At 46.3% G+C, this 57,671-nt stretch carries 49 protein-coding genes (2 of these 49 running past the window's edge); 28 read left to right on the top strand and 21 right to left on the bottom strand.

What is annotated here, in order from left to right; all coding sequences use genetic code 11:
• The 3 genes from H6F88_RS28780 to H6F88_RS28770 form a co-directional block, all read left to right on the top strand.
• Window positions 1–300, top strand: the 3' portion of a protein-coding gene (locus H6F88_RS28780) for a hypothetical protein (RefSeq protein WP_190646236.1). It extends 150 nt beyond the left edge of the window; only the last 300 of its 450 coding nucleotides appear in the window; its start codon lies beyond the left edge, outside the window; it ends in the stop codon at window positions 298–300.
• Between the two features lie 93 nt (window positions 301–393).
• Window positions 394–948 carry a 5-formyltetrahydrofolate cyclo-ligase gene (locus H6F88_RS28775; protein WP_190646235.1) on the top strand — a complete coding sequence of 185 codons (555 nt, stop codon included), beginning with the start codon at window positions 394–396 and terminating at the stop codon, window positions 946–948.
• A gap of 66 nt (window positions 949–1,014) precedes the next feature.
• Window positions 1,015–2,463 (top strand): ATP-dependent DNA helicase RecQ, encoded by a 1,449-nt coding sequence (locus tag H6F88_RS28770; protein ID WP_190646234.1) that lies wholly within the window; start codon window positions 1,015–1,017, stop codon window positions 2,461–2,463.
• 33 nt (window positions 2,464–2,496) lie between these two features.
• Here H6F88_RS28770 and H6F88_RS28765 read toward each other — a convergent pair whose 3' ends face one another.
• The 3 genes from H6F88_RS28765 to clpS all read right to left on the bottom strand — a co-directional run bounded on the left by H6F88_RS28765 (window position 2,497) and on the right by clpS (window position 4,367).
• Window positions 2,497–3,081 carry a DUF3611 family protein gene (locus H6F88_RS28765; RefSeq protein ID WP_190646233.1) on the bottom strand — a complete coding sequence of 195 codons (585 nt, stop codon included), beginning with the start codon at window positions 3,079–3,081 and terminating at the stop codon, window positions 2,497–2,499.
• Between the two features lie 141 nt (window positions 3,082–3,222).
• Window positions 3,223–4,086 (bottom strand): CPBP family glutamic-type intramembrane protease, encoded by an 864-nt coding sequence (locus H6F88_RS28760; protein ID WP_190646232.1) that lies wholly within the window; start codon window positions 4,084–4,086, stop codon window positions 3,223–3,225.
• Window positions 4,086–4,367, bottom strand: a complete 282-nt coding sequence (gene clpS / locus H6F88_RS28755; RefSeq protein ID WP_190646231.1) for an ATP-dependent Clp protease adapter ClpS — start codon at window positions 4,365–4,367, stop codon at window positions 4,086–4,088. Before clpS ends, H6F88_RS28760 begins: the two co-directional genes overlap by 1 nt.
• A 426-nt stretch (window positions 4,368–4,793) precedes the next feature.
• Here clpS and H6F88_RS28750 point away from each other — a divergent pair, with 426 nt between their 5' ends.
• Window positions 4,794–5,201 carry a hypothetical protein gene (locus tag H6F88_RS28750; protein WP_190646230.1) on the top strand — a complete coding sequence of 136 codons (408 nt, stop codon included), beginning with the start codon at window positions 4,794–4,796 and terminating at the stop codon, window positions 5,199–5,201.
• Between the two features lie 146 nt (window positions 5,202–5,347).
• On the opposite strand, the gene H6F88_RS28745 is transcribed toward H6F88_RS28750, so the two are convergent.
• Window positions 5,348–5,542 carry a hypothetical protein gene (locus tag H6F88_RS28745; RefSeq protein WP_190646229.1) on the bottom strand — a complete coding sequence of 65 codons (195 nt, stop codon included), beginning with the start codon at window positions 5,540–5,542 and terminating at the stop codon, window positions 5,348–5,350.
• Between the two features lie 885 nt (window positions 5,543–6,427).
• On the opposite strand from H6F88_RS28745, the gene H6F88_RS28740 reads away from it, so the two are divergent.
• The 4 genes from H6F88_RS28740 (at window position 6,428) to H6F88_RS28725 (ending at window position 12,940) form a co-directional block, all read left to right on the top strand.
• Window positions 6,428–6,763, top strand: a complete 336-nt coding sequence (locus H6F88_RS28740) for an STAS domain-containing protein (protein WP_190646228.1) — start codon at window positions 6,428–6,430, stop codon at window positions 6,761–6,763.
• A gap of 288 nt (window positions 6,764–7,051) precedes the next feature.
• A complete protein-coding gene (locus tag H6F88_RS28735; RefSeq protein WP_190646227.1) occupies window positions 7,052–9,799 on the top strand; it encodes a TIGR03960 family B12-binding radical SAM protein in 2,748 nt (915 codons plus the stop codon).
• 457 nt (window positions 9,800–10,256) lie between these two features.
• Window positions 10,257–12,314 (top strand): Rne/Rng family ribonuclease, encoded by a 2,058-nt coding sequence (locus tag H6F88_RS28730; protein WP_190646226.1) that lies wholly within the window; start codon window positions 10,257–10,259, stop codon window positions 12,312–12,314.
• 5 nt (window positions 12,315–12,319) lie between these two features.
• Window positions 12,320–12,940, top strand: coding sequence for a ribonuclease HII (locus H6F88_RS28725; protein WP_190646340.1), 621 nt, complete (start codon window positions 12,320–12,322; stop codon window positions 12,938–12,940).
• Window positions 12,941–12,963: 23 nt separating this feature from the next.
• Here the strand turns inward: H6F88_RS28725 and H6F88_RS28720 are convergent, their stop codons facing one another.
• Complete coding sequence (locus H6F88_RS28720) at window positions 12,964–13,551, bottom strand: DUF1997 domain-containing protein (RefSeq protein ID WP_190646225.1); 588 nt, start codon at window positions 13,549–13,551, stop codon at window positions 12,964–12,966.
• Between the two features lie 183 nt (window positions 13,552–13,734).
• Between H6F88_RS28720 and pheA the strand changes: the two genes are divergently transcribed.
• Window positions 13,735–14,589 (top strand): prephenate dehydratase, encoded by an 855-nt coding sequence (gene pheA, locus H6F88_RS28715; protein WP_190646224.1) that lies wholly within the window; start codon window positions 13,735–13,737, stop codon window positions 14,587–14,589.
• Between the two features lie 25 nt (window positions 14,590–14,614).
• On the opposite strand, the gene H6F88_RS28710 is transcribed toward pheA, so the two are convergent.
• The 9 genes from H6F88_RS28710 to H6F88_RS34715 all read right to left on the bottom strand — a co-directional run bounded on the left by H6F88_RS28710 (window position 14,615) and on the right by H6F88_RS34715 (window position 23,967).
• The gene (locus H6F88_RS28710) at window positions 14,615–15,256 is read right to left on the bottom strand and encodes an LON peptidase substrate-binding domain-containing protein (RefSeq protein WP_190646223.1); all 642 of its coding nucleotides are present in this window, start codon (window positions 15,254–15,256) and stop codon (window positions 14,615–14,617) included.
• A gap of 402 nt (window positions 15,257–15,658) precedes the next feature.
• A complete protein-coding gene (gene rpsJ / locus H6F88_RS28705; RefSeq protein ID WP_018399487.1) occupies window positions 15,659–15,976 on the bottom strand; it encodes a 30S ribosomal protein S10 in 318 nt (105 codons plus the stop codon).
• A gap of 154 nt (window positions 15,977–16,130) precedes the next feature.
• Window positions 16,131–17,360: an elongation factor Tu gene (gene tuf, locus H6F88_RS28700; protein WP_190646222.1), complete on the bottom strand. Its 1,230-nt coding sequence runs from the start codon at window positions 17,358–17,360 to the stop codon at window positions 16,131–16,133.
• A 24-nt stretch (window positions 17,361–17,384) separates the two neighbouring features.
• Entirely contained in the window at window positions 17,385–19,460 is a 2,076-nt protein-coding gene (gene fusA / locus H6F88_RS28695; RefSeq protein WP_190646221.1) for an elongation factor G, read from the bottom strand.
• 95 nt (window positions 19,461–19,555) lie between these two features.
• A complete protein-coding gene (gene rpsG / locus H6F88_RS28690) occupies window positions 19,556–20,026 on the bottom strand; it encodes a 30S ribosomal protein S7 (protein ID WP_190646220.1) in 471 nt (156 codons plus the stop codon).
• A gap of 229 nt (window positions 20,027–20,255) precedes the next feature.
• Window positions 20,256–20,630 carry a 30S ribosomal protein S12 gene (rpsL, locus tag H6F88_RS28685; RefSeq protein ID WP_190646219.1) on the bottom strand — a complete coding sequence of 125 codons (375 nt, stop codon included), beginning with the start codon at window positions 20,628–20,630 and terminating at the stop codon, window positions 20,256–20,258.
• Between the two features lie 144 nt (window positions 20,631–20,774).
• Window positions 20,775–21,101, bottom strand: a complete 327-nt coding sequence (locus tag H6F88_RS28680; RefSeq protein ID WP_190646218.1) for an iron-sulfur cluster assembly accessory protein — start codon at window positions 21,099–21,101, stop codon at window positions 20,775–20,777.
• Window positions 21,102–21,261: 160 nt separating this feature from the next.
• Window positions 21,262–21,681, bottom strand: a complete 420-nt coding sequence (locus tag H6F88_RS28675) for a cupin domain-containing protein (RefSeq protein WP_190646217.1) — start codon at window positions 21,679–21,681, stop codon at window positions 21,262–21,264.
• Between the two features lie 297 nt (window positions 21,682–21,978).
• Entirely contained in the window at window positions 21,979–23,967 is a 1,989-nt protein-coding gene (locus H6F88_RS34715; RefSeq protein WP_199333845.1) for a phosphodiester glycosidase family protein, read from the bottom strand.
• A 1,266-nt stretch (window positions 23,968–25,233) separates the two neighbouring features.
• Here H6F88_RS34715 and H6F88_RS28665 point away from each other — a divergent pair.
• On the top strand, window positions 25,234–29,901 hold the full coding sequence (locus H6F88_RS28665; protein ID WP_190646216.1) for a glutamate synthase-related protein: 4,668 nt from the start codon (window positions 25,234–25,236) through the stop codon (window positions 29,899–29,901).
• A gap of 221 nt (window positions 29,902–30,122) precedes the next feature.
• On the opposite strand, the gene H6F88_RS28660 is transcribed toward H6F88_RS28665, so the two are convergent.
• On the bottom strand, window positions 30,123–31,061 hold the full coding sequence (locus H6F88_RS28660) for a hypothetical protein (protein ID WP_190646215.1): 939 nt from the start codon (window positions 31,059–31,061) through the stop codon (window positions 30,123–30,125).
• 129 nt (window positions 31,062–31,190) lie between these two features.
• Between H6F88_RS28660 and H6F88_RS28655 the strand changes: the two genes are divergently transcribed.
• The 15 genes from H6F88_RS28655 (at window position 31,191) to H6F88_RS28585 (ending at window position 50,661) form a co-directional block, all read left to right on the top strand.
• The gene (locus H6F88_RS28655) at window positions 31,191–32,096 is read left to right on the top strand and encodes a DUF3445 domain-containing protein (RefSeq protein WP_347277758.1); all 906 of its coding nucleotides are present in this window, start codon (window positions 31,191–31,193) and stop codon (window positions 32,094–32,096) included.
• A 251-nt stretch (window positions 32,097–32,347) separates the two neighbouring features.
• Window positions 32,348–33,193, top strand: a complete 846-nt coding sequence (locus H6F88_RS28650) for an ABC transporter permease (protein ID WP_190646337.1) — start codon at window positions 32,348–32,350, stop codon at window positions 33,191–33,193.
• Window positions 33,194–33,214: 21 nt separating this feature from the next.
• Entirely contained in the window at window positions 33,215–34,510 is a 1,296-nt protein-coding gene (locus H6F88_RS28645) for an ABC transporter ATP-binding protein (RefSeq protein ID WP_199333844.1), read from the top strand.
• A complete protein-coding gene (locus H6F88_RS28640) occupies window positions 34,503–36,350 on the top strand; it encodes a methyltransferase domain-containing protein (protein WP_190646213.1) in 1,848 nt (615 codons plus the stop codon). The genes H6F88_RS28645 and H6F88_RS28640 overlap by 8 nt, the downstream gene beginning before the upstream one ends.
• 5 nt (window positions 36,351–36,355) lie before the next feature.
• On the top strand, window positions 36,356–37,741 hold the full coding sequence (locus tag H6F88_RS28635) for a class I SAM-dependent methyltransferase (RefSeq protein ID WP_190646212.1): 1,386 nt from the start codon (window positions 36,356–36,358) through the stop codon (window positions 37,739–37,741).
• The gene (locus tag H6F88_RS28630) at window positions 37,738–40,068 is read left to right on the top strand and encodes a glycosyltransferase family 4 protein (RefSeq protein WP_190646211.1); all 2,331 of its coding nucleotides are present in this window, start codon (window positions 37,738–37,740) and stop codon (window positions 40,066–40,068) included. Before H6F88_RS28635 ends, H6F88_RS28630 begins: the two co-directional genes overlap by 4 nt.
• Complete coding sequence (locus tag H6F88_RS28625) at window positions 40,065–41,018, top strand: methyltransferase domain-containing protein (protein WP_190646210.1); 954 nt, start codon at window positions 40,065–40,067, stop codon at window positions 41,016–41,018. The genes H6F88_RS28630 and H6F88_RS28625 overlap by 4 nt, the downstream gene beginning before the upstream one ends.
• Window positions 41,018–42,253 carry a glycosyltransferase family 4 protein gene (locus H6F88_RS28620; RefSeq protein WP_190646209.1) on the top strand — a complete coding sequence of 412 codons (1,236 nt, stop codon included), beginning with the start codon at window positions 41,018–41,020 and terminating at the stop codon, window positions 42,251–42,253. Before H6F88_RS28625 ends, H6F88_RS28620 begins: the two co-directional genes overlap by 1 nt.
• Before the next feature lie 298 nt (window positions 42,254–42,551).
• Window positions 42,552–43,541: a glycosyltransferase family 2 protein gene (locus H6F88_RS28615; protein WP_190646208.1), complete on the top strand. Its 990-nt coding sequence runs from the start codon at window positions 42,552–42,554 to the stop codon at window positions 43,539–43,541.
• Window positions 43,538–44,302, top strand: a complete 765-nt coding sequence (locus H6F88_RS28610) for a class I SAM-dependent methyltransferase (RefSeq protein WP_190646207.1) — start codon at window positions 43,538–43,540, stop codon at window positions 44,300–44,302. The genes H6F88_RS28615 and H6F88_RS28610 overlap by 4 nt, the downstream gene beginning before the upstream one ends.
• A 233-nt stretch (window positions 44,303–44,535) precedes the next feature.
• A complete protein-coding gene (locus tag H6F88_RS28605; protein WP_206756474.1) occupies window positions 44,536–46,614 on the top strand; it encodes a hypothetical protein in 2,079 nt (692 codons plus the stop codon).
• Between the two features lie 23 nt (window positions 46,615–46,637).
• A complete protein-coding gene (locus tag H6F88_RS28600; RefSeq protein WP_242042468.1) occupies window positions 46,638–47,402 on the top strand; it encodes a class I SAM-dependent methyltransferase in 765 nt (254 codons plus the stop codon).
• Window positions 47,399–48,355, top strand: coding sequence for a lysylphosphatidylglycerol synthase domain-containing protein (locus H6F88_RS28595; protein WP_190646204.1), 957 nt, complete (start codon window positions 47,399–47,401; stop codon window positions 48,353–48,355). Before H6F88_RS28600 ends, H6F88_RS28595 begins: the two co-directional genes overlap by 4 nt.
• A gap of 4 nt (window positions 48,356–48,359) precedes the next feature.
• Window positions 48,360–49,325: a GDP-mannose 4,6-dehydratase gene (locus tag H6F88_RS28590; protein WP_190646203.1), complete on the top strand. Its 966-nt coding sequence runs from the start codon at window positions 48,360–48,362 to the stop codon at window positions 49,323–49,325.
• A gap of 175 nt (window positions 49,326–49,500) precedes the next feature.
• Window positions 49,501–50,661 carry a glycosyltransferase family 1 protein gene (locus H6F88_RS28585; protein ID WP_190646202.1) on the top strand — a complete coding sequence of 387 codons (1,161 nt, stop codon included), beginning with the start codon at window positions 49,501–49,503 and terminating at the stop codon, window positions 50,659–50,661.
• A 15-nt stretch (window positions 50,662–50,676) separates the two neighbouring features.
• On the opposite strand, the gene queA is transcribed toward H6F88_RS28585, so the two are convergent.
• The gene (gene queA, locus H6F88_RS28580) at window positions 50,677–51,867 is read right to left on the bottom strand and encodes a tRNA preQ1(34) S-adenosylmethionine ribosyltransferase-isomerase QueA (protein ID WP_190646201.1); all 1,191 of its coding nucleotides are present in this window, start codon (window positions 51,865–51,867) and stop codon (window positions 50,677–50,679) included.
• A gap of 189 nt (window positions 51,868–52,056) precedes the next feature.
• Here queA and H6F88_RS28575 point away from each other — a divergent pair, with 189 nt between their 5' ends.
• Entirely contained in the window at window positions 52,057–52,446 is a 390-nt protein-coding gene (locus H6F88_RS28575; protein ID WP_190646200.1) for a hypothetical protein, read from the top strand.
• A 115-nt stretch (window positions 52,447–52,561) separates the two neighbouring features.
• On the opposite strand, the gene H6F88_RS28570 is transcribed toward H6F88_RS28575, so the two are convergent.
• Together H6F88_RS28570 and H6F88_RS28565 are read right to left on the bottom strand one after the other, a co-directional pair.
• Window positions 52,562–53,515: a ribonuclease Z gene (locus tag H6F88_RS28570; protein ID WP_190646199.1), complete on the bottom strand. Its 954-nt coding sequence runs from the start codon at window positions 53,513–53,515 to the stop codon at window positions 52,562–52,564.
• A 200-nt stretch (window positions 53,516–53,715) separates the two neighbouring features.
• Window positions 53,716–53,898: a hypothetical protein gene (locus H6F88_RS28565; RefSeq protein ID WP_190646198.1), complete on the bottom strand. Its 183-nt coding sequence runs from the start codon at window positions 53,896–53,898 to the stop codon at window positions 53,716–53,718.
• A gap of 61 nt (window positions 53,899–53,959) precedes the next feature.
• Here H6F88_RS28565 and H6F88_RS28560 point away from each other — a divergent pair, with 61 nt between their 5' ends.
• Window positions 53,960–55,162 (top strand): SpoIID/LytB domain-containing protein, encoded by a 1,203-nt coding sequence (locus H6F88_RS28560; protein ID WP_190646197.1) that lies wholly within the window; start codon window positions 53,960–53,962, stop codon window positions 55,160–55,162.
• Window positions 55,163–55,253: 91 nt separating this feature from the next.
• Here H6F88_RS28560 and H6F88_RS28555 read toward each other — a convergent pair whose 3' ends face one another.
• From H6F88_RS28555 to H6F88_RS34215, 3 genes are all read right to left on the bottom strand, one after another.
• Window positions 55,254–56,585: a hypothetical protein gene (locus tag H6F88_RS28555; protein WP_190646196.1), complete on the bottom strand. Its 1,332-nt coding sequence runs from the start codon at window positions 56,583–56,585 to the stop codon at window positions 55,254–55,256.
• Window positions 56,586–56,682: 97 nt separating this feature from the next.
• Entirely contained in the window at window positions 56,683–57,036 is a 354-nt protein-coding gene (locus tag H6F88_RS28550; RefSeq protein ID WP_190646195.1) for a hypothetical protein, read from the bottom strand.
• 443 nt (window positions 57,037–57,479) lie between these two features.
• Window positions 57,480–57,605, bottom strand: a complete 126-nt coding sequence (locus H6F88_RS34215; protein ID WP_277882245.1) for a hypothetical protein — start codon at window positions 57,603–57,605, stop codon at window positions 57,480–57,482.
• 45 nt (window positions 57,606–57,650) lie between these two features.
• On the opposite strand from H6F88_RS34215, the gene H6F88_RS28545 reads away from it, so the two are divergent.
• A protein-coding gene (locus tag H6F88_RS28545; RefSeq protein ID WP_190646194.1) for a photosystem I assembly protein Ycf3 crosses the window boundary here: on the top strand, window positions 57,651–57,671 show its start. The gene runs 501 nt beyond the window's last position; only the first 21 of its 522 coding nucleotides appear in the window; its start codon is at window positions 57,651–57,653; its stop codon lies off the right edge, out of view.

Below are 57,671 nucleotides of genomic sequence, written 5' to 3'. Positions count from 1 at the left end.
GATCTGAATGCTTTGCCAATGGAGCAGCGCATTAGCTTTTTACAAGACATGACAATTTTGGGAGATGCGTTGCTTGAAGTAACGGGTGCAATTCGCATTAATTACGAAATTCTGGGTAACAGCGAAGCAGCACTACACGCCCATGTGTTTCCGAGGTATGTAACTGAACCAGAAGAGAAACGACGAAAGCCAGTATGGTTTTATGATTGGCAAAGTGCGCCTCTACTGGATCTGAAGCGGGATCAACACTTAATGGATAAAGTTGCAGCAGCGATTAAGCAGCATCTGAAAATTATTTAGGGCAAACAAAGAGCTTGAAGCCTCTTTCCCAGGTGATGGGGGTGTAAATTCTGTCAGTTTAAATGTTGGAGTTAAGTGTACGGTTGAATTTGCATGGAGAAGGCTGAGTTACGGCGATCGCTCCTCAAAGCCAGACAGGCGATGCATCCTGATGTTTGGAGAGAAAAGAGCGAGCGGCTTTGTTGTCATTTAGAAGCTTCTGAAATATTTAGGCGATCGCAAACCATCTTGGCCTATTTCAGTTTTCGTCAGGAACCTGACCTAGCCCCTTTGTTTACGACATCTCAGCAATGGGGGTTTCCCCGTTGCAGCGATCGCAATTTATCCTGGCATTACTGGTCGCCTCATCATCGGCTCCCTCCTCCCCAACCTGGAGCTTATGGCATCCTAGAACCTCACCCCAGTACGCCACTTTTGCAACCAGAGCAAGTCGATCTGATTCTAGTACCTGCTGTGGCATGTGACGTACGCGGATATCGTTTAGGCTACGGAGGCGGTTTTTATGATCGCATGTTGAGCCAACCTGGCTGGCTACACAAACCAACTGTTGGTGTCGTCTTTGAGTTTGCTCGCCTCCCCAAACTGCCAGTTGACCCTTGGGACCGTCCCCTGCACGGAATTTGTACAGAAGCAGGTTTATTTTTATAGCGGTTGCCCAGAGGAAAAAAGCGGGAATTCTGGGAACACAGCTTGCGACTAACTTGCAACCCAATCATGCACCTCTCAGAACAGACCGCCTGGAACCGTGTTCGCGCCACATTTCAAAAAGTTTGGGGTTATCAGGACTTTCGCCCTCCTCAGGGTGAAATTGTGCATACGCTGTTAGCCCACCAAGACGCTCTAGTCGTAATGCCTACGGGCGGCGGCAAGTCAATTTGCTTTCAACTTCCGGCTCTAATGCGAACAGGAGTCACGCTCGTAGTATCGCCTTTGGTCGCGTTGATGGAAAACCAGGTGCAAGACCTACAGCAGCGTCAGCTGTCAGCGGCCCTGCTGCATAGCGAACTTCCGACCCATCAACGCCGTCAGACTCTTTGGGCACTCGAACGACAAAAACTGCGGCTACTCTACCTTTCGCCTGAAACACTACTGAGTGAAGCAGTATGGGAGCGTTTATGTCAGCCCAATCTAAAAATAAACGGATTGATTTTAGATGAAGCTCACTGCTTGGTGCAGTGGGGAGACACATTTCGCCCCGCCTATCGCCGTTTGGGGACAGTCCGCTCGGCTCTTTTGCAATCAAAGCCTGCGGGAACCCAGATCGGCATTGCTGCTTTCACAGCAACGGCTGATCCTCAAGCGCAACAGATTATCCAACAGGTTTTGCAGCTCCAACATCCTCAAATTTTTCGACTTAATCCTTACCGCTCAAACCTTCATTTAGCTGTTCAAATTGCCTGGACACCCAAAGGGCGTCGTCAGTCTTTACTCAAGTTCGTTCAAGCTAGATCACCACAAGCAGGGTTGGTTTACGTTCGCACTCGGCAAGATAGCGAAAGTTTGGCAGATTGGTTAGCGGAGAAGGGGTACAAGACAGCTGCTTATCATGCTGGACTTAGCCCTGAAGAGCGCCGCGCAATTGAATCTGCCTGGTTAAAAGATGAAATCAGATTTGTGGTTTGTACGTCTGCTTTTGGAATGGGAATCAACAAACCAGACGTACGTTGGGTCGTTCACTTTCATGCACCAGCGCTGCTATCTGAGTATGTGCAGGAAGTTGGACGGGCAGGAAGAGACGGCTTACCCGCTGAAACACTAACGCTGGTGAGTGAACCGACAGGATGGCTCGATCCTGAGGATCGACAGCGGCAGCGCTTTTTTCAAGATAGAGTGCGATCGCTCCAAAAAAAAGCTCAGCAGCTTGCTCAGCAGCTACCCGTCGAGGGAGACGTTAAAGAAGTATCGCGCCAGTTTAAAGATGGGGCGATCGCACTGGCGATGCTCCACAGTAGTGGACAGCTAGAGTGGCAAGACCCATTTCGCTACAGGATTCATGCCTCCCCTGCTCGTCAAACCTGCGATCAGGCAAATGCAGCACAGCAAATGCAGCAATATTTGACAACCTCAGAATGTCGTTGGAAATTTTTGCTGCAAGCTTTCGGTTTTGGCACAGAAGCGAATATTTTACGCTGTGGACATTGCGATCGCTGTCCTCCAACCTAAACTTAGGTAATTATCAGAGCGATCGCCTATCAACTACTGGCGGCTCATACACCGCACCAACCATAGCGAAGCAACTACACCCACAAAATGGGCCAGCACCGTATTCGTGTTTGCCTGCACGATGAAGATATCGGCTGCTTGAATAAACTGAGGATTTCGCCCGAATTCGTATATCGCACCTGACTGGGAAAAAGTCCTTGCCAACAACGAACCAACGATCGCCTCTGCTCCTAGGAGCGTCAGCAACATACCAACCAGGTTGATCGTCAGCCCAATCCTTAGAGCCTGAATGACATCCCCAGGTTTTGGACGACCTCTAGAATCAGGAGATCTCAATCTCCGAGACAGGCGAGTGTAGCGAAATGCCCAGTAAGCGCCTATGCAAAGAGCAACTAATCCACAGACGGCAAGAAATAAACCAGAGCCGGTTCCTGGTCCTCCAGACGTTTCAGCCCCACTTCTCAAGCTCAAACTACCAACAGCAAAAACAAGAGCTACCCCAGAAACTAAAGCCAGGACTGCTTGCACCCAGAAGCTAAGCCAACCACAAACACGGAAGTAAGTGGCAATCCGTCGAACGGCCGGGGGCAACGAGTAGGAATCTATCTTGCTTGTCATATCTGTATGAGAGGGCGCAGTTAACGAAGGGATTGATTCTGCAATGCGCTCTCGCCCTAAATCTGGCGATCCATCTATGAAGGTACGATAACAGAGATGCCAGTTCTCTAGCTAGAGATCAGAAGAATTTGCTGAAATAGCTTACCTTGCGACTGTTTGACGGGAGAATATCTGCGATCGCCTCCACATATAGAAGGCAATTCCACCCAAAAACATTAGTCCCATTCCACCCACTAATGGATTTCGGTCAATTCCTGTAACCCACTCAGGCACCTGGTTGGAATATTCCACCAATTCACCGACTTGAACCATGTAGTAGCCCCAAATTAGCCCAGCGTGTAGACCAATTGATGATCCTAAACGACCAGAGTGCGATCGCTTTGCCCAAACGAGAGCCAAACCAAGCATCACCAGTCCTGGAAATTGAGGCAAAGTCCGCAAAACTTCCGCAACTGGCTTTAGAAAATGCAGACCCGCATAGACTAAGCTGCTACTCCAAAGCGCGACTTTAGGACTGTAATCTCGCTGTAACTCATCCAACAACCAGCCCCGAAACGCCAGTTCCTCAGCTAAACCAACACCCAGCGCAACCAGCCATCCCTCTAGCAGAATGAGCGGGAAACGTGGAGGAAAGTCTTGCCAACTCAACCATCCCAGCCAGCCCTGAAGCAAAAACAAAGCCCATAAGCTAGACAGCCCAATGACTAATCCTTCAAGTAAATCCCATCCATTTCGGCGCGTAAAAATCAGACCGTAGCTCCGAAAAATGTGAGGCTGCCGGTAAACAACTTTCCCCCAAACCTTGACTAGAGCTAAAAATCCAAGTGCCAGCAGCGACATAGCTACGATGCTGAGCGTATTTGAATCTTTCACTAACCACAGAGATAGACCTGCGAGCGGCAACCACGCTAAAAGCAGAACTGAAATAAAAGTCAGCAGCCGAAGTAAAAGTGGATAGCGAGCTATGGAGCGGGGGTTAAACCTTGCCTTAAATTGGTCAAGCACTAGTCGTCTGGTTCAATTGTGCTAGTTAAACCATGAGCATTAAGGGTTTCACTGTAGAACTCTGCATGTTCTTGGGCACATGTGATAACCAAGCCCGTCCCGTTGTTGTGAGCCTGCATCATAATGCTAACTGCCTGCGGAATAGTCAAACTAGTCACAGTCTTGACTAGAACTTGCACCACGTATTCCATCGAGTTGTAATCGTCGTTGTGCAGCAAAACCCGATAGCGGGGTGCGTGTTTGCGGGACGTTGAACGCTGTTCAATGGTCTCGACGGACACGACTCTACCCTCTCTATAAACTACTTAAAACCAGTTTATCTAGCCCTGCTTGAATAGTCGTATTGCTGAGCTAGTGATGAATCCATATAAGCAGCTAGCAAAGCCTCCAGTACAAAGAAATCAGCGCAAATCACCATAGCAATTAGGTAAACCTGCATTCAAATGAGATGCATATCTCAACCTTACCAGACTTAACCTTTCGTTACCCAACTTAATTTATGCCTTTCTTCTTACCAGTGAAATTTTATGAACCATATACGTACAATCGTTTTATCCTTCCTACATCAGTACTTCAACCACCAGGTAGTTCAAGCATTGCAGTTTCTCTCTGGGCAACCTCACCAAAAGCTACAATCAATTTGACAAAAGTTTAGCTATCAAAACACTTCTTGACAGCAAGCTAACCCGCTGAGAAGGCAAGAGCTAATGACCTCTATTACCGATTTTCAACCCGGTCAAATTCTTTGCTTGGAGCATGGAGACACCTGTCTATACGCAGAACTCATTCAAATTGTTCCTAAAAACAAAAGTAGGAGAGGGTGGGTTCGTCCATTAATCTTGAAAGTTTCTCCCACCAGAGACTCCATCGCCTCTTCTAGTGTACATATCGACGATCCAACCGCTTCTGAACAGCCTAGCTTATATGACTTACGACAGGGGTCTGATTTGCTCTGCCCTATAGCTCTATTCCGTGCTGCTCTAGATACAGAGGTTGTACCACTGCTGACTCAACTAGCTCATCCCAAAACCCAAACACAAGGCGATTGCATAGCCCATCAGCAGCTACATCGCTTTATCCATGATGTTTGTCAGATGCATTTAACGACTCTTTAATTCAACTTTCAGCAAGGGTTTAACACAAGCTGAAAACCGATTAGGCTCGTCTAGTTCAAACGAAATTAGAACTCTATTAGGGGTAATACAAAAGCTAGAAACCCACAAGAACTCAGCCGTAACGTAAAGTACTAACTGAATAAAAACTATGGACTAGGAACCAACCGAACTCGACCAGCATCCATCTCGGACATTAATAGCTCTAACGCTTCATAATCTACGTCAGAAATATAGCCTAAGCGAGTCAGTTCGTAGTTTATCTCGTTCTCAATATCAGGAGTAAGTTGCCTGATATAAAGTGCCTTCTCTACAAGTTTGCGAATAGCATAAGTCGTTTTCATAGCAGGTACCACCAAATTGAGAGGAGGATGCATGTAAAAGGAAGACATGCCTAAGGTGAATTTTCTGCTGAATACCTGGGCAGGAAAGTGATCTACAACCTTACTTCAGAGTGATCTCAGTCACGGACTTTATTTTGAAGTCACTACTCTCTTAATGCTTTACTCCTTCATAAGTTAAATTTACCATAGTTTCTCTAGTGGCAGAATATAGGGAAAACATTGCCCTGCCTAAAATCCAACCCCTGCTTCAACCACCTCGCCCGACATATGGGAGCCAATGCATCTCTTCTTAGCAACCCTCCTGTCGCTGACGAATAGTCCTACACAACACAATAGCTTCACAGAGCTGAACACCTCAAAACCGCCTTCCTCCATAAAGCTTTCAGTTTGTCATGAAAGGAAATCTTAAGGAACGGCATTAACAGTCCTAGAACAACGAACAATTTATCTACTTGGTCTTAGTCATTTATGAACCCGCGACTTGCAGCATTTCTATGAGCTATTGCTGAATGCCACTCTGAATTTCAAACTACAAACTCATAGGCATCTATCTTTAGACGCAAACTTTTTGGAGCTTTGTATTAATCAAAACGACTCTACAAAAAAGACTTGATTAATTCACCAAAAGCTATAACTTAATCCCTCCCAACTCTTTATTGAAGACTTCGCTTCACCCATTAGCAGTAAATTGCTTGATTGAAGGAATAATTCGTAACTTTGAACACTTTCTTGCAGAATGACTTGCTGAAAACTTCAAGTACTGAAGTTAACTCATAAAGTTTTAGTGAAATGAATTAGATTTTGTGGTCTAGACCCAAATCTTAAAGTTATCTTCGGAGCATCTGAAAGCAGTTCTCCAGTTGGTTGTTTTAACAGGATCGAACGATGCGAAGTGTTCTTGCCCAATCTCCAATGACAGTTGTTCAACCTTGCGGTCATCTCAATGCATCCAATGCAGCGGGATTACAGCAGCAGTTAATGTCAGCCGTTTCCTCGCGGGACTCTTCTGCCGTTTTGGTAGACATGAGCCAGGTCGAATCTCTCGACAGCGCAGGCTTGATGGCGTTGGTTTCCGCCTTGACCCTATCTCAGCGATTGGATCAGCGATTTGGACTATGTTGCGTATCTCCCTCGATTCGCATCATTTTTGAGCTGACTCAACTAGATCGGGTGTTCGAGATTTTTGAGAGCCGCTCTGCTTTTGAAATCGTTGCGGCTTAAGTTTTACTTTTTCACCGAACCTTGTGACTGCTCTCTTTAGTCAATTTGTTGCGCCAGATTGTGTTCAACCCCTTACTGATCTGGCGCTGAGTTTATTTTGTCTACCTTACCTAATTCCCTAATTGATAGAGTCTCTCACGACTGAGGGGTTCACTATTGTTGACTAGTAGACCCTATGAAGGTTTCAAGCAGTAGTCTTCATAGAAGGGCAGTGGACTGCCTGATTGTGTGCGCGTCCAGTATAGTGAATGAGTAAAGCTTAATCCTAATGCTGGAATTGAATCTACTGTGACGGTTGCGGTTGAAAGGTTGTTGACCCCAGAAATTGCTCGACCTGCTCGCTATCTGGGTAATGAGTTAGGGGCAGTTCATAAGGATTGGAATGCATCAACGGTGCGTTGGGTTTTGACTTACCCTGAGGTTTATGAGGTTGGGGCCTCAAACCTGGGACATGTCATTCTCTACAGCATCCTGAATGCTCAGCCCAGGCAATTGTGCGATCGCGCCTATCTACCTGCGCCGGATCTGTCTGCCAAATTACGAGAAAACAAGATTCCACTGTTTGCAGTGGAGTCGAGGCGATCGCTGACCGAGTTTGACATTTTGGGATTTAGCCTTAGCTATGAACTAGGGGCTACCAACATCCTGGAGATGTTAAATCTTGCTGGCATCCCCTTAACCTGGAAAGAACGGAAGCACGAACTAGCAGGGCAGAATTACCCGCTCATTTTCGCGGGGGGGCAAACTGCCACCTCTAATCCAGAACCTTATGCCGACTTTTTCGACTTCATTGCCCTGGGAGACGGAGAAGAGCTGCTGCCCGAAATCGGTTTGGTGTTGGAAGAGGGCAAGTCTGCCGGACTGAGTCGAGAAGAACTGCTGCTAGATCTAGCACAGGTGCCTGGAGTCTATGTACCGCAGTTTTACAAGATGGGTGCAGATGGCTCTGTTCAATCTATTCGACCAGATGTGCCGGACCGCATCTTACGTCGGGTTGCTGACCCTATGCCCGCGTATTCAATGGGGTTGGTTCCCTATGTTGAGACAGTACACGACCGTCTCGTGATCGAAATTCGCCGTGGCTGCACTCGTGGCTGTCGTTTTTGCCAACCTGGGATGCTCACCCGCCCAGCCCGCGATGTGGAGCCAGAGCGGGTTGTAGAAGCGATTGAGCAAGGCATGAGAACGACAGGCTACAACGAGTTCTCGCTGTTGTCGTTAAGCTGCTCTGACTATTTGGCTTTGCCAGCAGTCGGCATGGAAATCAAGAATCGGCTTAAGGACGAGAATATTTCTCTATCTTTACCCAGCCAGCGAGTCGATCGATTTGATGAAAACATTGCCAATATTTTGGGGGGAATGCGGCAGGGCAGCTTAACCTTTGCCCCTGAAGCTGGCACTCAGCGAATGCGGGACATTATCAACAAGGGACTGACTAACGAGGAATTGTTGCGAGGGGTTAAAACCGCTCATGAGCAAGGGTGGGACAAGGTCAAGCTCTACTTCATGATTGGCTTGCCTGGAGAAACAGATGTTGACGTGTTGGGGATTGCCGAGACAATTCGGTGGCTTCAGCAGGAATGCAGTACTCCAGGTAGACGAAAGTTAAACTTCAATGTAACGATTTCCAACTTCACACCCAAACCGCATACTCCATTTCAGTGGCACTCAGTTTCGACGGCTGAGTTTGAGCGCAAGCAGAAACTTTTGCGCCAGGAATTTCGCACGATTCGTGGGCTGAAAGCCAACTTTACGGATGTGCGGCTTTCCGCGATGGAAGACTTTGTTGGACGGGGCGATCGCCGTCTTTCTACCGTCATTCACCGCGCCTGGGAACTGGGAGCTGGAATGGATGCCTGGTGGGAAAGTCTTGATCGTGCCTTTGCTGCCTGGACACAGGCGATCGCTGAGTCAGGGCTAACCTGGAAATATCGTCAAGTCGAAAGCGGCGAATGGAATTTGATGGAAGGGATGCCACAACTGTCTACCAGCCCGTCCCCTCAACCCGACGAGCATTCTACGTCAGTAGAGAAATCTGATCCTTCACTCCCTACTCCTCATCCTGCATGCGATGCTCCTTTGCCCTGGGATCATATTGATACAGGAATTGATAAACAATGGCTCAAAGCAGACCTACAGAAGGCTTTAGAAGCAGCGATCGTACCAGACTGCTCTTTTGAGGGTTGCTCCCACTGTGGCGTGTGTGGGGCAGACTTTGGTCACAACGTTGTGATTCAGCCGCTGCCGATTCCTCAGTTTGAGGGACACTTTAAGCCCAACCAGGAAAAAGTCCAGCGGTTGCGAATTTGGTTTGGGAAGCAGGGCGATATGGCTTTGGTGAGCCATCTAGATATGGTGCGCTTGTTTGACCGAGCAGTGCGGCGAGCCGCTTTACCCATCGCTTTCACAGGAGGATTTCATCCTTCACCTCGAATCTCGATTGCTAATGCTCTATCGCTTGGAGCAACGAGTTCGGGTGAGCTAGTAGACTTTGAACTGACTAAAACTGTAGATTTAGTCGAGTTTCAGGAAAGATTGGCAGCGGCTTTGCCAGCAGATGTACCCATTTATCAGGTAGAGGCGATTGCTCCCACTACTGCATCTGCCACCAAGTTACTGGAGCAAGCAAAGTACTATGTCGCAGTTCGTGCTCTGGCTGAGGGCACTTCAGATCCAGAGCCTCTGTCAACAGCACAGTGGCAAGCTTGGATAGAAGCGATTAAAGCAGCTAATGAAATAGGCTTAGAGCAGAAGACGAAGTCGGGCAAGACTAAGCAGGTTAACTTGTGCGATCGTCTCTTTGACCTTTCCTTAGTCGAAAATACTGTTTCCTCAAACTTGCCTCCTGCTATTCTGCATCACCAAGCTCAATCCGACGCTATTATTCTGCAATATGTGGGAAGCTGTCGCAACGACGGCAGCTTGCTGCGCCCAGAGCATGTAGTTTATATGCTGGAGCAAATAGCTCAGCGTCCATTTCAACTGCTGCATACCCACCGAAGCCAGCTTTTTCTATCCCCAGCAGTCACTGAGTAAGGATTGTTGATTGGATTCTGCTCCTGATTTCTCACAAATTGCTCACTTCTAGTGGCGTTATCGCTGCTCCACGCTATAATTCAATTCAAAGAAGCTGTCGTGGATTGAGAGCCTTCAGGGTTGCCAGTGGTTTAATCGGCAACACAAGTCGGGCGCAGTCTGCTTCTGCAAGGCTTTCCGTTCACCCCTGGTCAATTGCAGATGCCTAACTCCCAGCGGAAGGTATCTTTCCAGGATGTTTGATTAGTTGGCTGTAGGTTCGAGGTTCGTTGGAGAGATTCAGCCATTCTGGGGTTGCTGAATTTCTCAATGGTTTTGTTTAAGGATAAGGAGCAGCTTCGTTTGCCTCCATGTCATGATTGTGATTTTTTCCACACGTTGTCTTATTACCAGGAAAGCAAGCGGTGCTGATGAGGCTAGTGCCTTTTGCTTTGCTGTAAATATTCGAGGAAGTTGAATGTCGAAGCAAATTATTATTGCCGAACAGCACCGGATTGCTGCTGTTTTTTCAGAAGATCAAATTCAAGAACTGATTGTTGCCACAGGAAGTCACCAAGTTGGTGATATTTATCTAGGTGTAGTTGAGAACGTACTACCTGGAATTGATGCGGCCTTTGTCAACATTGGAGACGCCGAGCGCAATGGGTTCATTCACGTCACGGATTTAGGTCCGCTCAGGCTAAAGCGGGCCGCTGGCTCTATCACTGAACTACTAGCACCCCAGCAGAAGGTTTTGGTGCAGGTAATGAAGGAGCCAACGGGCAACAAAGGACCTCGGTTAACTGGAAATATCAGTCTTCCAGGCCGCTATCTTGTACTCATGCCATTTGGTCGGGGTGTAAATCTATCGCGCCGTATTCGTAACGAAAATGAACGGAATCGGCTGCGCGCGCTGGCAGTCTTAGTCAAGCCCGCAGGGATGGGGCTACTCGTCCGCACCGAAGCCGAGGGTGTGGCAGAAGAGGCCATTATTGAAGATTTGGAAGCCCTGCAGAAGCAGTGGGAAAACATTCAGCAAGAAGCAGTGACGACTCGCCCTCCTAGCTTGCTGAATCGCGATGACGATTTTATTCAACGGGTTCTGCGAGACGTATACAGTGCCGACGTTAACCGGATTGTGGTAGATTCTCACACCGGGATGAAGCGGGTAAAACAGCATTTAGTCAGTTGGAGCGGCGGTCGGTCACCTCAAGGTGTACTGGTAGACCATCATCGCGATCGCACCTCCATCCTGGAGTATTTCCGCGTCAATGCAGCAATTCGAGAAGCACTTAAACCCAGAGTCGATTTGCCCTCTGGCGGCTACATCATTATTGAACGGACAGAAGCGCTAACCGTTATTGATGTCAACTCTGGTTCTTTTACCCGGTCGGCAACCGCGCGTGAAACGGTTCTTTGGACAAACTCTGAAGCGGCTGTTGAAATTGCCCGACAACTGCGACTTCGCAATATTGCCGGAGTCATTATTGTCGATTTTATCGATATGGATTCCCGTCGCGATCAACTGCAAGTTTTAGAGCAGTTTAACAAAGCCATAAGAGCCGACAAAGCTAGACCTCAAATTGCCCAACTCTCGGAACTAGGTTTGGTTGAGCTAACCCGCAAACGCCAAGGCCAGAACATTTATGAGCTGTTTGGAAGAACCTGCCCAACCTGCGGCGGATTAGGGCACTTAGTACACCTTCCAGGTGAATCAGAGCGTCAGCTTCAAGAATTTGTCGAACCAGCGGCTCGCGAATATGCTGCACCTGAGAGCCGCACACCGCAGCTGCGGGAGAACTGGGACGGTCAAAAAGATGAATTTGATGCAGATCCATCTCAAGATTTGCAGGAACTAGATTTGACCAACCATCCTAGCTATCAAGAGCGGGGTGGAGCTAACAATCGCCGCCGTCGTCGCAGCCGCATCCGAGTCGGAGAACCTGTTGCGAGAGTGGGTAGCCCCGTCCGAGCAGAACCTGACGTTGAGCCTGAACTGCCGCCTGCTGTCGAAGAGACAGTACTACCCACGTTGATTCCTAAAGAGAGTCGAAGTGAAAAACCTGATCGAAGCCGCTCCTCTAATCGACGCGACAAACCTATTGCTGAACCACCTCAAATTGTTCAAGTTGAAATGACACTTGAAGAACAAGATGTCTATGCTTTAATGGGTGTTTCACCTTTGGTTTTAGCAACTGAGGAAGTAAAAGATCCAAAGTCTGCTGTTGTCACAGTTACATTACCTGGAGAAAGCTCCCGTACTGGTAATGGAACACCCGTGCCAGTTGTATTTCCACCTAGTGGATTTGAGCAAACTGCAGCAGAAGAAACCTCCCCATCGAGCACAGACTTTCCTTTAGACGACGAAAATGGCGAAGATTCAGTTTCAATACCTGTATCTGTGCCAGCACCTGATTTAGCAGTTTCTGATGGAAGTGCAGATTCGCCTGACGGTAATGGGTCGTCTCGTCGCCGTCGCCGTCGTTCTTCTGCTGTCGAGTCAGAAAATACTATGAATGCAGTGGGTGATAGCTAGTTGTGATCCAATCACAATTGTGTTTTTCAAACCTACCTGACAACTTAAGCCAGTTTCGACTGATTGCTGGAGTTGATGAAGTAGGTCGAGGAGCTTTATTTGGACCAGTGGTTTCCGCAGCAGTAATTTTACCGGAGCGGGCTATAGCGGGTCTACTCAGTGCAGGCTTAACGGATAGCAAGCAGCTTACTCCTTTACACAGAGAACTGCTTGCTAAACAGATCCGGTCTCTAGCAGTAGATTGCCGAATTGGTGTTGCTTCAGTTCAAGAAATCGATCGACTCAACATTCTGCAAGCATCTTTGCTGTCTATGCGTCGCGCTATCCTTCGGCTAACTCCCCAGCCCGATTTTTGTTTGATAGATGGCAATCAAAAAGTTCAAGGGTTGCCAATGCCTCATCAAACCTGCATAAAGGGCGATCAGCAATTCGCAGCGATCGCCGCTGCCAGCATCATTGCAAAAGTTTGGCGGGATGCACTAATCGTTAGACTAGCAGCCAAGTATCCAGGGTATGACCTAGCAACCAATAAAGGATATGGAACTGTCAAACACAAGCTAGGATTAAAGCAATTAGGGGCTTCTCGACAACATCGCTTGTCTTTTAGCCCCTGTAAGTTGCAATAATTATGTTGAAACGTGCTGAGCAGTTAAGCAATTGGTGTATTAGGAGATAGAAGAGATCGCCCGGACTGAGCAACCTGCTCCCTCTGATTAACAGCCCAAGTCCGATAGTCAGACAAGAGTTGATGTATTAAACGTTGCTTAACGGTGAGCAGGACGCTTCGCAGCAAACCATTGCCTGTTGCCTCTAACAAAGGTTTTGGCGTAAATAACAGAGGCGGCGGTAACTCAACTAGTACCTCTAAATCTGCTCTCCCGACGAGATAAGTTGTATCACGCTTTAGTTGTGGAGTTAACTGTCCAACGAGGTTAAGGTTAAATCGCTGGTTGATATATTCCACTCCTCGAATCTCACAAGCAAGGGATTCAACCCGAATCGTGCCGTCTGGTTCTGCCCAGATTCTCATATCTACTATAGGTTGAACCTTTAGCATCATAAAGTTCAAAGGACGCATCTTTAGCCGAAATACTTCTGAACTCAACTGCTCAGTCCGACTTGGATCAACCAGTGCCTTGACCAAGCGCTGAGGTTGACGCAAGTAATGCTGAATTGGGATAGGCTGATCTGCTACAGCAATCTCAACGGATTGGAAGGCGTTAAATCGGATAGGCATAGAAGGATTAAAGAATGGTTGAATGCTTCCCTACTCGTTCACTAAATTTTACATACTTTCCAAGGAAACACCCTTAATCTTACGAAGTATACGTGTTTTGACGGACAATAGCTGATTGTACTTAATAGAAAGTTTCAATTATCTCAGCTTTGTCTCTGAAAAGTTATTCCTCAAATATTTGCTATGGCACGCTCAATTGCTTACCTCGGGCCTCCAGGAACCAATGCTGAAGCAGCAGCCCTGATCTGTGCCAGATGGTTGCTAGAGACGACAGGGGAAGAATCTTTACTCTGTCCCTACCCCAGCATCACACAAACATTAAGAGCAACAGCAACCAGAGAAACCGACTTAGTAGTAGTTCCGGTCGAAAACTCAATTGAAGGAAGTGTGAGTGTCACCCTAGATACACTTTGGCAGCTTGACACCCTGCGCATACAAAAAGCTCTAGTGCTGCCAATCTCTCATGCTTTGCTGTCGTACAGTCCAGCTCTGAAGCAGATTCAAACCGTTTACTCTCACCCTCAAGCTCTTGCCCAATGCCAGAGTTGGCTGGAAAGAGCCTTGCCCAATGTACAGCTAATTCCCACAAATTCTACAACGGAGGCATTGCAATACCTAGACCGAGACCCTAGTAGTGGAGCAATTTCATCTCAACGGGCTGCTCAGCTTTATAAGCTGCCTGTTCTGGCTCATCCAATCAATGACCACCCTGACAACTGCACCCGCTTCTGGATATTAAGCTTACAACCATCGCCCGGTGGTAGCTATACCTCGCTGGCCTTAAGTTTCTCTGCCAACTTACCAGGGGCATTAGTTAGACCCCTTCAATCTTTTGCCGAACGGAGTATTAACCTAAGCCGTATAGAATCACGTCCTACCAAGCGCTCGCTTGGAGAATACCTGTTCTTTATCGATATTGAAGCTGATGAAAAAGATCCGACAACACAATCTGTTCTAAAAGAATTGAGCAACTATGCAGAGACCCTAAAAATCTTTGGCAGCTACACGGTTCTTCCATCTCAGATTGCCCAAACCTAAGAGAGTTGAACCCCCTTTCCCTTTTTTACTTCAAAGCATCCTTTAAGGCTGTTCGAGCTGCCAGATGATTACGCGTAGAGGTTAAAATTTCAGCTTCGCGCTCTAGACGAGCCGCCGTGTCTTGCATCTCCAAAAGGGCTTGCTGCTCCATCGCTACACCATAAAGGTTGCTAGCGACCCAGTAGGAGAGTTCAACGGGCAAATCAGGAATGTCATCAGGCAGTTCAATTTCTTGCCCCGTTAACTTAGCGGAAAGATGCACAACATCTCGCAATAGCTGATCAACTTCAGTTGATAATGTCTTTAGATTCCTTTCAGTGGGTTGATCTTCAATCCATTCAACCAATCCTACGTAGTAGGGCTTCTCTCGAACATATTCAAGAATCCGAAAGCGTTGCTGTCCCACAGTCATAACCTTCATCCGGTCATCTGGGAGACGTTGAAAGTGTACGATCTCTGCACAACAACCAACCTTTGCAACTTTACCCTCTACCGGGTCAACCATCAGCACTCCAAAGCGGCGATCGCTCTGAAGTATGGTATTCATCATAATCCGGTAGCGAAACTCAAAAATGTGAAGTGGAAGTGGTTTGCCTGGAAATAGAACTACTTCAGACAACGGAAAAAGTGGAAGCTCTCGAACAGCAACTGATGAAGAAGATGTCATTGAAATCCTAATCCCCAATAGGGATTCAATATGATTAGGTTTGACCTTATCAACTGCTTTCGGAAACAGGTCAAATGTGTGAGCAGCAAAGGCTACTCCACATAGTCTATCGCATCCTTCTAGTCTGCAAAAAGGCTATGACCCTAAATCTATAACCAAAGACTGAGTTGGCGACATCTAGCTACTAGTGCCCACCTAATACCCTTGATTAAAAGACCTATCCTGCAAAAGGTTATGGCTGATTTCTACCTTCAATAGAAACAATGTCAATCTAACGAACAGAGAAGAAGCTCTATTATTGCTAAACAGCTAGCTTAGTCGCTACAAATGGGTCGTGGGAGCCGAGCTTCCGAAGAGTTCGGCTCCCACGACCCATTTCATTTCACAACCAATCTAAGAGAGCTACAGCTTCACTTCAATGTCAACGCCAGCAGGCAGATCCAGCTTCATGAGAGCATCAATCGTTTTAGAAGAAGGTTGGTAAATATCAATAATGCGGCGGTGAGTACGGGTCTCAAAGTGTTCTCTAGAATCTTTGTCTACGTGAGGCGATCGCAGTACGCAGTAGATTCGGCGCTTAGTCGGTAGAGGAATCGGACCAATTGCTGTAGCGTTTGTCCGATTAGCAGTATCGACAATCTTTTCACAAGAGGTATCTAAAAGGCGACGATCGAATGCCTTGAGGCGAATCCGAATTTTTTGCTGTTGAATAGTTGCCATGATTTTGCTTCAGTTGTCCAGGTTCAGTTAATTCCAGGTTCATCTCAACATCCTAGCTTCAGCCAGAATGTTGAGATGAACCTGGCTAAGCTCAAAATTATCAGCAGCCAAACTTGTAATTTGGCTGCTGACAAAAACGGCTCAGTAGCTAGAGCTACTTGATGATTTTAGAAACGACACCCGCACCTACGGTACGGCCACCTTCCCGAATTGCAAAGCGCATTCCCTGCTCAATTGCAACCGGGTTAATTAGCTCAACCGTCATTTTGATGCGATCGCCAGGCATCACCATCTCAGCTTCACTGCCATCGTCAGCAGTAAAAGCACTGATTGTGCCAGTCACATCAGTTGTACGAACATAGAACTGAGGGCGATAGCCAGGGAAGAATGGGGTATGACGACCACCTTCTTCTTTCTTCAGAATGTAAACCTCAGACTCAAATTGGGTGTGAGGTGTGATCGAACCAGGCTTAGCAAGTACCATGCCGCGTTCAATGTCAGCTTTCTGAATACCGCGAAGCAGAACTCCAACGTTATCTCCAGCCATTCCCTCTTCCAGAACTTTCTGGAACATCTCTACACCCGTAACTGTGGTGCTGCGAGTATTTCTGATACCGACCAACTCAACAGTCTCACCGACCTTGACCTTGCCACGCTCGATCCGTCCGGTTGCGACCGTTCCACGACCTGTGATTGAGAAAACGTCCTCAACAGCCATCAGGAAGGGTTTGTCTATATCCCGCTCAGGAGTAGGGATGTAAGCGTCTACTTCATCCATTAGCGCGTAGATTTTGTCTACCCACTCGTTCTCTCCCTTAACGATCTTAGGGTTAGAGACCAATGCTTCCAGAGCCAACAGAGCAGAACCGGAAACAATGGGAATATCATCGCCCGGGAAATCATAGGTGCTGAGTAGTTCACGCACCTCTAGCTCAACTAGCTCCAGCAACTCTTCGTCATCAACCTGGTCTTGCTTGTTTAGGAAAACAACAATGTTGGGTACACCAACCTGCTTCGCCAGCAGAATGTGCTCACGGGTTTGGGGCATCGGGCCATCAGCCGCTGACACAACCAGAATCGCTCCGTCCATTTGTGCCGCGCCAGTGATCATGTTCTTCACATAGTCGGCATGTCCTGGACAGTCTACGTGAGCGTAATGCCGCTCTTCTGTCTGGTATTCAACGTGAGCGGTGTTGATTGTAATGCCTCTTGCCTTCTCTTCAGGAGCAGCATCAATCTCGTCGTATTTTCTGGCTTTGGCACCACCCGTTGCAGCCAGGGTCATCGTGATCGCAGCGGTAAGAGTAGTTTTACCATGATCGACGTGACCGATGGTACCGATATTAACGTGGGGTTTAGTCCGTTCAAACTTTGCGCGTGCCATGAATCTATGTGTTCCTCTTTCTGATTATGCGTTCCCTTTACTCTTAGCAATGATCGCTTCAGCCACGTTGCGAGGCACCTCATCGTAGTGGCTAAACTCCATCGAGAATATGCCCCGACCCTGCGTCTTAGACCGGATATCAGTAGCATAACCGAACATTTCTGCCAGTGGCACCTTAGCGGTGACTTTGGCAATTCCTTCTTCCGATCCCATCCCTTCAATCTGACCTCTGCGGGAGTTTAGGTCACCCATCACATCCCCCAGAAAATCTTCAGGAACCTCGACTTCAACTTTCATCATCGGTTCCAAAAGAACGGGTGAAGCTTTCATCACAGCTTCCTTAATTGCCATTGAGCCGGCAATCTTGAAAGCCATTTCTGAAGAGTCAACCTCGTGATAAGACCCGTCTACCAGCGTAGCCCTAAGGTCGATTACCGGATATCCAGCCAGAATACCAGACTCACAAGCTTCTTTCATGCCTTGCTCGGCTGGGCCAATGTACTCCTTCGGTACAGTGCCTCCAACAATCTTGGAAACAAACTCAAAGCCAGTACCAGGCTCTCCAGGCTCCAACTGAATCACGACATGACCATACTGCCCTTTTCCTCCGCTTTGACGAACAAACTTGCCTTCTGCCTTAACAGCCTTACGCACTGTTTCCCGGTAAGCGACTTGAGGGGCACCAATGTTAGCTTCTACCCTAAACTCCCGCAACATCCGGTCCACAAGAATCTCCAGGTGAAGCTCACCCATTCCGGCAATCACAGTCTGGTTTGTTTCCTGATCAATGCTAACTCGAAAAGTTGGGTCTTCCTCAGAGAGAGATTGGAGGGCCTTGGAAAGCTTCTCCATATCTTGCTTTGTCTTAGGCTCAACCGCAACCGAGATTACAGGCTCTGGAATAAACAGAGACTCTAAAATGACTGAGGATTCCTCAGTGCAAATCGTGTCACCTGTAAACGTATCTTTCAAACCAAGAGCAGCACCTAAATCTCCGGCTCGAAGCTCGTCAACTTCAGTTCGTTCGTCTGCTTTAAGCACGATTAAGCGAGAGATCCGTTCCTTCTTGCCCTTTGTCGAGTTGTAGACATAGCTCCCTTTGCTGAGGATACCTGAATAGACTCGAACAAAGGTCAGACGACCATATGGGTCTGCCATGATTTTGAATGCTAGGGCAGCTAGGGGCTCATCGTCACTTGCATGACGAACAGCCACACTACCATCCGGTAAGGTACCTTGAATTGGAGGCACCTCTGTAGGAGCGGGTAAATAGGCAACCACAGCGTCCAAAAGAAGCTGAACGCCTTTGTTCTTAAAGGCAGAACCACACAGCATAGGAACTATGGTGCCTGCGATAGTTCCTTTCCGCAAAGCGGCTCGGATCTCTTCTTCAGTTAGCTCCTCACCTTCGAGGTATTTTTCTGTCAGAGCATCGTCAGTCTCAGCCACTGACTCAATCAGCTTAGTGCGATATTCCTTTGCAAGCTCAAGCACATCTTCTGGAATATCCGTATCTTCAAAGTCCGTACCTAGATCATTGTTGTAGATACGAGCGCGCATCCCTACTAAATCTACGACTCCTCGAAAGCGATCTTCACTCCCAATTGGAAGTTGAACAGGCACAGCGTTAGCCCGAAGGCGATCGCGGATCTGGTCATACACCTTAAAGAAGTTAGCACCCGTTCGGTCCATCTTATTGACAAATGCAATCCGGGGTACTTTGTAACGATCGGCTTGTCGCCAGACCGTTTCTGACTGAGGTTGAACCCCACCGACCGAACAAAATACAGCGATCACACCATCTAGGACACGCATGGAACGCTCAACTTCGATCGTGAAGTCAACGTGGCCAGGAGTGTCGATAATATTGATGCGATGGTCTTTCCAGCTTGTGCTGATAGCAGCAGCAGTGATAGTAATACCCCGCTCCCGCTCTTGCGCCATCCAGTCGGTTACAGCTGTTCCCTCGTGGACTTCTCCAATTTTGTGAACGACACCGGAGTAAAACAGAATTCTCTCCGTCGTCGTCGTTTTACCAGCATCAATATGGGCGGCAATTCCGATGTTACGTATCCGCTCTAGCGGGATATTACGTGCCACAGCTACCTCCTTAGTCCCTGTCGCAAAGTTCGTTCGGATACCTCTATTAAGATTCTATACACTGCGAACTCTTAACGGAGTCTTCCTCTAAGAAATTAGTATCTGTAGTGAGCAAACGCTTTGTTAGCTTCAGCCATTCTGTGAGTTTCTTCACGCTTCCGGATTGCGCTGCCAGTTTCATTAGCTGCATCCATAAGCTCATTTGCTAGCTTACCAGCCATAGTTCGGCCTGTACGCTGGCGAGAGTACTGGGTCAACCATCTTAGAGCCAATGCAATGCCTCGGTCAGAGCGAACTTCCATAGGAACTTGGTAAGTTGCGCCCCCTACACGGCGTGCCTTGACTTCTACCAAGGGAGTAGCGTTTCGTACAGCTCTCTCAAACGTTTCCAACGGGTCTGACCCAGTTCTCTCCTCAATCACCTTGAACGCATCATAAATGAGACGATACGCTAAGGATTTTTTTCCACTTCTCATCAATCGCCGGACCATCATGCTGACAAGGCGGCTGTTGTGAACTGGATCAGGTTGAACTGGACGCTTTTGGATGACTGTACGACGAGACATGGTAAGCCTTAAATTGAGAGGTTAGATTGCCTTGCAAAAAAGATTGATTGAAACAGAAAGATGTGGACATCACAATCGCAAAGAGAACGCAGTCCCATTACGATATACGCTGAGAACACATCGACAGCGACGAAAATGCCACCAATATCCAAGAATAACTCAAGGTAGCAAATTTCGAATAAATCGCAAGTGTAAAGTCAGCACATACGAAAAGTATTACGGGCTTAGCTCAGGACTTAGGGCGCTTAGCGCCATACTTGGAGCGCCCTTGCTTCCGATCTTTTACTCCAGCAGTGTCCAGAGTTCCGCGAATAATGTGGTAACGAACACCCGGTAAGTCTTTAACCCGACCACCCCTAATCATAACGACAGAATGCTCTTGTAGGTTATGACCAATCCCCGGAATGTAAGCAGTCACCTCAAACCCAGAAGTCAAACGTACCCGCGCAACCTTGCGGAGTGCTGAGTTTGGTTTTTTAGGAGTGGTTGTATAAACCCTCGTGCAAACGCCTCTACGCTGCGGACAGCTCTTTAAAGCTGGTGACTTTGTCTTCTTCGTTGCCTTTTGGCGTTCGTCGCTAATAAGCTGTTGGATTGTGGGCATGGAATAACACTAAATCTCGTTCTCTTACTGGTTTGCTCTTTGCAACAGTCTACAACTATAGCGATTTTAGCGATTTTTTGTCAATTTGTTTGGACTTTAATATCTGGCAGCAAAGCCCTCAGAAATGGGAAGCTCTGGAAACCACTACGAAATAGAGAAAGAGTTACCACATCCACAGTTTTGGATAGCGTTAGGGTTGTGGAAGCGAAATCCACCGCCCATTAGATCCTCGGAGTAGTCTACTGCCAAACCGCTAATACAACTGAGACTCTGAGGGTCTACTACAACAGACATCTCCCCACATTTTAGAACTTGGTCAGTCGGGTTAATGCAACTATCAAATCTAAGGACATAATGAAGCTCAGAGCAGCCACCGGGCTGAATTTCTAAACGAAATAGCATTTGAGGGTCACGCTGTTTTGCTTTGAGACGGCTGATTTCGGCGATCGCTGCCTGACTAAGCTGAATCATGAATTATATGGAAAAATATAAGTCCTGTGGATGATCTTACAGCCATCTACCCGCAAGCGTAGAGATGCAAAGAGGTCAGAGTTAGAGCTAGCTAAAAGGGTAGGCTCTTGGTCAAGCCTACCCTTTTTGATGTAATAGTCAGGTGAGCGAATTTTGAAACTTAAGCTTTGGCTCGAGAGTAGTCATCCTGGAACCGAACGATGTCATCCTCTCCTAAATATTCTCCGTTCTGAACTTCAATTAGAACCAGAGAAATTACTCCAGGATTTTCTAAGCGGTGGCTGGTGCAGGCGGGCACGTAGGTTGATTGGTTGCTAAACAACAGCTTTTCCTGGTCGCCGCAGGTGACTTTGGCGGTTCCGGAGACGACGATCCAGTGTTCGCTGCGGTGATGATGCATTTGTAGGCTAAGACGATGCCCAGGCTTGACTTCAATCCGCTTAATTTTGTATCCCCGCCCTTCTTCCAAAATAGTGAAAGAACCCCAGGGGCGCAGTTCGGTGGCAGCGACTCCTTTTGGAGTAACCGAGGTAGGTAGGTTCAAAGCGGCGGGTTGAGTAACTTCTTGGGTTTGAGCCACGACATTTTCTCCTTATGAACTGCTGTGAGATTGAGTTGACTTCGGGCATTCGCTTGGGTTGCTTTGACTGGAAAACGATGCCCGACTCAAGCATGATTCCCTCAATTCAAACAACCGAAGCTAACCATAGCAAAAGCGCCCAGATGATTTCATCTGCCAAGCCACAATTTGAGCTGATTTATATGGATTCTTTACACAATAGGATGAGCTTTAAATCAGCTTTATTTCCTCTGAAGTTGAAAAGGTATAAGTACTCATCCCAAAAGTAAGCAGTGCGAGTTACGTAGGCTGTTTTATTCAAAGGCTAGGTTGAATAAACACACCGATGCCATTGTGAACGCGGGCTGCTGTATAGGGAGAGCGGTTAAGCAACTGTCCACCGAGATAAAGTGTTGTGGAACTTCCACCATCTAGATTGAGGGCGTCTACTGCGCCTAATCGCTGCATGATTTGAGCGGTTTCTGCCAGAGTAGGTCCAGGTCCACCTATTCGATTTTGAACCGTAATCATAATCAGATTGCCTTCTGCTGTTCTACCGATCGCACTGCGGGCAGCTGCCTGTCGGGCAAAGGCTTCACCAAATTGCTCGGACTGAGCATTGAGTACGACTTGACGATTTTGCAGCAGCAGCGGACCGGCTCCAAGAATTTGGGTATATCGGCCAAAGTCGGCTGGGTTGCTGGTAGTTTCTAGCTGCACGTTGGTACCTACAGCAAGAGCGTTTGCAGCAGCACTGTAGGCTCTAACGACTATCACATATCCATTGGCAGGAATGGGAATGGAGGTTTGCCCTGCAGCTCCAGCAGGTTGCTGATTGACGACCCGATTGTCCTGAACTGTGACCAAAATCTCGTTGTCGATGATCGAAGTGTAGGTTGATCCCCAATCACTTGTATAACGAGCAACACCTGCCTGAACGTATCCGCTGTTGAGGGAAAGAACTGTAAACCGCTGCCCTGCAGGAGTTGTTATTGTTTCTTGAAGCCCGAGGCGGCCGATCGCCACTTCTCCGGCTTCGTTCCAAGCAATCGCCCCTCGATTCAAAATTGGCCCTGAGATCCAGCGACCATCTCGACGAATTGCGCCCAGCGGCAACTGATTATTGCGGTTGAAGAAACCACCATTAATAGCAGCGATCGCTTGTGAGCTTTGAGCCATCGTAATCAGTGGCGTAGTCCCAATAGCACTAGAGGCATTGCTCCAAATTGGTCTAACTGCTAATCCTGACTGACGGGGGTCAATGACTAGAGCGATTACTGGAAATTGGGCGCTTCCTGTATTCACAACTTGCTCTTGCCAGCGAATACCCGGTGCCCAAACAATATTGCGTTGCACGGTGGAATCTGCTCCAACGTCGATGATCATACGATTAGGGTTGGGCAAAGACCAGACGCGAGGACGCAGATTCGTGGGAATGCCAACTCGAATCACCGTTTGATTGCCGCTTGCCTGAACATTGAGCGAAGTTAGTCGATTACCTGGTCCTGCCTGGAAGTTTCGGACTAACGCAGGATCAGCCTGGGCGTTGATATTAACTACCAATTCTCCAGATTGCTCGGTGACCTGCCAAGGGGTTGAGCGGTCGAGGTCAATCACAATGCGATCGCCCCAACTTTGCCGTCCTTGACGAACCGCCATTACTCTAGACACTGGCGTAGAAATCCGCAGCACATTGCCACTCACCTGCATCTGCCAGCCAGCCAGCTGTGCGAGTTCAGTGATATCCAAATAGCGATATCGACTGGTGAGCCAGGTTCCCAACGCCAGAGCATTTGTACCTGAATCAGAAAACCACTGCACAGGTTGTCTGGAGGCACTTTCAGTATTCAGTAGCTCAACGCCAACTGTCTGCATCAATCCAGTATCAGCAATACCAATGCGCTGCTGGCGCTGGCTCCAGGCCGCATTTAGAGTGCGACCGTTAATTACAACCTGAGTACCCTCAGTGACGGGTATGGCTTGAGAAATCCTAACTAAAACAGGGGTCCAGAACTCTTGCGGAATCACTTCTACATCGGATGCCTGAACAGATCGTTCAGCGGACTGATTGGAGACATCCCCAGTGACAGGCAAGATAGTCGACGACTCTTGAACAACGGGCATTTGGAGCTGTAAACTAGCGCTTTGCAGAGACCGAAGAGATAGGAGCGCTTCATTTCCCTGAGTAAAATCAGGCGCATGGAAAGTAGCAGCCAGCAGGGGGAAGATCAGCAGGGAAGAAGTTTTTTTTGAGAAAGACTGCAGAATTGAGCCTTTGAGGAAGCGTTGCTTGTTAACTTGATTCACGTTGCTCAGTGTGACTTAGCGGGAGCAAGGGGCATTACTCCAATGGATAGTGAGGTTAGCGAACTGCCAGTTGGGTTGCTGGAAACACAGTGTGGTTGAAATGAGGCTGTGAATCGAGCTAACCTTCAATGGGAATTTGCAGCGGTTTGTGCTTCCAGAATCCCCCAGACAACCCCGTCTTGCCGACAGCTGTTCACAATTGTTAAAAGACGCATCCCCTCAAGGGCGGGTTTACTCATACACCAGTTCTAGAGTTGTGCTGATTGCTGCTCTAGTTGCATAAGGAACGGTTAGACCGAGCCTTGCGCTGATTCCTGAGACGAAACATTCAGCTCAACATGCGCTTAGCCTGCGCTATGCGACCTCTTCTGCAAGTTTTTGCAAATTTCTAAAAGGGGCTAAGAAGAATTTGAATTATTTAATTTGAACTGTATATCTAAGTTGAGCGTAAAACTGCTCTTTCTAGCCGCGACTTAGAGATACAGCCGCTACTTCTTTCTGCAAAGACAAACATTGCATTTCTCAGAAAATCTGTAATGCAAGATACAAAATTCGTTTTTCGCGATTTTGGTTGTGGAAGCGCGTAGCCTTTGCTCGTTTTCTGCTAACTCTACAGGGGAATCAATGATTGTTGAGATTCCTAGGCCTAGACAAATTCAAGCTTTCGACATTTGACAAATATAAAAATCAGAATTTTGTAGTGAATGCATCAGTTCGAGAGTTGCAATTCTACTAGCGTCACCTCCTTAGTCATTCAGCAAGGAATAATCACATAGATTTAAAGTTTTAGCTTCATAATAGAAATTAAGACAGCCGATTTTTGATTAGATCATTGTTACAAGTACAATCAGATTTCTGAGTAGACTTAAAGCTTTGATTGAGACTGAGGGTGAGTTGAGCTTGGAAATTAAGCCGCTGGTGAGCGAAATTTGAGCATCTGCGTCGCTCCAAATACAGCGAGGGTTGCCAAGGCTCGATATCCTCTATAAGATCCATGATCTATTCGGTGCCGTCCATGTGGATTTTTTATAGATAGCGACTTTGCAATCCACGCTACGGTACTGAGGGTTTTACCTTAAATGGCATTGCGGCTGCTTGAGCCTTGAAAGTGTCAGAAGCATTGCTTCGGACAACTTTCTCGTCTCCTCAGTTTTTGGCTTTTGCGGGTTGATAAGGGGTTTTCTTTTTAGGGTTGTCATTTAGATATTTGACAGTTTTTGTCATCCAGATGATTTTTCAGCGATTACAAGCGAGACGGGTTGTTCTATGGGTAGCACGAGTGTGAATCGAGACAGACAGACAAATCACGAAGTAGCGGCAGGTTTTCCAGGACAGCGATGGTTGGTTGAGGAAAGGGATGCCTGCGGGGTTGGTTTTATTGCTGACCAGTACGGGCGGGCAAGCCATACTTTGGTTGCCAAAGCGCTGTCTGCTTTGACTTGTTTGGAACACCGAGGAGCTTGTAGCGCCGATCAGGATTCGGGTGATGGTGCCGGAATAATGACGGCTATTCCCTGGGATTTGTTGAGCGATTGGCTCCAGGAAAACAAGATTGGCGCTGTTCCTACTGAGCATCTCGGCGTAGGGATGGTGTTTTTGCCGCAGGCTGAGGCAGGAGCAGCGATCGCCCGTCAACTTGCCGAAAAACTGCTACAGGAGTCGGGCTTGCGGATCTTGGGCTGGCGAAAAGTACCTGTACATCCTCAATTACTGGGAATTCAAGCAAGAGAAAACCAGCCTCAGATTGAACAACTTTTGGTGCAATCTAATGAGACGGACGATGTGCTAGAGCGTCAGCTTTATCTGGTGCGCAAGAAGATTGAACAGGCAGTTGCAACGGTAGAACCTGCTAGCTCAGAAGACGCAGCCGGATTGCAAGAGTTCTACATTTGCTCCTTCTCTAACCGAACGATTGTTTATAAGGGCATGGTGCGCTCTGCAGTGCTGGGTGATTTCTACACAGACCTGCAAAATCCGACCTATCAAAGTGCCTTTGCGGTGTATCATCGCCGCTTTAGCACGAATACGATGCCTCGTTGGCCTTTGGCTCAGCCGATGCGGTTGCTTGGTCACAATGGCGAAATCAACACGCTGCTGGGCAACATCAACTGGATGGTGGCGCGGGAAGCGGACCTGGAGCATCCTTACTGGGGCGATCGCCTCGAAGCACTCAAACCAATCGTCAACCCTGAAAACAGCGATTCTGCTAACCTCGACAACGTGATGGAGCTATTGGTGAATTCAGGGCGCAGTCCCCTGGAAGCGCTGATGATCATGGTGCCAGAGGCTTACTTGAACCAGCCAGAGTTGGCAAATTATCCCGAAATTACTGATTTCTACGAATACTACAGCGGTATTCAGGAGCCCTGGGATGGTCCAGCACTACTAGTCTTTAGCGATGGTAAGCGAGTCGGAGCGACGTTAGATCGAAACGGACTACGTCCTGCTCGCTACAGCATTACCCGTGACGGCTTTGTGGTGGTTGCTTCTGAGGCGGGTGTAGTTGACCTACCCGAATCTGAAATTGTGGAGAAGGGGCGGCTGGGTCCAGGAGAGGCGATCGCAGTCGATTTTAGAAGCCATGAAATTTTGAAGAACTGGCAAATCAAGCAGCGCGTTGCCAGCAAGCAGCCTTACGGTGAGTGGTTGCAGCAGCGCTATGAGTTGAAACCCCAGCCTTTTGCCGAAGCGAGTTCCTTGGAGACTGGGAGCCTGCTACGCCATCAAACTGCCTTTGGCTACACCAGCGAAGATGTAGAGATGATCGTTGAGGCAATGGCTTCTCAGGGTAAGGAACCCACTTTTTGCATGGGCGACGATATTCCCCTTGCCGTGCTGTCAGACAAACCCCGTCTGCTTTACGACTACTTCAAGCAGCGGTTTGCTCAGGTGACAAATCCGCCAATCGACCCGCTGCGGGAAAGCTTGGTGATGTCATTGACATCTCAACTAGGCGAACGAGGCAATTTTCTGGAAGAAAAACCAGAGTATGCACGATTGCTCAAGCTCAAGTCTCCTGTTCTAAACGATGCTGAACTGGAGCAAATCCGGCAGTCTGACTTTGGCACTGCAAATCTATCGACTCTATTTCATATCTCTGCTGGCCCAGAAGGTTTGCAGAGAGCCGTGACAGCATTGTGCCAGCAGGCAACAGCGGCAGTTCGCGCAGGTCAGAAAATTTTGATTCTGAGCGATCGCCTCACTCCATCTGGTGAAACAGGCAATCTGAATGCTGAGCAAAGCTACATTCCTCCCCTGCTGGCTGTCGGCGCAGTTCATCATCACTTGATCCGACAAGGGCTGCGGATGAAAGCCTCAATCGTCATGGATACTGCCCAGTGTTGGAGTACGCATCATTTTGCCTGTTTGATTGGCTATGGAGCCAGTGCCGTTTGCCCTTATTTGGCTTGGGAAACAGTTCGCCACTGGTGGTCTGACTCTAAAACCCAAAGCTTCATGCAGCGTGGCAAGCTTGAGGCAATTTCCATTACCGCAGCACAAAACAACTACCGTAAAGCGATCGAAGCGGGCTTGCTCAAAATTTTGTCCAAGATGGGAATCTCGCTGCTGTCTAGCTATCAGGCGGCACAGATTTTTGAGGCAATCGGCATTGGATCTGACCTGCTGCATCTTGGCTTCACTGGAACTGCTTCACGCTTGGGTGGATTGAGCGTGGCTGACCTGGCGCAAGAGGTCATTACCTTCCATCAACGCGCATTCCCTGAACTAACGCTGAAGAAACTAGAGAACTTTGGCTTCTTCAACTACAAGCCGGGGGGCGAATATCACATGAATAGCCCCGAAATGGCAAAGGCGCTGCACAAAGCGGTAGGCGCGATGAACTATGACCACTACGAGGTCTACCAGAAATCTCTGGAGCAGCGACCGCTAACCGCATTGCGCGATTTGCTCGACTTTAAGGGCGATCGCCCTGCCATTCCTATGGAGGAAGTGGAATCGGTCGAAACCATTGTTAAGCGCTTTTGCACGGGAGCCATGTCGCTAGGGTCACTCTCACGGGAGGCGCATGAGACTTTGGCGATCGCCATGAACCGCATCGGCGGCAAGTCCAACTCTGGCGAAGGCGGCGAAGATCCAGTTCGCTTTAAGGTGCTGAACGATGTGGATGAGAACGGACTGTCTCAGCTTCTGCCTCACCTGAAGGGCTTGCGAAACGGCGATACTGCTAGTTCAGCGATCAAGCAAATTGCGTCAGGGCGATTCGGCGTAACACCCGAATATTTGGTCAGCGCCAAACAGCTTGAAATCAAAATTGCTCAGGGCGCTAAGCCCGGTGAAGGCGGACAGCTTCCTGGCAAAAAAGTCAGTCCCTACATTGCTATGCTGCGTCGTTCTAAGCCTGGAGTGCCGCTGATTTCACCGCCTCCCCACCACGACATTTACTCGATTGAAGATTTGGCTCAACTAATCTTTGACCTACACCAGATTAATCCTAAAGCAAAGGTTTCGGTGAAGCTGGTGGCAGAAGTGGGCATTGGCACTGTCGCGGCTGGTGTGGCGAAGGCAAACGCAGACATAATTCAGATTTCCGGTCACGATGGCGGAACGGGCGCCTCGCCGCTTAGCTCAATCAAGCACGCGGGTGTTCCTTGGGAGTTGGGTGTAACCGAAGTGCATCGGGTGCTGATGGAAAATCAGTTGCGCGATCGCGTCCTGCTGCGGGCAGATGGCGGCTTCAAGACAGGTTGGGATGTACTCATGGCAGCCCTAATGGGTGCGGAAGAGTACGGGTTTGGCTCCGTTGCCATGATTGCGGAAGGCTGCATTATGGCGAGAATCTGTCACACCAACAACTGTCCGGTCGGTGTAGCAACTCAGCAAGAGAAACTGCGCCAGCGGTTCACGGGCGTCCCAGAGCACGTGGTGAATTTCTTCTACTTCATCGCTGAGGAAGTGCGATCGCTTCTCGCTCGACTGGGCTACCGTTCGCTCAAAGATGTGATTGGTCGGGCTGACTTGCTAAAAGTGCGAGAAGGCGTAAAAATCACCAAAACTCAAGCACTTAACCTGGACTGCCTGACTCAGTTGCCCGATAGCCGCACCGATCGCAGCTGGCTAGAGCATGGGGAAACACATAGCAACGGAGCCGTTCTAGACGATCAGTTGCTTAGCGATCCGGCGATTCAAGCGGCAATCCGAGATCAGGGCAGCGTTAGCCAGAGCATTGATGTGGTCAACACCGATCGCACTGTTGGTGCGAGGTTAGCGGGAGCGATCGCCCAGAAGTATGGCAACACTGGCTTTGAAGGACAAATTACCCTCAACTTCACAGGCAGCGTCGGTCAAAGCTTTGGAGCTTTTAACTTACCGGGAATGACCCTTAATCTTGAAGGCGAAGCCAATGACTACGTCGGCAAAGGAATGCACGGCGGCGAAATCGTCATCAAACCACCTGCTGCTGCGACCTACACGCCCTCTGAAAACGTGATTATCGGTAACACCTGTCTATATGGCGCAACTGGCGGAACGCTGTTTGCGAATGGACAGGCAGGTGAACGTTTTGCTGTGCGGAATTCCAAAGGACAAGCGGTGATTGAAGGAGCCGGAGATCACTGCTGCGAGTACATGACGGGCGGCACAATTGTCGTTTTGGGTCGAGTCGGTCGCAACGTCGGTGCAGGCATGACAGGCGGACTGGCTTATTTCTTAGACGAAGACGGCAGCTTCCCTGAGAAAGTCAATCCTGAAATCGTCAAGCTCCAGCGCGTGCAAACTCCAGCCGGAGAACAGCAGCTTAAGGACTTGATTGCAGCTCATGGCGATCGCACAGGCAGCCAAAAAGCAGCCCAAATCCTCGACAACTGGTCTGAGTTCCTGCCCAAATTCTGGCAAGTCGTGCCACCATCTGAGGCAGACAGCCCAGAAGCTAGTCAGACTGCTGTCGAAGAAAAGGTGTTAAGTCCAGTTCAGTAATCTCCAGTCAACTGCAAGCGTACATAGCCATTCTTGACAGGCTATGAATGAGACAATCCCCAGCTTCTTTGAGAAGCTGGGGATTTTAATAGATTGACAGTTCTGAAAAATCCTTACTTCCACTCTTAAATCCTAGCTTCACTTAAGAGCATTGCAGTCAAAGGCTCTACAAAGTTTGAATGTAAAGGTGAAATTTCATCCAGTTTTATTCAAGGTTCGACCTATCTTGGATGAACACACCTCTCCCGTAGTTTTTTTGTTTCATCTAATAAGTTTTGCGTAAGGATTTTAGCTGTAATGGCACCATCGCTATTGTCGTAAAAGTAAGCTGAATGAGCATCTTCTGCTGCAACAACCATTGCTAAATCTACTCGATCGAGGTAGAGCAACGTTTGCTCAGTCGGATTTGCATATTCCCAGACATACTGATCACAAAAGAATAACTCAGAACTAATTTCTTTCTCTATCGCAGCATGAAGAGGATATGCCACTAAATCAGACGAATGGATTACGTTTACCCACCTCAGCTTGCAAGAACTTTCCAAATTCGCCTTTTTAGGTTTTGCAAGATGAGTGGCGATCGCAGAAAAATCAAGATCAAACATCTGCTTAAGAAATAGCAATGGAGATCCCAGAGTTGTAATACTTGCAAGCTCTATCTGGTCTAATTTTTCACGTAATAAGTAGGCTGGATCATTACTATCCAAATCATCTGAGAAAAGTAGATCCCACAGAATAAAGCTACCAAGAGAATGAGCAACAAAGTGAATTTCTTGAGATTCAGGATGATCTTTTAGGAATTGATTAAACTGCTCTAAAATTGCTGAGCGGATCATCTTCCCACGTTTTGGATTCTGATAAATCAGAAAGTCTCCCAGAAAGTTATTTATTAATTTCTCTCTTCGCTGCTTATATCTATAGATTCTTGAGCAGTAGTCTTCATACTCTGGGTGGTTTGTACAAAATCTTGAAATATCCTTATCAAGATATTCAACGACCTGATGCTTTTTATTGTTGAATAAATTTCCCCAAAAACTTGAGTAAAAATTTACTGGTTGCTCGGTACATTGTCTGAAAAGTTCACTTTTAGTATTCCTGATTAAATGATCAGCGTAACTGGCATTTTTCGTGCCGACACCGTGAATAAAAAAGACAAGCATGGTATGTACTCTTACCTGAGCAATCTCATACTTCCCAAATGCGATATTACTAAATCAGTATTTTCAGCAAATCGTTCTATCTGGTTTGTGAAAATAGCCCGCTCTGCATGATGAAGGCTTAACGAAACCGTGAAAGTTTCACAGCACCATAGCCCGCCTTACCTTCCGTTTGCTGATGGACAGTGGCGTATGGTGCCAGGACTGCGATCGCTCGACTTACAAACTTGGATTGAGATTGACGAGCATTTAGAGCGTGAATTGGCACTCAAGGAAACATTGCTGCAACAGCGATATGCGGAAGTATTTGCCAGTTTGCCCGGAAGTGAACCTGGACAGCAGGAAATACTGGATTTGCTGGTGACGCACCTGCTAAAGCATTTTCCTCAGCACTATCAGCGAGAAGGCGATCGCCTCCACAACTTAGCAACCGGACAAACCTGGAATCTCTCAGACTTCAAAGCTGCCCCGCTTGACCTTGCTGGGCGGTTGGTTCAGGAAGATTTTTGTCTGATGCACTCTGCCCCTGAAGGCTATGTGCTATCTGCAGCTTCCGTTTGTTTTCCATCTCGCTGGCTGTTAGCCGAAAAGATAGGGCGACCGATGGGACAAATCCATGCGCCAGTACCTGGCTATGCGGAGAAGCTGCGATCGCCCGTCAATCAATTCTTTGAGCAGATCAGGAGCGATCGCCCCGTCTGGCGTTTGAACTGGAGCATCGTAGACTCGCCCGACCTATTTCTTTTACAGAGCCGGGATGCTGCACCTAGCTTGAATGCTGCCAATGCAGGAGAAAAGCTCTGGATTCGGGTAGAGCGACAAACCCTACGACGGTTGCCTCAAAGCAGGAATATCCTGTTTACAATCCGCACCTATGTCTATTCCTTAAGGGTGCTTGAGACTGAGCCGACCGCAGCAAGAGGTTTAGCAGCTGCAATTCAACAGATTTCTCCTGAAATGCAGCAATACAAAACGCTGTTGCCCATTCGAGAAGTGCTGCTAAATTATTTGGCGGATACTATACAGAATCTTGATTAGAAGCATGGGTTACTGATCTTTGAAGTAACAAATTTTTGCTTGCGTTTTGACAAAACGCCATAGAATCTTAAAGAACACTGTTTGTCTAGAGAGTGAGCATTAGACATAGCAGTCTTAGAATGATCCGTAGGTGGGTGAGGAGTGAGCGTATATTCTGGAAGTGTAACGCTCACCAACTTTTCAAGCTGAGAATTGGAAAAGCTCCAATTTGCGATACGTGGTGAGTGGAGGAACGGGCGTTGTTGGGATTGATCAGAGGGCTAGTTCATCAGGCCAGCAAGATAAAACATTGCTTGCCAATACGTGAGCAGGGGTGGTCTCAATTAAGCTTGCTCAAGGCATTGGTACAGCGAGATCTAGAAGCTCGATATAAAGGATCGGTTCTGGGAAATGTTTGGCCGCTGTTAAACCAACTCTCCCAGCTACTCATCTACACTTACGTTTTTTCGATTGTTTTACGGGTCAAGCTAACCCTCAACGGCTTACCAGAAAATAACCTTACTTTTGGACTGTGGCTGTTTGCTGGACTGTTGCCCTGGATCGCTTTTACGAGCGGTTTGGTTCCGGCAGCAGGTTCAGTCGTAGCCCAAACAAATTTAGTTAAAAAAGTAGTATTTCCGCTGGTTCTGCTGCCTTTAGTTCCAGTTCTTTCAGCATTCATCGAAAGTACATTCGGGTTGATGGCGCTGATTATATTTGTGGCGGCAATCACCCAAACGGTACACGCTACTCTGTGGCTGTTGCCCTTAGTCTGGATGCCTCAATTGTTGCTAACTGCAGGGCTAGCCTACCTGACTGCAGGACTCACCGTATTTCTCCGGGACATTCCCCAGACGCTAGGAATTGTTTTAAACCTGTGGTTTTACGTCACCCCAATCGTTTACCCCGCAGAGATCATTCCCGAACGGTTTAGAAGCTTGGTGTTCTGGCTCAATCCGATGGCGGCGATCGCTGAAACCTACCGGGATCTTGTTCTAGTTGGCAAAGTTGCTCACTGGGGAGAATGGGGAGTTGCTACGGGAGCATCTTTAATAGCGTTTACTGGCGGCTTGTGGGTTTATAGGCGCTTGCGTCCAGCATTTGCTGATGTCCTTTAAGAATTGCTCAATAATGGTGTGATGAATGAGATCGCGATTTCGTTAGAGAACATCTCGAAGTGCTTTAAGCGCTACGCCAAGCCAGTAGATCGGCTAAAAGAAATTTTGCTGCCGCAAAAGAATCATGCTCAGATATTTTGGGCACTGCAGGATATCAACTTGAACGTGACAAGAGGCGAAGCCCTTGGAATTATTGGTCAAAATGGCTCCGGCAAAAGTACGTTACTTCAAATCATTGCTAAAACACTAACCCCAACCACAGGAGAAGTATTTGTCAACGGACGAGTTTCTGCTCTATTAGAACTGGGTAGTGGTTTTAACCCCGAGTTTACAGGCAGGCAGAATGTATTTTTTAATGGGCAAATCTTAGGACTTAGTCAACAAGAAATTGCAACCAAGCTTGATGAAATAATCAAATTCGCCGAGATTGGAGATTTTATAGAACAACCTGTGAAAACGTACTCTAGTGGAATGTTTGTCAGGTTGGCCTTTGCCGTTGCAGTCAGTGTGAACCCTGATATTTTAATCGTTGACGAGGCATTAGCAGTTGGCGATATTTATTTTCAGCAGAAATGTTTTGAAAGGATTCAAGAACTCAAAAAATTAGGGACAACTCTTTTATTCGTTTCTCACGACTCTACCGCAGTATACAAGCTGTGTAACAGAGCCATATTAATAGAGTCAGGAAAAGCTGTGCTGGATGCAAGTCCAAAACAAGTTATCGATTTGTATGAAGCAAAACTGCTTAAAAGGAGAGATACGCACTCTGAATCCGTTGAAATTCAGATAGTAGCAAAGCCTGACTCACCTGATCAGGAAACATCTTCTTCTGATCAGGTTTTAGAAGAAGTTATTATTCAATCTTCAGAAGTTTCCGTTAAGTTTGTACAACTTTTAGATGAAAACGGTCAAGTTGTTGATTCAGTAATTAGTGAACAAGCTTTGCAGTTATCAATTGGATTATTATTTTTGCAGGGTTTTGATGATCTACATATCGGCTTTAAAGTTCGAGATAGAACTGGAGAAGTTATTTTCGAAACCAATACCTTCGCGATGAGGGAAAAGATTGGCAAAGTATACAACGGAACCTTCTTGGAGGTAATTTTTAGATTTCACGTTCCGTTGAGGGAGGGTGAATACACAATCTCATTGGGTGTCGCTGATGGTGGATTTGGAGAGGGTTTATTTAAGCGATCGCTAGTGTATGCTCATAACTCTGCCGCTTTCAACGTTTTAAGAAACAATAAGTCTATTCATTGGTCGGGTATTGTAAATCTCAATCCTTCTATTTCGATTAATAGCTCCGTTTATGTTTGAGTTAATCATTCAAAAAGCGCAACAGTCAGATTATGACTTCAGAGCAGGTGCTAATCCATCTGATCCGCTAGCACATCTTTTTGATGAGTGGGTTGATTATTACAAGCTGAAATGGGCGATCGCAGACGTATTAAAGCCCAGCTCTATCTTAGAAATAGGCGTTCGATTCGGTTACTCAGCGCAAGCATTTCTATATGGAAACCCCAGCGCTAAATATGTCGGCATTGATCTAGACTCAGACTCCTATGGAGGCGTAAAAGGAGCAATTAACTGGGCGAAAGAAGCAACCCAGAGCTTTGCTACTGACTTTATTATTGCTGATACACAAGCCCTAGATCATTTACCTGGCACCGTTTATGACCTGATTCATGTTGATGGACAACAAGATGGAGACGGTTCCTTTCATGATCTAGAACTCGCTCTTAAACAAGGACGATACGTACTGGTAGACGGATATTTTTGGACAAGACAAAACTATGTAGCGATCAGCGATTTTCTGTTCCGGTACGCTAACCTAATAGATTTTTACGGCGTAATTCCTGGTTATGCAGGAGAATTATTGATTAAAGTTTCTCCTACTTATTTAAAGCAGGCTAGTAAAGAGAAAAGTTATAAGACTGATTCCAGCCTCGCTATCCGTCAGGCTTATACTGCTGAGTATTACACTAAAGATTGCGGCGGATTTGACACCTATAGAAGAAATAAAGGCAAAAGATTAGAAGACCCAAGATTACAAGCGATCGCAACAATTTCTAGCTTAAAAACCAAAGGATATGCATTAGATATTGGCTGCGGACGGGGTGAATTAACTTACTGTTTTGCTCGTCAAGGATTTAAGGTTACTGCAATTGACTACTCAGCCGATGCGATTCAGTTAGCAGTAAAGTGCTTTGATGAATCTGAGCATTTACTAGCCAACGTTCAATTTCTCTGCAACGATGCTTGCACCGCTCCTCTACAGGCTCAGTACGATTTAGCAGTTGCCTCTGATGTGATTGAGCATTTGTCCTCCGATGAGGTAAACACGCTTTACCGAAGAGTAGCAAAGCATCTAAAGCCAGACGGTTTGTTTGTACTGCACACTTTTCCTAACCTCTGGTACTACAACTATGAATATCCAAGAAGAAGAAAGATAGCTGCTTCTGTGGGATCCTATCTGCCACCACAACCTCGCACAGATTATGAGCTTCGGATGCACATTAATGAGCAATCTCCAAGAATACTTAGACAACAATTGTCAAAACATTTCAAACACGTGTTGCTTTGGTTTGGAGATGTCAGTAACCCTGGTGGAAGTTTGCTTAAGAAGTTTTCTATAAAAGAAATGCGTGCTGCTCATAGTTTGTTTGCGATCGCATCCCATCAACCTATTGATTTAGATCAGCTAAAGTCTCGATTGCAAATGGCTCCTTTGCCAGTTATTCAACCTTATGAAATCAAAATAACGGTTAAGGATTTTCCTAAAAATGCCCTAGTCAAAAGTGAGTTCATCGCGACTGTAGAAATTACAAACAAGAGTCGTTCTGTTTTAAATAGCTGTGCTCCTAACCCAGTTCACCTCTCCTATCACTGGTTAGACAGTAAAGCGACCAAAAACGTAATCTTTGAAGGCGAGCGAACCAAGCTAATTCCACCTCTAAACAATAAAGAATCTCAGAAAGTTTTTGATCTTCTTTCCGCCCCAACAAATAAGCAAGTGTATGACTTGAAAGTTAGCGCACCATCAGAAGCAGGCAACTATGTACTTAGGATTACGTTAGTACAAGAGGGTGTTCGTTGGTTTGACCAGGAACCTATCGGATTGGCAGAAGATATTTCCATCTCAGTTCATAACAACTAGTCAGTATGATTGAAGCTAATAATTCTAAAATTGACGTAAATGTTTTAATGCAAAAGGTACAGGAAGAAGTCGCTAAACGCCGTGATTTTAATCCTATAGAGGCAGCAGTTAGCAGCTTGAGCACTATTAACACTGCTAGTATCAGCCACGCAGAGGCTCAATTAAGCGTTGCTGAAACTTTTTCTGAAGTCCCCACAAAGTTTCCAGATAAATTTAATCGTTTTCCATTTACAATCCTCAAACCTCTACAAAAACTTGCTCTTAAGGTTTATGGTTTTCTATTTAAAAAGCAACGAGTAGTTAATTCCTCTTTAGCGCAAGCTCTCAAAGTTTCTCTTGACCTTAATCAGAGATTAAGCCAACAGGTTGTAACTCTCCAAGCTCAGTTGCACAAGCTAGCAGACCAAGTAGATTCTATAGATAGGCAAACCGCAGATACTAGCATCAGTATGGATGAGCGGTTCTCAACAGTAGATAATCATCTCGCAGCTACAGATGAACGATTCTCTGCTGTGGACGGGCGCTTTTCTACAGTAGATGGTCGTCTCACAGCTATGGATCAAAAGCTTTCTTCCACCAATGAATATTATGTGAGAAATGAAAGCTACATCAAGGACGATTTAACGCAGCAGAAGCGCCTGATCACCCTGTTTTTAGAAGAGGCAAGAAAACGTTTGCCAGAGCCCTTTGAGCAGGAGCAATTGCAGACTTTTGAGAATGAAGGGAAGCATCTGCTGGATGCATTCTATGTTGCTTTTGAAGATCATTTTCGAGGCAGCTATCAAGACATTTCTGATCGCCTAAAAGTTTATTTGCCGCTTCTAGAACAAGCAAAGTTAGATACAGCAAACTTTCCCATTTTAGACATCGGCTGTGGACGAGGAGAGTGGTTGGAATTGTTGCAGCAATCTGGCTACACGGCAACAGGGCTAGACATTAACAGAGTAATGTTAGATCGATGCCGCTCACGAGGACTAGAGGTAGTTGAAGCAGATGTAATAGCTTACTTAAAGTCTCTGCCTTCACAAAGCTTGTCAGCCATAACAGGTTTCCATATCATTGAACATTTACCAGTCATAGAATTACTCACCTTATTTCAAGAGATACTTAGGGTTTTGAAATCGGGCGGGTTAATTATTATGGAAACTCCCAATCCCCAGAATGTCCTAGTAGGAAGCAACAACTTTTATATGGACCCTACTCATCTCAATCCTTTACCTGGACCGCTAACTAAATTTATGCTTGAGAATGCTGGATATCAAGCCGTTGAAATTATGAACTTGAATGCTTATGCTGATTCGTTCAAAGTTAGCGGTTCAGAGATTGCGGATCGGTTCAATGATTATTTCTATGGTCCTCAAGATTACGCAGTCATTGGTTATAAGCCATGAAGCCTCTGTGCATTGTAACTCCCTGGTTTGGTAAAGACTTAAAAGGAGGAGCCGAGCAGCAAGCCTGGCAGGTAGCAACACGACTGGCAGCACAGGGCCATGCGGTCGAAGTGCTAACAACCTGCTGTCGCTCATTCTTAGACAATTGGACATCCAACTACTACAGACCCGGAGTGAGGCAAGAGCAAGGCGTAAAAGTTCGGCGTTTTCGAGTCAACCGCCGCAATGAAGAGGCTTTTGCTCGAGTAAACAGCTTAATGTTAAATCTGCCGTCTTCAGCCTTAAAACCCCAAGTTAATCCGGTCAACCCAGAAGATTCACTGATCTTTGCTTCTGAGAATATAAATTCAGCCAAATTACTAAATTTTTTGAAACGGAATAAAGACCAATACCATGCTTTTCTGTTTCTTCCCTATCTTTATGGACCTGTTTTAAACGGGTTGCCCATCGTAGCAGATCGGGCTTTTTTACAGCCTTGTCTCCATGATGAAGTCTATGCATATTTACCTGAAGTTACTAATATCTTTCATCTAGCACGTGGGCTGCTTTTTATTAGCGAAGGAGAAGCTCAGCTAGCGACACAGCTTTATGGTCCAGGCATTACTCACAAAAGTTCTGTTGCAGGTGCAGGAATAGAAGCAGGTTCCAGCTTTGATGAAAGTCTTACCCATGTGGGTGGTTTTTCGGTTAAGCAGGAGCGGTTTGTGCTGTGTCTGGGGCGCCGTGATTCAGGAAAAAATACTGATTTATTAGTCAAAGCTTTTGCACATTTCAAACAAGAGAATCCTGCTTCTGATTTGAAGTTAGTCCTCGCAGGTCCAGGCAATCGGTCTTACAGCGGGTTAGCGCTAGATCTAATTGACTTAGGTTTAGTAGAGGAAAAAGAAAAGGAGTTGCTATTAGCAAACTGTCTGGCTTTATTTCAGCCTAGCCAGAATGAAAGCTACTCTCGTGTGATCATGGAGGCTTGGTTTTATAAACGACCCGTAGCAGCTCATAGGAATTGTTTGGCAACGGCGATCGCCGTTGAAAAAGCTCAAGGCGGTTGGCTAGCAGAAACTGAGCTAGAGTGGTCAGAACTATTTGACAAAGTTGATCAGATTGGCGAAGAACAGCTTACGAAATATGGGATCAAGGGACAGGCTTACGCCGAGGAAAATGCAGCTTGGGACAAAATTATTCAGCGTTACGAAATTGCTCTAAATTTGACTGAGCGCGCTGTTACTTCACCCCTTCAACTAAAGCCTAAAAAGCTGAAGGAAATTCATCAATTACTACCTAATCTTGCCTACGGGGATGCGATTTCAAATCACGCAATCGAGATTCGCAACTATCTCCGTCAGTGCGGATACCGCTCAGAAATTTTTGTTCGCTATCTTGACCAAAAGGTTGCCCATGAAGCAACTGTATTCAGCCCAAGATATCTCGACAATCAAGCGGGGCTAATCTATCACCACTCGATTGGCTCAGAACTGACGGAGTATGCGATCGCCCATTCTGAACCTAAATGTTTGGTTTATCACAACATCACCCCCGCAGAGTTTTTCTTACCCTATCGTCCTGATGTCGCTAAACTCTTGGAGGATGGTAGAACCGAATTGAGGCAGCTAGCTCAGCATTTTCCAATATCAGTTGGAGATTCTACATTTAACGTAGAAGAACTGCTAGAAGTTGGGTTTGCTGAATCAGAAGTTTTACCAATCATTGTCAATCCTAAAAAATGGGATACGCCGCCAGATGCTGCTTTAATGCGACAGCTGCAAGATGGCAAAACCAATTTACTTTTTGTAGGTCGTATTGCCCCTAATAAACGACAAGATGATTTGATTGCGGCGTTTGCTCATTACTTAACGTTTGATCAAGAAGCCCGTTTAATTCTGTTGGGTGGATACGGATTGACTGACCCATACTATTTTCATCTGATCAATCTAATCGACAAACTAAATCTAGCGAATCATGTTTTACTCCCAGGGCTAGTTACAGAAGCGCAGCTATTAGCTTATTACCGAACGGCTCACGTGTTTTGGTCGATGAGTGAGCATGAAGGATTTTGTGTACCACTTGTTGAAGCGATGTGGTTTGATACTCCAATTCTTGCCTACAAAAGTAGTGCTGTTCCTGAAACATTGGGTTCAGCAGGATTAATTTTCAACAGTAAAAATGATTTAGTTCAAGTAGCCGCTCTAGCAAAACTACTGGTCAAAGATAAAGAATTAAAGTCTGAAGTAATCAAAGCACAGCGCCAACGACGAAATGATTTTCTCACAGAGTTAGGGCACGGTAAGTTAGATAATTTGATTTTGAAGATGGAAAATGTATCTGTATGACTCGCTATAGCAATGCTTTCTCTAAGCTATTCGATAGGTTTAGTAGAAAGGCTCAAAAATCTTTAGATATTAAGCCTCACGAACTTTTTCCACTTAATCCAGAATTGCCTCTGCCAACAGGTATCTCTGAAAGCGAACTATTTGATTTTCTTAAATCTGTTTTAGTTGAGGACGCACCTCCGCAGGAAATGGCAGATTATTGCCAGTATGATTTTCGCAGATTTGTCTATACCTATGGACTAGCAAGAGATTTGATTGGAAAAGGGCTTGAGCTAGGTTCAAATCCTTATTTCACGACAATGCTGCTAAAGGAATTTACGCAAATAGATCTATCTTTAGCTAACTATTTCAACTCTGAATTAGGCAGCACTGTTGAGCAGGGAGTGTCGTATCAAAAACTTGGCTCAAAGGAGAATTTGTCAATCAAACTTAAATCAAGCCAATTCAACGTTGAGAAGGAGGAATTTCCTTTTCAAGATGAGGAGTTCGACGTAGTTTTTTTCTGTGAAATTATAGAGCACCTACTTATTAACCCGATTGCTGCTCTTAAAGAAATTAAGAGAATTTTGAAGTCAGGCGGAGCATTAATTTTAACCACGCCGAATGTGAGCAGATTAGAAAATGTCGCCAAAATGATTGCCGGAGGAAATATCTATGATCCCTACTCCGGTTATGGACCCTATGGCAGACACAATCGTGAATACAACAAACACGAACTTTATCTTTTGCTAACCTACTTGGGGTTTGACATTGATGCGATGTTTACGGCTGACGTACACTTAAACAACGCTAACGGTTATGCACCGATCGCTGACTTTTCAGCACTGCTTAAAAAGCGAGAACAAGATTTAGGACAGTATATCTTTGTCAGAGCCTTAAATGTTAGAGAGGCAGGTCATAAAAAGCCCGCTTTTCTATATAGAAGTTATCCTGCTGATGAGCTAGAGTAATGCCTAGAGTTGCTTTTGTGGTTCAACGTTGCGGTTTGGAGGTAAATGGTGGCGCAGAAGTCCTTTGCCTCAAAATTGCACAGTATATGTCCAAGCATTGGGATTTGGAGATATTGACAACCTGTGCATTAGATTATGTCACCTGGGAAAATTACTACCCACCAGGAATAGAAGAAGTTTCAGGAGTCAAAATACGTCGCTTTTGGGTAGAAAAACAGCGAGATATTGACGAGTTTAATCATTTATCTAAAAAAATCTACCCTCGCCTTGAGACGGCTTCGATTGAGGAGCAGGAGGACTGGATGCGTTCTCAGGGTCCGTGGGCACCGGATCTGACTGCTTATGTCGAACAACATCAACATGAGTATGACGTGTTCATATTTTTTACTTATCTGTATGCAACAACTTATTTTGTTCTGCCGCTAGTTGCTGAGAAAGCTTACCTTGAACCATTAGCTCATGATGAATGGACAATTTACATGAGTATGTGGAACAGCTTCTTTCAAAAGCCGCGCGGTTTTATTTTCAATACGCTGGAGGAACAACGCTTTCTTAAAACTCGTTTTCCAGATATTGATTTAGAGGGGGCGATCGCCGGAATAGCTGTAGAACCCCCAGAAACTTTTGGCGCAACCCAGTTCAGACAGCAATACAAAATTGATGAACCCTTTCTGCTGTATATGGGTAGGATTGATCCTTCCAAAGGCTGCGAAGAACTGTTTAACTATTTCATCTCGTTACGTAAACAAGAACCTGGGTCAAGAAAACTGGTTCTGTTAGGCAAACCAACCATGCCAATCCCCAAACATCCAGATATCGTAGCGCTTGGTTTCGTAGATGAACAGACAAAATGGGATGCTCTAGCAGCTTGCGACATATTAGTGATGCCTTCACCCTATGAAAGTCTTTCTATCGTGTTACTAGAAGCTTGGGCAGTAGGAAAGCCCGTTTTGGTAAATGGCAAATGTGATGTGTTGCTGGGTCAATGTCAAAGGTCTCAGGGCGGTCTCTGGTACAACAATGTCAACGAATTTCAAGTAGCGGTAGAAACGATGAACCATCGAGTTAGAAGACTACTAGGAGCACAGGGGAAATCCTTTGTAGAAGCTAACTATGTTTGGTCTGAGATTCAGAGACTATATCTAAGTCTGTTTTCTGACCATACGTTTTCTGACCATACAAGTACTACCAATCAGCTTTCTACGTCTGAGAATGCAGAAAATCTAACAATTTAAACTTTAGTATGATCTCCATAATTCTCTAATTCAAACTTGAGATTCACCAAGTTGTGCTGTATTGTTGTTTTGTCAATTTTTGTAAGTCTCTGGTTCATCAAGTAGACCATCAAACATAGCTCACATATCAGTTGAAGCCTTGGTAGAAGCAGAGGAATGGCGCGAATAGTAAAACTTTAAGGTAGCATCTTGAGATTAAGCTCAAAGAACATGACACAATCTAAAGTTGAATAAATTCAGCAACCGTCACCAACTCGTCCAGGCTGTTTTATTTTGTAACAAATAGCACGTAAACCCAGTGACTATACTTACGCAAATCCCTGATATTAGCATTGTTGTTCCCGCTTTTAACGAAGAGCAAACATTAGAAGCTTTGCTCGATCGCATCGTAAATGTCACAGAGCAAATTCCTGACCAAAAATTTGAAGTGATCTTTATTGATGACGGTAGTACTGATCGTTCGTGGGCTATCCTTCAGAGTCTTGCTGCAAAGGAGTCATGGGTACGCTGCTTTCGACTACGTCGTAACTTTGGTAAAGCTGCTGCCCTATCAATAGGAGCTAGCATGGCAAGGGGTGACATCCTGATCACAATGGATGCAGACTTACAGGATGACCCTAAAGAGATACCGCGATTCTTAGAGAAGCTGAAAGAGGGATATGATCTAGTTTCTGGTTGGAAAAGAAATCGCAAAGACCCTTTATCCAAAACGCTCCCTTCAAAAATTTTCAATACAGCTATTTGTTTAGTCAGTGATGTAAAACTGCGGGATTTTAACTGTGGTTTTAAGGCAGCACGAAAAGAAGTCTACCAAAACATTTCCCTGTACGGCGAGCTGCACCGCTACATTCCTTTGCTAGCTCACAACCTAGGTTACAGAGTAGGTGAGATTCCTGTTCTTCATCACCCCCGAGCCGCAGGAAAGTCTAAATACGGTTTAGAAAGGTATGCACGTGGCTTCCTTGACCTGCTAACAGTGCTAACTATTACGCGATACGGTCGTCGCCCAGGACATCTGTTTGGGGGAGTAGGACTAATTAGCGGTATGGCTGGTTTCCTAATCTTAAGCTATCTCACAGGAGTGTGGGTCTTTACCAGTGAGGCGATCGGAGGACGACCACTGCTTCTACTTGGAATTATGTTAGAGATTCTGTCGGCACAATTGCTCTCTCTGGGAATGTTGGCAGAGCTAGTTTTAAACTGTAGTCCATCGCAACCAACGCATCTGCTCATAGCCGATAGCAGTGACATTTCCACTGCTTACAATAAGGAGAAGAGCTATTTATGAAACCGGACGTTTTCAAGCAGTATCAAGCAGAGAGTGAAAATTGGTTAAAGCGTGGTCGTCGCAGCCTGCTTCGTACTTTGCTTGAAGAAGCGAGCAGAACCACTGGAACTACAAAGTCCCTCGATATTTTGGAAGTGGGGGCAGGGGTAGGTCAAAACATACCAACCTTACAAGAATTTGGTCAGGTAGAGGTCGTTGAGGTTAGTGATATTGGTCTTGCTGCGTTAAAAGACATTCCCAATATCAATCGAATTTATAGCACCCCTATTCCCTTCAACTTAAACAAAAGCTACGACATCATTTGTGCTTTGGATGTTGTAGAACACATTGAAGACGATAAAACTGCTATTAAATGGCTCGTCGATCGCCTGAAACCAGGTGGTTACCTAATTACAACAGTACCCGCCTATCAGTGGCTATTTTCAGACCACGATATTGCTCTAGGACATTACAGGCGCTATACACAAAGAACCTTTAATCGCATTCTTCCTGCCGAACTGACTGTTCTTAAAAGCGGTTATTTCAACAGCGTGTTGTTTCTACTTGCTGCAGCAATTCGTCTTGTCAAACGATTGACCAAAAGCATCCTTCCATCTAGAAAAGGATTCACTGAGCTTAAGAAAGAAAGCTCTACTGTTCCAGGTTGGGTTGACTCAGCTTTTGGGAATTTCCTATTGGTTGAAACCAAAATAATAGAGGGAAAGCCGATATTTCCGTTTGGCTTATCAGTATTTTGTTTAGCCCAGAAAGTTAGTAATTAGCAGTTCAAAATACCTTTAATGGTTTAGGCTCTACGGTTATGAGAATAAAGCTTGATAGAGTTAAGATATCTCAGTACTTCTTCAACTCTCGCACCGAGGTGGCAATATATCTAGCCACTTTGGTTTCCTCTTGTGTCTTATTATTCATTTTTCTAGATTTGGGCAATTCAACACTATCAGTCCCATTTAACTATGCTGGTGACGCTCTATATAAAGGCAATGAAGTAAGAACCATGATAGACACGGGATGGCTTTTTCATAATCCATCTCTTGGTGCTCCCTTTAGCTACAACAGGCTCGATTTTCCAAGATTTGATTCTCTCAATTACTTAATCATGAAGGTCTTTTTGATCTTCACCAAAGACTACGCTACAGTTCTCAATTTATATTATTTACTATCATTTATACTCTGCGCCTTAAGTGCTTTATTTGTCATGAAGCACTTTAAATTATCTAACTTTATTGCTTTCTACGGCTCAATTCTCTTTGCATTTCTTCCCTACCCCTTTTATCGAGGAATACCACATTTTTCAAATGCAGCCTATTACATGATACCGCTGTCCGTAATGGTTTTGCTTTGGACAGCTTTAGGTTTATTTTTTAAGGATGGCAAGATTTCTAAGAAATATCTTCTAGCTGCATTTCTGATATCATTTCTTACTTCGCTTCAAATGCCATATAACGGCTTCTTTATGGCTGTCCTTACACCCGCTGCTGGTCTGTCTGGATTCTTGAAAACCAAAAATTTCCGGGCAATCCTTATAGCTCTTTTTATTTGGTTTTCGATCGCAAGTGCCTTTACAGTCGAACAAATACCCAGACTTCAATATCAAGCGGTTCATGGCGTTAATGCTAGCGTTGCCAAACGTTCTATTACAGAAGTAGAGCTCTATTCAGTCAGGTTATCTCAACTTCTCTTGCCTCACTTTAAGCACAGGGTTGACGAAATTGCTGATGTAAAAGATAGGTTTGATGATACCTTTTTGCACACTAATGAAAACAAAACCTCATATCTTGGTCTTTGGGGAGCAATGGGATTTTTGTTTCTCCTATTCTTTGTTATTTTCTCTAGAGTAGAGAAACTCGAATCCACGTACTTCCGAAACATCTCTGCCTCATCAATTTTAGCTTCACTGAGTGCGCTCAACATAGTTGCCTTCTCATATGCGACTTTCGCTGGCTTTAGCGCAATTTTTGCCTTTTTTGTAGAGCCTAAAATCCGAGCTACAAATCGAATATCGGTCTACATAGCATTCCTCTCCATATTCGCGCTTTGCATAGTCCTAGATGTTGCTAGACGTAGCTTTAAGCCAAAAAGAAAGTTTTTTATCAATATATTTCTGACCGTTATTTTCTTCATTAGTCTTCTGGATCAGACTTCTCCAAAGTTAATTCCTAAGTACGATGCGATTCAAGAGAATTATGAGCACGACAGACAATACTTTGGCTTGCTAGAAGAGCGGTTGCCTGACAATGCTGCTGTTTATCAGATGCCTTACGCCTTCTACCCAGAACGCGGACCCATTAACAAAATGACGGATTATGAGCACCTAAAAGCGTACTTTCATACGTCTAGTTTGAGATGGAGCTATGGCTCTGCTAGAGGACGGCAAGGATATTACTGGAATATGGATTTGGCAGAGCGTTCTCCGACTGAGCTAGTTCAAAGGCTACAAAACTTTGGTTTTTCAGCAATCTATATTAATAGACTTGGTTTTGAAGATCGTGCAGAAACGGTCATTCAAGATCTATCAAACCTGCTGCAACAAGAACCTTTGATTAGCGAAAATGAGCGATATGCAACTTTCTTCCTACCCGATTCGGATGTTGCCAACCCGCCCTACCTAGCTGAGCCTTACAAACTTGGAGACACAATCAGTTTTTCTGCAAATGCCCATCCTATGGTCTTCTACTCGTTAGGCTGGGCTAAGCCAGAGGACTGGGGAACCTGGACCCTTGGGAAAGATGCCCGGTTGGTTATGCAAGTTGACGGTTCACCAACTTCTAATACGGTAGAGCTTTCAGCTATCGCTCAGGCTTTTGTTAACGAGGAGCATCCCGAGCTTGATGTAGAAGTGATTGTCAATGGAGAGCAGGTTGACCAATGGGAGTTTGTTTATGGGGAGAGTGCAGGTGGTGAGCGAAAAGCTGTTATTCCAGCGGATCTAGTTGCCAAGCAAAATCCCCTAGAGATTGTTTTTAAGATTCCTAATGCCAAATCTCCTGCCGAACTAGATCTTTCTAGTGATGGACGTGTACTTGGTCTTGGAATACATGAGCTGCGCTTGGACAATGTCAGCAGTCCTTTGTAGGAGGTTCAGAGTTAGTGTCAGATATGCCAGCTAATAATCTTGTCTCAGGAATAGCAACAGCAGTTAAGCAAGGCTACGTCCTGCTCCTTAGAGGATTACGTAGCCTTGCTAAAAGCATAGGTTTGTTAGGAGTATTAGAAGCTCGTAAGAACAACCGCACCCTGTTCTGGCTTCGTAGCTTGTTTGCGATTTATGATATGGACGATATGATTCGTCTGGGTGTGCCCTGGTGGACTTTCTCGTCCATTGATTTGGTTGAACGTTTTCTAGCAAATGTGCCGCAAGCACGCGTATTTGAATACGGGGCTGGAGCAAGCACGCTCTGGTTGGCTCAACGTGCTGGTACGGTATATTTTCTTGAGCATGATGCTGTGTACAAAAAGAGCCTTGATCGCTACACTGCTGGACTAGCAAACGCCAAGGGCTTTTTGGAGGTTCCGGTTCCAAACAAATCACCAGAACCTTTCACGTCAAGTCGCTCGGATATGCAGGGTATGAGCTTCAGGAATTATGTCAAACATCTTGACGCTGTAGATGGTCTGTTTGACTTAATCATCATTGATGGTCGCTGTCGGGAGCGGTGCCTAGAACAGGCTTTGCCACGTCTTAAAGAAACTGGGTGTATTGTATTTGACAATAGCGGTAGAAAGCGCTACCGCAGAGTTATTGAACAACTGAATTATCCTATGATCGAAACTCGCGGATTAACGCCCTCTTTACCTTATCCAGGTCAGACTACTTTAATCTTTAAATCGGTGGAAGTACGAAATAAGCTTCAAGCTAAGTGAAAAAAGCTGTTTACCTAGTTGGTTATCTAGTAGTTGGACTATCACTGTTTTTTCTTCTGAGAAACCTGGTAGTTAACTTGAAAGATATTCCTGGCTTTGAATTTACTTACCAAGCCGTTCTAGCGTTAGTTATATCTACGCTTCTTTGTGCTGGTACAGTTGCGATTTTAAGTTTGGCTTGGAGCCTCTTAATTAGAGGAGGTAATGTCTATTTGACGGTTAGACAAGCTTACGTGATTATGGCTCAATCCCAGATTGGCAGATACTTACCTGGAAATATTTGGCACTATGCGGGGCGGGTCGCTTTAGGTCGCCGATATGGAGTTTCTGCTGAAGCGACTCTTCTCAGCACCAGCATGGAAACTGTCATGATCTTTGGGATGGGCCTCATCATATCGGCAGCTGGGTTGCTATTCAGTAAGCAGTTTTTCCCAGATATTAAAATAGACTTTTACACAAGAAATCTTGTTGCACCGATCGCCTTAGTCATTGCTGTATTGGCAGTAATTGGACTGGCAATTACCACTGTATTTGTTGTTTCCAAACCTGTTTGGACATCTGCCAAAAATTGGATTAAAAAACGCTTGCCCTACATTCACGTAGGACGTATTGGTGTATCAGGGCTTCTCTACATTTCAATATTTCTTATATTTGGAAGTGTTGTTTGGCTTCTATTAAACTTAATTTGGCAAGTAGAAGCTGGAATATCATGGTACCAATTTGTTTGGAGTTTTTCGATAGCCTGGGTAGCCGGCTTTGTGACTCCGGGTGCCCCAGGAGGTATAGGTGTTAGAGAAGCGATCCTGGTTACGTTGTATTCTCCAGTATTGGGAGAAGGATTAGCGTTAGGTTTATCGCTCATGCTAAGGGTGCTAACGAGTTTAGGAGACCTGGTTGCATTTGGTCTAGCCTACTATCTCAGTCAAACTCAAAATTTGAAATCTCTAAGATAACCCCATGACAAAGAAAGCCTTAATCACCGGATTAACTGGACAAGACGGTTCTTATCTCGCTGAACTTTTGTTAGAGAAAGGCTATGAGGTGTACGGGTTGGTGCGTCGATCCAGTTCTGGTAATGTTGGGCGGATTGGTCATCTTTCTGATCGAATTCAAATTGTTTCGGGTGACCTTCTAGATCAGTTTTCTTTGATGGATGCGATCGCCAGCGCCCAACCGGATGAGATTTATAATCTTGCTTCCCAGAGCTATGTCCCAATTTCTTGGACACAACCCGCCCTCACAGCCGAGTATACGGCGATCGGGGTTTCTCGACTTTTAGAAGCGATTCGTCGCGGTAAACCTGATGCCAGACTTTACCAAGCCTCTAGTAGTGAAGTCTTTGGACAACCTGACGAATCTCCTCAAAATGAGCGTACTGCCTTTCGGCCTCGCAACCCTTATGGTGTTGCCAAAGCCTATGCCCACTGGATGACGATCAACTACCGTCAACAGTACAACCTCTATGCCTGCTGCGGGATCACTTATACCCATGATTCCCCCCGACGGGGAACAGAATTTGTGTTTCGCAAGATTACTAATGGAGCTGCCAGAATTAAGCTGGGTCTGGACAACGAGTTGAAATTAGGAAATCTAGATGCCCGTCGAGATTGGTGTTATGCCAAAGACGCGGTATATGCAATGTGGTTGATGCTGCAACAAGAGCAACCTGACGATTACATTATCGCTAGCGGCGAAGCTCGTTCTGTCAAAGAGCTAGTTGAATGTGCGTTTAATTGTGTCGGCTTGAACTGGCAGGATTATGTCTCTGTTGATCCTGCTTTTTATCGCCCTGATGAAGCAGTGCAGTTAGTCGGTTCTACTGATAAGATTCAGAAAAGTTTGGGTTGGAAGCCTGGTCACTCTTTTGAGCAATTAGTCGAATTGATGGTTGATTACGACCTCAAGCAATTGAGTGACGGCTAGCTGTGAAATAGAAAGAGATTTGCTCAGAAATGAAACTCAGAAATAGGTTCTTCGGGTTTCATTTCTAAGCAGAAATTAGACTAGAAGTGCGCGGAAATAAGCGAGATAGCACTTAAATCATTGTCTATGCCTGTACTAGTAGCAAGGTGATCGGTGTACTCAAAGTATATATTTGATGTTAAAAGTTGTAGTTGATGCGACTCCGCTGCTTCCAAAACCTAGTGGTGTTGGCTTTTATGTCGCCAATCTGATTCAGGCACTTCATGCATTACAGGACCAAGAAAACTTTCAGTTAGGAATTGCTTACCAGCCAAGTCTCAAGAATTGGCTTCGCGGAAATCTTAAATTCCCCGATTCAATTCAGCAATATTCTAATCTTCATTTGCTACCGTTGCCTGTTAGAGTTCTTAATCTATTAGCAACCGTTCCAAATCCACTTTTGCCTTATTTTGAGCAATCTTTTGAGCTACCGGATATTGTTCATGGCACTAATTACGCTGTATATCCGTGCCAAAAGAGTTTGAGGGTAATGAGCATTTATGATCTGACATTTATCAAGTACCCAAACTATGTCAACGCAATTGTCAGAAGCTATGCCTCACGTATTCAGCAATGTCTTAGATGGACTGATCTAGTTTTGACAATTTCGGAAAGTTCCAAGCAGGATATTGTTGAGCATTTGAATGTTAGCTCTAGCCGGATTCAAGTTACTCCCCTAGCAAGTCGTTATCACACAAATTACCTATCCAAAGAAGTGGCTGAACAGCTTACTCATTCTGTTAGCTATGACTTTTCAAAACCTTATATTCTTTTTGTTAGCACGATTGAGCCTAGGAAGAATATTAACGTTTTGATTAAGGCATTCAATCTACTTAAGCAGAAACACAAAATCGAGCATCACTTAATTTTAATTGGGCAAAAAGGTTGGCACTATAAACCGATTTTTGCAGAGATTGAGCGATCGCCCTGGAACCACTGCATCCATCATCTCAACTATTTGTCTGATGAGTTGGTTGCCTTGTTTTATTCAAAAGCAGATGTTTTTGTATATCCATCCCACTACGAGGGATTTGGTCTGCCGGTATTAGAAGCTATGACGTTAGAAGCTCCCGTTATAACTTCTAATACGTCATCGCTGCCGGAAGTTGCAGGAGATGCGGCGCTTTTAGTTGATCCAAACGATGTTGCAGACATAGCTAATGCCATCTTGCGCGTCGTGGGCGATCGCACCCTACGTCAAGAACTGATTCGCAAAGGCAAAGAGCAAGCAAAGCTATATTCCTGGGAGAGAACTGCTCATGAAACCCTCAGAGCTTATCGTTCGCTTCTGGTATAAATCCCTGGTGTTGCCTTAGATCGAGGCTTCAGGCAGAATCAGCATTGCATCTCCAAATGAGTAGAAGCGGTAATTTTGGGCGATCGCCTCTTGATAGAGCGCTAGCAGTCGCTTTCGCCCAATCAAAGCGCTGACCAGCATCAGTAAGCTGGACTTAGGCAAATGGAAATTGGTGATTAGCCCTTGCACCACTCGCCACTGGTAGCCAGGGTAAATAAAGAGGTCAACCTTGCCGCGATAAGGCTGAAGCGTTCCTGCCTGAGCTGCACCTTCTAGAGCACGGGTAACGGTGGTACCGACTGCAAAGATACGTCCCCCTTGAGCTTGGGTTTGGCGAATTTTTTCCACCGTTTCGGGGGGAACTTCTACCCACTCTCCATGCATCTGATGGGTAGTGATGTTGTCTGTTTCCACTGGGCGGAAAGTTCCTACCCCAACGTGCAGGGTGATAAATGCCTGGTCAATTCCTTTTGCTTTGAGTTGAGCGAGCAATTCTGGCGTGAAGTGTAGCCCTGCGGTAGGGGCAGCAACGGCACCGGGGCGATCGCTATACACCGTCTGGTATTGCTCTGGATCAGCTTCAGATCCAGTAATGTAGGGCGGCAAAGGCACTTGGCCCAGCTGCTCTAGCACTTCGTAAAGAGACTGTCCTTCCGGTAGGTTAAATTGAATAATTCGTCCACCAGTTGGCTCATCAGTTGACAGGATCTCGGCAGCTAATGGTAGACCGGACTGGACTAATAGATCGGGCTGAACTGGTAGATCGGGTTGAACTGGCAGACCGGGTTGAACAGCGCTTTCCTCCAATCCTCCAAACAGAATTTGTGCCCCTGGTTTGAGCCGTCTACCAGGTTTGACGAGGGCTAACCAACGATTGGGCTGCTGTTCTTCTAACAGTAAAACCTCGACCTCAGCGCCTCCTGGCTTACGCCCGTAGAGACGAGCGGGAATTACGCGGGTGTTGTTGAGTACCAAGAGGTCGCCGGGTTGGAGCAAATTCGGTAAATCTCGAAAGATACTGTGCTGGTGCGTGGCAGTTGACGAAACGACAAGCAATCGGGCACTGTCTCTAGGAACGACAGGATTTTGAGCAATTTGCTGCTCGGGTAACTGGTAATCATATGCAGCCAACAGCCAATCTGATTGATCGAGAGGAATGGAGGGCGATCGCTTCCAGTTTTGTTCGTCCGTTATCTTGCTCATCATTCTGCTTGAAATTCTGCTTGAAATTTAGTATCTACGGTAAAGCCTGCCCTGTTTTCAGTTTGCTTTTAGTCTTCCGCTTCGTCAGCTTGGGTGAACCTCCCTACTCCAGGTCGGGGATTATTCCCCTATTGGTTATCCGTAATTCCATTCAGAATATAGATGTAGCATTTGCCCGGACATCCAAACCTTATGGAATATCTCTATTACCTTGCAAATGCCAGCCTGACGTTGAGAGTTGTCGAACACCTCCACACTTCACCCTGGCTTCCAGTCCGTTTCATGACTGTGATCCACCAGATTGACGGCTGGGTAGTTAAGGTAAAACTCACTCACAACCTGGATGCACAGCAGCACGGGGATTTCCGCGCTTTCCTAAACGAACTGGGTATTCCCTATGAGCCTGAAATTCGCGTGAAAATGGCTCTTTGGGGACTAGAAACAGGACAGTCTCCAATTGACGTGATGCATCGCTACCAGGTCGCTGTTGTCTCTCATGGCAATCCTGATCGCGACGAAATTGAGGAATTTCGCAAGCAATTCGTTCATGGACTCGGCTACTGTCCAGAAACTTTGGCTTAAGCTGGCAACCACTTACAGCCTAATCTGAATTACCAGGAGCGCAGCAATGCTGCGCTCCTTTTTTAGGTTATTTCTGTTCTAAGTTGTTTAAAGTCGATTAAATCAGGTGCAATAACTAAACCGCTGCCAATGTTTCGGCTTGGCGACGAGGAATATCATAAGTGAAAAAGTCATGAGCCATGAGCGTATGGGGAAAGATTGCCTGAGCTTCAGACAGCAGATCAGTGAGGGCGATCGCATTTCCCGGTGCATAGCGCGGGCTAAAGTGAGTCATAATCAGCTTCTTGGCTCCCGCTGCAAGAGCCACCTGAGCCGCCATGGTGGAAGTAGAATGAAGCCGCTGGTAAGCTAATTCAGCATCCTGATGGGCAAACGTCGCTTCATGCACCAGCACATCTGCATCTTGCGCTAGCTCTACCGAATTTTCACAGAAGATCGTATCAGTGCAATAGACAAACTTACGTCCAATCTGGGTTTCGCCACATAGATCAGCCCCATTAATTTTGCGCCCATCTGCTAAGGTAATCACCTCCCCTCGCTTGAGCTTGCCATATAGTGGACCTGAAGGAATGCCTAACGCAGCAGCTTGCTCTACATCAAATCGTCCTGCTTTATCTTTTTCCGAAACGCGATAGCCAAAAGCAGGTACCCGATGCGTCAAAGGGCTACAGCTTACGGTAAATTCCTCATCCTCAAATACAACTCCGGGCTGTACGGTGTGGACTTTTACCGGATAGGAAAAATGGGTCTGAGAATAGCGCCCACAAGCTCGCAGATACTCATTCAGGTGAGGTGGTCCGTAAACATCAATCCGGGTTGGATTACCCGCCAACCCACAGCTTGCCAGCAGCCCCATCAAGCCGTAGATGTGGTCCCCGTGCATGTGAGTGACAAAAATGCGAGTAATTTGGCTAATCTTGACATCACTACGGAGAATTTGGTGCTGAGTGCCTTCGCCACAGTCAAATAGCCAGGTTTCTGCTCGTTGCGGCAGTCGCAGAGCAATGCTGGAAACGTTGCGCGATCGCGTCGGCACACCCGAACTAGTTCCTAGAAAAGTTATCTGCAAGATGGGTCAACCTGATTTTTGGCACAAATGCTTTGCACGAATCTTCTGCACAAATCTATAGTGACATAGGATGCAAATTCATCGCTGTGAACTTCCTAGATTCAAAAATACCGGAACATTCAGCCGCAGTTAGAGCCTCAAATTCAAGAATTCAAGGGAATTCCGGTTAGTTGTAACTGAGTGATGAATGATGCAAACAGTTACAGCCCATGCCGGACAAAGATTACAGGCAAAACGCTCGCACTACAGGTATTGCGACGATTCGTTGGATTGGTATGAGTTTCAAAAGTGACTAGAATTTGATCTAAATCACGGTCTAAATTCGGTTCAAATTGGTCTATATTGGGCAGGGTTATTGCTTCATGCCAATCTTCCCCTGTCATTTGTGAATCCCTGAGTCCACTGCAAACTTATCTTTATCTCAGTGTTAGGAGTCCGCAAGTTATGACATCTGGATGCTATGCCAAATCTCGCTGGTTTCGGCTTCAGCAATTCACTCGTTTTACTAAACACTCCTGGTGGTTTTCGCTGCTGCTGTGGTTGGTGGCGATCGCTCCCGCCTATGCTCAGCGCTTAGAAATGCGCGTTGCTGTTGAGCAAGGGGTGTCTCAGGTGCAAGTCGGCAGCTCAACAGATGCTGTCGTACGTGACGGCTCAGGTCAAGTCTTAGCAAACATTCCAGCGATGAATGCGAAGGTAGCTGAGTCCGAGGCAGGGAGAGTGGCGATCGACGATTGGCAGTCAAGCCAAATCTGGATCGAACCCAGTGAAGGCGGAGCCGTCTGGATTGGCGACAAATGGTATCGCGGACGCACCCTAGTTGTCCCTACAGGAAATGGGCTGACAGCCGTCAATTACGTCGATTTAGAACATTACCTTTACAGCGTCGTTGGCGCTGAAATGCCCACTAGTTGGCCCATTGAGTCGCTCAAGGCACAGGCGGTTGCTGCCAGATCCTATGCGCTTTTCCAGCGTCAGACGGGTGCCAACGAGGTGTTTGATGTCGGTGACACTCAAGCTTGGCAGGTCTATGGCGGCTTAGGCGAAGAAACAGCTAGCACCCAAACTGCTGTAGACCAAACTCAGGGTCAGGTGCTGACCTACAACGGGCAAATCATCAATGCCGTTTTTCACTCTTCATCAGGTGGACACACTGAAGATGTGGAGCAGGTTTGGGTCAGTCCACTGGCTTATCTGCGCGGCGTTCCTGACTTTGATCAATATTCTCCTGACAGACAATGGGTTGAAAACTTCTCCGCATCCGACTTACAGCAACGGATTTCCGGCGTAGGCAATATCGTTTCCTTTACTCCAGAGGAATATACTCGTCCTGGTGGTCGCGTCAGAAGAATGCGAGTTGTTGGGGAGTCAGGAAGCCGCATTATGACAGGCGATGAAATTCGCCGCGCTTTAGGACTGAAAAGTACTTTATTCGCAATTACACCGCAGTTTGAGCCGGTCGCCAGCGCGGGCGAAACTGTGCCTTCTCGTCCAGTTAGCTTCCAGGTCGTCGGCGGTGGCTTTGGTCATGGAGTCGGCATGAGCCAGTGGGGAGCTTACGGTATGGCGATGCAGGGACAAAACTATCAGCAAATTGTTCGCCATTACTACACGGGCGCAATTTTGTCTCAGATCGAGGTTCGCTAACTGGTTATTCAGTTAAGAGAAAGCAGTGAGGACAGGGCTTAAGCCCTGTCCTCACTGCTTTCTTTTGATCTGTACGATGGCTCTGGGACTCTTAAAAGCCTTGCTCTAACCTGCGCCGCCACTCGGCGTCAACTTTGTCAGGGTTAGAGGCTTCCTGCTCAAGTAGGTCTTGCTCAGTGGTGTATGCCAGGTTATCAGCACTGATCACGGTTTCAGCAGCAAACTGTTTGGCATAAGCGATTTTGCTTTGGAGTTCAGGGGTTGCCTGACTTAGCAGCATGGCGTGCTCTTGGCGCTGGCGGTTGCGAGCTTCAACTTTTTGGTTTCGCCATTTAACCCAAAAGTAGCGGATTAGCGGGATTCCGATAAAGGCGATGCCATAGGCTAGCAGTAGCGGGTAAATGACATCAACAAAGGCAATCAGTCCGCCAATCTCGGCTATGAGCGCCGGATCGGTAAGCAGGGTTCCCAAAAATATCGCTCCAGCCAGGTTGGCAACACCCAAACCGATGGCGATCGCCACCTGCCCTGAACTGGCATGACTAAATTTCCACAGAGATTCCTTTAGGTAAGCCGCTACCGATTTACTGCGATTTTGTTTTGCAGTCACCTGTAGCTCTGGGAAGTGGTAGACGATTTGTCCATCCGGGCTAACCTCTGGGCGACCGTTGAAGCGGCTCAGCACAGGCAACATGTAATCTTCGTATTCTCGGTTGTAGCCAGTGCCCAGGTCATCCAGGTAAGGCGCAACCTGTTCGGCAGCGACAGCACCACTATTATTACGAATGACTGTGGCGATCGACTGCCAGCGGCGTTCATCCAGGTCAGCGTTGGGATTGCCATCACCAAACAGGAAGGAGAAAACCGCTTCCAAAAAATTCATCTCATTGTTTGGCTCAATCCCCCGACGAGAAGTGGTCTGACGCTGGCGATAATATGACCGGCGGTCGTAATAGTCGGGGTAAAAAATCCAGAATAAGTCAGGCCCAAACCAAAACCGGGGAAGGAAGATGAATCCACCACCGCCGCTATCTCGACGCTCGTCACCGCCCTCTCGGCTAGCGTTCGTCGCAGTGATCAGAACAAAGATCGAGACTGCAATCAAGACCAGCGATGCGATTAGCAGAATGCCAAAGGAAATGCGGATCAGGTAAAACAAAATCTTCCAGATCTTGTTCCACCATTCCTGTAGGCGCAGCCTTAAGTATTTGTTTCGTAAGACCCCTCTAAAGTTACGGGGGAAGAGATAGGCAATTTCTCCTGAGTCTGAGACTTGAAGATGTCCTCCGGCTTCAGATGCTAGCGCCAGCAGATCTTGCTCGGCCAGCTTAATGTCCAAGCCTGACTGAGAGGCTACGTCGCCAGTAGTGACGCGATAATCTAGCTTCTCAATCGCCTGCATGACGATAGGGTTTAGAGCCATGCCAATTTCTCGGTGAAAACTACGGGGTATACCTCCAGTATAGGATTCAGATTTTCCAATCTACCCCGTAGCAGGTTGATCCAATTTAATTCATCGGCTAGCGCGGTACTCGTTGAAACGATAGGATTTGCTGTTTGATAATTCGTTTAATCAAGGCAACAGCAGCAGATGGGTGGTAATTGCGGTTTTGAAAATAGCTTTGGTCGGGTCGATGGTTCAAGTAGGGTAACGCTACCTCGCATGATCTGCCATCATTCCCCATCACATCGCTGTCTGGCACCCACATCACCGAGCCGTCTGGAAAAACAGCTACACCGTCTAGAAGTGAGCTGGAAGGCTTCTGCGGTTTCAGCTTGGCAGGATTCTCTTTGGCAGAGTTGCTTTTTGCAAAGTTATTGTTTAATTCGTTGTTTAAAAAACTGTTTGAAAACTGCTGTTTTGAGTCGGACATTATCACGATTAGCTCCGTAGTTCTACAAAATGGTGAGGGGCAGTTTTACCTGCCTCAATGTGTGACGGAACACCCGTGAAGGTTATTTTTCAGGAACATCCAACCCATCAACAGCTGACTACTCTCTAGCAGCGCAGCTACTGTACGTCGCAGGAACTTTTGATTTCAAACTAATTCGCAGCACCCGCTCAAACTCAACTGCTGCACCCCAGAACTGGATCTTAAGCATCGTCGTTCAGCCCGGCATCAATTTGGAGAGGTAGTTCGCTTAGCAGAGACTCTATCTCAATGGCTAGAACGTTGTTGGACTTGAGAATAGTATGTGGGACTTGCATGAAACCGTTGGTGATCGTCCTGGGGAAAAGGTGTGACAATTTCTTAGAATTAGAGTGACTCCTATAGAGGGTAGACGTGACCTGGTTAGACAAGTTGAGTGATGACAGTCACGCGATCGCCCACAACCGTCTAGTATCACAACCGTCTAGTATTGGAATTTGACCGGTCAGGCTCAGCATTAAGTTAGTTGGTAAGTGGGCGATCGCCTCATATAAATCAGCTACTCTAAACAATAAATCAGCTACTCTAAGCAGTTAGTTCTCCTATCACAAGCAGCTATGCCCAGATCTCAACGAAAC

It is taken from the genome of Oculatella sp. FACHB-28, from assembly GCF_014696015.1.
Taxonomy (GTDB): Bacteria; Cyanobacteriota; Cyanobacteriia; order Elainellales; family Elainellaceae; genus JAAUTN01.
Note: the sequence above shows the minus strand (reverse complement) of the source record. Positions and strands in the feature narration are given on the sequence as shown.

Coding starts and splice junctions, on each gene's coding strand:
- H6F88_RS28635 (WP_190646212.1), top strand. CDS start 36,356: ATGATTGAAGCTAATAATTCTAAAATTGACGTAAATGTTTTAATGCAA.
- H6F88_RS28645 (WP_199333844.1), top strand. CDS start 33,215: ATGAATGAGATCGCGATTTCGTTAGAGAACATCTCGAAGTGCTTTAAG.
- H6F88_RS28630 (WP_190646211.1), top strand. CDS start 37,738: ATGAAGCCTCTGTGCATTGTAACTCCCTGGTTTGGTAAAGACTTAAAA.
- rpsJ (WP_018399487.1), bottom strand. CDS start 15,976: ATGGCAACTATTCAACAGCAAAAAATTCGGATTCGCCTCAAGGCATTC.
- H6F88_RS28620 (WP_190646209.1), top strand. CDS start 41,018: ATGCCTAGAGTTGCTTTTGTGGTTCAACGTTGCGGTTTGGAGGTAAAT.
- H6F88_RS28560 (WP_190646197.1), top strand. CDS start 53,960: ATGACATCTGGATGCTATGCCAAATCTCGCTGGTTTCGGCTTCAGCAA.
- H6F88_RS28680 (WP_190646218.1), bottom strand. CDS start 21,101: ATGATTCAGCTTAGTCAGGCAGCGATCGCCGAAATCAGCCGTCTCAAA.
- H6F88_RS28750 (WP_190646230.1), top strand. CDS start 4,794: ATGACCTCTATTACCGATTTTCAACCCGGTCAAATTCTTTGCTTGGAG.
- H6F88_RS28665 (WP_190646216.1), top strand. CDS start 25,234: ATGGGTAGCACGAGTGTGAATCGAGACAGACAGACAAATCACGAAGTA.
- H6F88_RS28585 (WP_190646202.1), top strand. CDS start 49,501: ATGTTAAAAGTTGTAGTTGATGCGACTCCGCTGCTTCCAAAACCTAGT.
- H6F88_RS28740 (WP_190646228.1), top strand. CDS start 6,428: ATGCGAAGTGTTCTTGCCCAATCTCCAATGACAGTTGTTCAACCTTGC.
- H6F88_RS28625 (WP_190646210.1), top strand. CDS start 40,065: ATGACTCGCTATAGCAATGCTTTCTCTAAGCTATTCGATAGGTTTAGT.
- H6F88_RS28600 (WP_242042468.1), top strand. CDS start 46,638: ATGCCAGCTAATAATCTTGTCTCAGGAATAGCAACAGCAGTTAAGCAA.
- H6F88_RS28555 (WP_190646196.1), bottom strand. CDS start 56,585: ATGGCTCTAAACCCTATCGTCATGCAGGCGATTGAGAAGCTAGATTAT.
- queA (WP_190646201.1), bottom strand. CDS start 51,867: ATGATGAGCAAGATAACGGACGAACAAAACTGGAAGCGATCGCCCTCC.
- H6F88_RS28565 (WP_190646198.1), bottom strand. CDS start 53,898: ATGACAGGGGAAGATTGGCATGAAGCAATAACCCTGCCCAATATAGAC.
- H6F88_RS28745 (WP_190646229.1), bottom strand. CDS start 5,542: ATGAAAACGACTTATGCTATTCGCAAACTTGTAGAGAAGGCACTTTAT.
- H6F88_RS28730 (WP_190646226.1), top strand. CDS start 10,257: ATGTCGAAGCAAATTATTATTGCCGAACAGCACCGGATTGCTGCTGTT.
- H6F88_RS28640 (WP_190646213.1), top strand. CDS start 34,503: ATGTTTGAGTTAATCATTCAAAAAGCGCAACAGTCAGATTATGACTTC.
- rpsL (WP_190646219.1), bottom strand. CDS start 20,630: ATGCCCACAATCCAACAGCTTATTAGCGACGAACGCCAAAAGGCAACG.
- rpsG (WP_190646220.1), bottom strand. CDS start 20,026: ATGTCTCGTCGTACAGTCATCCAAAAGCGTCCAGTTCAACCTGATCCA.
- H6F88_RS28765 (WP_190646233.1), bottom strand. CDS start 3,081: ATGACAAGCAAGATAGATTCCTACTCGTTGCCCCCGGCCGTTCGACGG.
- H6F88_RS28710 (WP_190646223.1), bottom strand. CDS start 15,256: ATGACATCTTCTTCATCAGTTGCTGTTCGAGAGCTTCCACTTTTTCCG.
- H6F88_RS28575 (WP_190646200.1), top strand. CDS start 52,057: ATGGAATATCTCTATTACCTTGCAAATGCCAGCCTGACGTTGAGAGTT.
- H6F88_RS28770 (WP_190646234.1), top strand. CDS start 1,015: ATGCACCTCTCAGAACAGACCGCCTGGAACCGTGTTCGCGCCACATTT.
- H6F88_RS28660 (WP_190646215.1), bottom strand. CDS start 31,061: ATGCTTGTCTTTTTTATTCACGGTGTCGGCACGAAAAATGCCAGTTAC.
- H6F88_RS28610 (WP_190646207.1), top strand. CDS start 43,538: ATGAAACCGGACGTTTTCAAGCAGTATCAAGCAGAGAGTGAAAATTGG.
- tuf (WP_190646222.1), bottom strand. CDS start 17,360: ATGGCACGCGCAAAGTTTGAACGGACTAAACCCCACGTTAATATCGGT.
- H6F88_RS28775 (WP_190646235.1), top strand. CDS start 394: ATGGAGAAGGCTGAGTTACGGCGATCGCTCCTCAAAGCCAGACAGGCG.
- H6F88_RS28720 (WP_190646225.1), bottom strand. CDS start 13,551: ATGCCTATCCGATTTAACGCCTTCCAATCCGTTGAGATTGCTGTAGCA.
- H6F88_RS28590 (WP_190646203.1), top strand. CDS start 48,360: ATGACAAAGAAAGCCTTAATCACCGGATTAACTGGACAAGACGGTTCT.
- H6F88_RS28550 (WP_190646195.1), bottom strand. CDS start 57,036: ATGTCCGACTCAAAACAGCAGTTTTCAAACAGTTTTTTAAACAACGAA.
- pheA (WP_190646224.1), top strand. CDS start 13,735: ATGGCACGCTCAATTGCTTACCTCGGGCCTCCAGGAACCAATGCTGAA.
- H6F88_RS28605 (WP_206756474.1), top strand. CDS start 44,536: ATGATAGACACGGGATGGCTTTTTCATAATCCATCTCTTGGTGCTCCC.